This window comes from Streptomyces sp. NPDC029836 (genome assembly GCF_055574495.1).
This window is the reverse complement of the sequence record NZ_JBVHZI010000012.1, coordinates 58,826-115,498: the sequence shown is the minus strand read 5'-3', so window position 1 is coordinate 115,498 and position 56,673 is coordinate 58,826. Positions and strand designations below refer to the sequence as shown.

General features: G+C 72.6%; 51 protein-coding genes, 1 tRNA gene and 1 pseudogene (1 of these 53 running past the window's edge). 35 read left to right on the top strand and 18 right to left on the bottom strand.

Annotated elements, in window-relative coordinates; genetic code table 11:
* The first annotated feature begins 17 nt into the window (after positions 1–17).
* Together ACZ4XJ_RS29130 and ACZ4XJ_RS29125 are read left to right on the top strand one after the other, a co-directional pair.
* Entirely contained in the window at positions 18–515 is a 498-nt protein-coding gene (locus ACZ4XJ_RS29130; protein ID WP_362879949.1) for a hypothetical protein, read from the top strand.
* Positions 516–642: 127 nt separating this feature from the next.
* Positions 643–888 carry a chaplin gene (locus ACZ4XJ_RS29125; RefSeq protein WP_362879951.1) on the top strand — a complete coding sequence of 82 codons (246 nt, stop codon included), beginning with the start codon at positions 643–645 and terminating at the stop codon, positions 886–888.
* Positions 889–966: 78 nt separating this feature from the next.
* Here ACZ4XJ_RS29125 and ACZ4XJ_RS29120 read toward each other — a convergent pair whose 3' ends face one another.
* From ACZ4XJ_RS29120 to ACZ4XJ_RS29105, 4 genes are all read right to left on the bottom strand, one after another.
* Positions 967–1,317 (bottom strand): hypothetical protein, encoded by a 351-nt coding sequence (locus tag ACZ4XJ_RS29120; protein WP_362879952.1) that lies wholly within the window; start codon positions 1,315–1,317, stop codon positions 967–969.
* A gap of 178 nt (positions 1,318–1,495) precedes the next feature.
* A complete protein-coding gene (locus ACZ4XJ_RS29115; protein ID WP_468497938.1) occupies positions 1,496–2,503 on the bottom strand; it encodes a chaplin in 1,008 nt (335 codons plus the stop codon).
* Positions 2,504–2,624: 121 nt separating this feature from the next.
* Positions 2,625–2,858: a chaplin gene (locus ACZ4XJ_RS29110; protein WP_362879955.1), complete on the bottom strand. Its 234-nt coding sequence runs from the start codon at positions 2,856–2,858 to the stop codon at positions 2,625–2,627.
* 232 nt (positions 2,859–3,090) lie between these two features.
* Positions 3,091–3,501 (bottom strand): rodlin, encoded by a 411-nt coding sequence (locus ACZ4XJ_RS29105; RefSeq protein WP_281209869.1) that lies wholly within the window; start codon positions 3,499–3,501, stop codon positions 3,091–3,093.
* A 281-nt stretch (positions 3,502–3,782) separates the two neighbouring features.
* On the opposite strand from ACZ4XJ_RS29105, the gene ACZ4XJ_RS29100 reads away from it, so the two are divergent.
* From ACZ4XJ_RS29100 to ACZ4XJ_RS29060, 9 genes are all read left to right on the top strand, one after another.
* Complete coding sequence (locus tag ACZ4XJ_RS29100; RefSeq protein ID WP_468497937.1) at positions 3,783–4,958, top strand: DUF3344 domain-containing protein; 1,176 nt, start codon at positions 3,783–3,785, stop codon at positions 4,956–4,958.
* A gap of 97 nt (positions 4,959–5,055) precedes the next feature.
* Entirely contained in the window at positions 5,056–6,204 is a 1,149-nt protein-coding gene (locus ACZ4XJ_RS29095) for a glycosyltransferase (protein ID WP_468497988.1), read from the top strand.
* A gap of 2 nt (positions 6,205–6,206) precedes the next feature.
* Positions 6,207–7,739, top strand: a complete 1,533-nt coding sequence (locus tag ACZ4XJ_RS29090; protein ID WP_468497987.1) for an exopolysaccharide biosynthesis polyprenyl glycosylphosphotransferase — start codon at positions 6,207–6,209, stop codon at positions 7,737–7,739.
* Positions 7,740–7,741: 2 nt separating this feature from the next.
* Positions 7,742–9,109: an O-antigen ligase family protein gene (locus tag ACZ4XJ_RS29085; protein WP_468497936.1), complete on the top strand. Its 1,368-nt coding sequence runs from the start codon at positions 7,742–7,744 to the stop codon at positions 9,107–9,109.
* Positions 9,106–11,151: a murein biosynthesis integral membrane protein MurJ gene (gene murJ / locus ACZ4XJ_RS29080; protein WP_468497935.1), complete on the top strand. Its 2,046-nt coding sequence runs from the start codon at positions 9,106–9,108 to the stop codon at positions 11,149–11,151. Before ACZ4XJ_RS29085 ends, murJ begins: the two co-directional genes overlap by 4 nt.
* Complete coding sequence (locus tag ACZ4XJ_RS29075; RefSeq protein WP_468497934.1) at positions 11,141–11,917, top strand: polysaccharide deacetylase family protein; 777 nt, start codon at positions 11,141–11,143, stop codon at positions 11,915–11,917. The genes murJ and ACZ4XJ_RS29075 overlap by 11 nt, the downstream gene beginning before the upstream one ends.
* A complete protein-coding gene (locus ACZ4XJ_RS29070; protein WP_362879964.1) occupies positions 11,914–13,140 on the top strand; it encodes a glycosyltransferase in 1,227 nt (408 codons plus the stop codon). Before ACZ4XJ_RS29075 ends, ACZ4XJ_RS29070 begins: the two co-directional genes overlap by 4 nt.
* A gap of 89 nt (positions 13,141–13,229) precedes the next feature.
* The gene (locus ACZ4XJ_RS29065; RefSeq protein WP_362879966.1) at positions 13,230–13,937 is read left to right on the top strand and encodes a YveK family protein; all 708 of its coding nucleotides are present in this window, start codon (positions 13,230–13,232) and stop codon (positions 13,935–13,937) included.
* A complete protein-coding gene (locus ACZ4XJ_RS29060; RefSeq protein ID WP_468497933.1) occupies positions 13,934–15,076 on the top strand; it encodes a GNAT family N-acetyltransferase in 1,143 nt (380 codons plus the stop codon). The genes ACZ4XJ_RS29065 and ACZ4XJ_RS29060 overlap by 4 nt, the downstream gene beginning before the upstream one ends.
* 35 nt (positions 15,077–15,111) lie before the next feature.
* Here ACZ4XJ_RS29060 and ACZ4XJ_RS29055 read toward each other — a convergent pair whose 3' ends face one another.
* Complete coding sequence (locus ACZ4XJ_RS29055) at positions 15,112–16,638, bottom strand: glycoside hydrolase family 26 protein (protein ID WP_468497932.1); 1,527 nt, start codon at positions 16,636–16,638, stop codon at positions 15,112–15,114.
* Positions 16,639–16,788: 150 nt separating this feature from the next.
* Between ACZ4XJ_RS29055 and ACZ4XJ_RS29050 the strand changes: the two genes are divergently transcribed.
* The 4 genes from ACZ4XJ_RS29050 (at position 16,789) to ACZ4XJ_RS29035 (ending at position 22,507) form a co-directional block, all read left to right on the top strand.
* The gene (locus ACZ4XJ_RS29050; RefSeq protein ID WP_468497931.1) at positions 16,789–18,399 is read left to right on the top strand and encodes a carboxylate--amine ligase; all 1,611 of its coding nucleotides are present in this window, start codon (positions 16,789–16,791) and stop codon (positions 18,397–18,399) included.
* Positions 18,400–18,463: 64 nt separating this feature from the next.
* The gene (locus ACZ4XJ_RS29045) at positions 18,464–19,747 is read left to right on the top strand and encodes an NAD(P)-binding domain-containing protein (protein WP_468497930.1); all 1,284 of its coding nucleotides are present in this window, start codon (positions 18,464–18,466) and stop codon (positions 19,745–19,747) included.
* A 410-nt stretch (positions 19,748–20,157) separates the two neighbouring features.
* A complete protein-coding gene (locus ACZ4XJ_RS29040; protein WP_468497929.1) occupies positions 20,158–22,245 on the top strand; it encodes a SpoIIE family protein phosphatase in 2,088 nt (695 codons plus the stop codon).
* A gap of 94 nt (positions 22,246–22,339) precedes the next feature.
* Positions 22,340–22,507 (top strand): hypothetical protein, encoded by a 168-nt coding sequence (locus tag ACZ4XJ_RS29035; protein ID WP_362877725.1) that lies wholly within the window; start codon positions 22,340–22,342, stop codon positions 22,505–22,507.
* A gap of 109 nt (positions 22,508–22,616) precedes the next feature.
* On the opposite strand, the gene ACZ4XJ_RS29030 is transcribed toward ACZ4XJ_RS29035, so the two are convergent.
* Positions 22,617–23,066 (bottom strand): DUF6299 family protein, encoded by a 450-nt coding sequence (locus ACZ4XJ_RS29030; RefSeq protein ID WP_468497928.1) that lies wholly within the window; start codon positions 23,064–23,066, stop codon positions 22,617–22,619.
* A 219-nt stretch (positions 23,067–23,285) separates the two neighbouring features.
* On the opposite strand from ACZ4XJ_RS29030, the gene ACZ4XJ_RS29025 reads away from it, so the two are divergent.
* A complete protein-coding gene (locus ACZ4XJ_RS29025; RefSeq protein WP_468497927.1) occupies positions 23,286–23,900 on the top strand; it encodes a DUF4352 domain-containing protein in 615 nt (204 codons plus the stop codon).
* A gap of 57 nt (positions 23,901–23,957) precedes the next feature.
* Positions 23,958–24,452, top strand: a complete 495-nt coding sequence (locus ACZ4XJ_RS29020; RefSeq protein ID WP_362877722.1) for a DUF5949 family protein — start codon at positions 23,958–23,960, stop codon at positions 24,450–24,452.
* 106 nt (positions 24,453–24,558) lie between these two features.
* Here the strand turns inward: ACZ4XJ_RS29020 and ACZ4XJ_RS29015 are convergent, their stop codons facing one another.
* The 3 genes and pseudogenes from ACZ4XJ_RS29015 to ACZ4XJ_RS29005 all read right to left on the bottom strand — a co-directional run.
* Entirely contained in the window at positions 24,559–25,812 is a 1,254-nt protein-coding gene (locus ACZ4XJ_RS29015; protein WP_468497926.1) for a cytochrome P450, read from the bottom strand.
* Positions 25,813–25,891: 79 nt separating this feature from the next.
* Positions 25,892–27,058 carry a low temperature requirement protein A gene (locus tag ACZ4XJ_RS29010; RefSeq protein WP_362877720.1) on the bottom strand — a complete coding sequence of 389 codons (1,167 nt, stop codon included), beginning with the start codon at positions 27,056–27,058 and terminating at the stop codon, positions 25,892–25,894.
* A gap of 226 nt (positions 27,059–27,284) precedes the next feature.
* Positions 27,285–27,356, bottom strand: a pseudogene (locus ACZ4XJ_RS29005) (hypothetical protein); the annotation flags it as partial.
* 259 nt (positions 27,357–27,615) lie between these two features.
* Between ACZ4XJ_RS29005 and ACZ4XJ_RS29000 the strand changes: the two are divergent.
* The 10 genes from ACZ4XJ_RS29000 to ACZ4XJ_RS28955 all read left to right on the top strand — a co-directional run bounded on the left by ACZ4XJ_RS29000 (position 27,616) and on the right by ACZ4XJ_RS28955 (position 39,921).
* The gene (locus ACZ4XJ_RS29000; protein WP_468497925.1) at positions 27,616–29,022 is read left to right on the top strand and encodes a NarK family nitrate/nitrite MFS transporter; all 1,407 of its coding nucleotides are present in this window, start codon (positions 27,616–27,618) and stop codon (positions 29,020–29,022) included.
* A gap of 680 nt (positions 29,023–29,702) precedes the next feature.
* On the top strand, positions 29,703–31,973 hold the full coding sequence (pflB, locus tag ACZ4XJ_RS28995) for a formate C-acetyltransferase (RefSeq protein ID WP_468497924.1): 2,271 nt from the start codon (positions 29,703–29,705) through the stop codon (positions 31,971–31,973).
* Positions 31,974–32,082: 109 nt separating this feature from the next.
* Positions 32,083–32,946, top strand: coding sequence for a pyruvate formate-lyase-activating protein (pflA, locus tag ACZ4XJ_RS28990; RefSeq protein WP_468497923.1), 864 nt, complete (start codon positions 32,083–32,085; stop codon positions 32,944–32,946).
* Between the two features lie 105 nt (positions 32,947–33,051).
* A complete protein-coding gene (locus tag ACZ4XJ_RS28985) occupies positions 33,052–34,152 on the top strand; it encodes an MFS transporter (protein ID WP_362877716.1) in 1,101 nt (366 codons plus the stop codon).
* On the top strand, positions 34,149–36,476 hold the full coding sequence (locus ACZ4XJ_RS28980) for a molybdopterin oxidoreductase family protein (RefSeq protein WP_362877715.1): 2,328 nt from the start codon (positions 34,149–34,151) through the stop codon (positions 36,474–36,476). Before ACZ4XJ_RS28985 ends, ACZ4XJ_RS28980 begins: the two co-directional genes overlap by 4 nt.
* 6 nt (positions 36,477–36,482) lie before the next feature.
* Complete coding sequence (locus ACZ4XJ_RS28975; RefSeq protein WP_362877714.1) at positions 36,483–37,082, top strand: 4Fe-4S dicluster domain-containing protein; 600 nt, start codon at positions 36,483–36,485, stop codon at positions 37,080–37,082.
* Complete coding sequence (locus tag ACZ4XJ_RS28970) at positions 37,079–37,765, top strand: QcrA and Rieske domain-containing protein (RefSeq protein WP_468497922.1); 687 nt, start codon at positions 37,079–37,081, stop codon at positions 37,763–37,765. Before ACZ4XJ_RS28975 ends, ACZ4XJ_RS28970 begins: the two co-directional genes overlap by 4 nt.
* The gene (locus ACZ4XJ_RS28965; RefSeq protein WP_468497986.1) at positions 37,717–38,130 is read left to right on the top strand and encodes a hypothetical protein; all 414 of its coding nucleotides are present in this window, start codon (positions 37,717–37,719) and stop codon (positions 38,128–38,130) included. Before ACZ4XJ_RS28970 ends, ACZ4XJ_RS28965 begins: the two co-directional genes overlap by 49 nt.
* 2 nt (positions 38,131–38,132) lie before the next feature.
* Complete coding sequence (locus tag ACZ4XJ_RS28960; protein WP_468497921.1) at positions 38,133–39,560, top strand: NarK family nitrate/nitrite MFS transporter; 1,428 nt, start codon at positions 38,133–38,135, stop codon at positions 39,558–39,560.
* A 106-nt stretch (positions 39,561–39,666) separates the two neighbouring features.
* Complete coding sequence (locus ACZ4XJ_RS28955) at positions 39,667–39,921, top strand: hypothetical protein (RefSeq protein ID WP_362877710.1); 255 nt, start codon at positions 39,667–39,669, stop codon at positions 39,919–39,921.
* A gap of 13 nt (positions 39,922–39,934) precedes the next feature.
* Here the strand turns inward: ACZ4XJ_RS28955 and mscL are convergent, their stop codons facing one another.
* From mscL to ACZ4XJ_RS28920, 7 genes are all read right to left on the bottom strand, one after another.
* On the bottom strand, positions 39,935–40,438 hold the full coding sequence (gene mscL / locus ACZ4XJ_RS28950; RefSeq protein ID WP_468497920.1) for a large conductance mechanosensitive channel protein MscL: 504 nt from the start codon (positions 40,436–40,438) through the stop codon (positions 39,935–39,937).
* Between the two features lie 180 nt (positions 40,439–40,618).
* Positions 40,619–41,047 carry a hypothetical protein gene (locus tag ACZ4XJ_RS28945; protein ID WP_468497919.1) on the bottom strand — a complete coding sequence of 143 codons (429 nt, stop codon included), beginning with the start codon at positions 41,045–41,047 and terminating at the stop codon, positions 40,619–40,621.
* A gap of 437 nt (positions 41,048–41,484) precedes the next feature.
* On the bottom strand, positions 41,485–42,048 hold the full coding sequence (locus ACZ4XJ_RS28940) for a carboxymuconolactone decarboxylase family protein (RefSeq protein ID WP_362877707.1): 564 nt from the start codon (positions 42,046–42,048) through the stop codon (positions 41,485–41,487).
* 192 nt (positions 42,049–42,240) lie between these two features.
* Positions 42,241–43,074 (bottom strand): S-methyl-5'-thioadenosine phosphorylase, encoded by an 834-nt coding sequence (locus ACZ4XJ_RS28935; RefSeq protein ID WP_362877706.1) that lies wholly within the window; start codon positions 43,072–43,074, stop codon positions 42,241–42,243.
* Positions 43,075–43,150: 76 nt separating this feature from the next.
* Entirely contained in the window at positions 43,151–43,465 is a 315-nt protein-coding gene (locus tag ACZ4XJ_RS28930) for an FmdB family zinc ribbon protein (protein ID WP_362877705.1), read from the bottom strand.
* A gap of 67 nt (positions 43,466–43,532) precedes the next feature.
* A complete protein-coding gene (locus ACZ4XJ_RS28925) occupies positions 43,533–44,876 on the bottom strand; it encodes an MFS transporter (RefSeq protein WP_362877704.1) in 1,344 nt (447 codons plus the stop codon).
* 421 nt (positions 44,877–45,297) lie between these two features.
* The gene (locus tag ACZ4XJ_RS28920; protein WP_362877703.1) at positions 45,298–46,758 is read right to left on the bottom strand and encodes a potassium/proton antiporter; all 1,461 of its coding nucleotides are present in this window, start codon (positions 46,756–46,758) and stop codon (positions 45,298–45,300) included.
* Between the two features lie 314 nt (positions 46,759–47,072).
* Between ACZ4XJ_RS28920 and ACZ4XJ_RS28915 the strand changes: the two genes are divergently transcribed.
* Positions 47,073–49,985 (top strand): penicillin acylase family protein, encoded by a 2,913-nt coding sequence (locus tag ACZ4XJ_RS28915; RefSeq protein WP_468497918.1) that lies wholly within the window; start codon positions 47,073–47,075, stop codon positions 49,983–49,985.
* Here ACZ4XJ_RS28915 and ACZ4XJ_RS28910 read toward each other — a convergent pair.
* Positions 49,982–50,605: a 5-formyltetrahydrofolate cyclo-ligase gene (locus ACZ4XJ_RS28910; protein WP_468497917.1), complete on the bottom strand. Its 624-nt coding sequence runs from the start codon at positions 50,603–50,605 to the stop codon at positions 49,982–49,984. The genes ACZ4XJ_RS28915 and ACZ4XJ_RS28910 overlap by 4 nt on opposite strands.
* 94 nt (positions 50,606–50,699) lie before the next feature.
* On the opposite strand from ACZ4XJ_RS28910, the gene galU reads away from it, so the two are divergent.
* From galU to ACZ4XJ_RS28875, 7 genes are all read left to right on the top strand, one after another.
* Positions 50,700–51,602: a UTP--glucose-1-phosphate uridylyltransferase GalU gene (gene galU / locus ACZ4XJ_RS28905; RefSeq protein WP_362877700.1), complete on the top strand. Its 903-nt coding sequence runs from the start codon at positions 50,700–50,702 to the stop codon at positions 51,600–51,602.
* A gap of 4 nt (positions 51,603–51,606) precedes the next feature.
* The gene (glp, locus tag ACZ4XJ_RS28900) at positions 51,607–52,947 is read left to right on the top strand and encodes a molybdotransferase-like divisome protein Glp (RefSeq protein ID WP_362877699.1); all 1,341 of its coding nucleotides are present in this window, start codon (positions 51,607–51,609) and stop codon (positions 52,945–52,947) included.
* Positions 52,948–53,018: 71 nt separating this feature from the next.
* On the top strand, positions 53,019–53,498 hold the full coding sequence (gene moaC, locus ACZ4XJ_RS28895) for a cyclic pyranopterin monophosphate synthase MoaC (RefSeq protein WP_362877698.1): 480 nt from the start codon (positions 53,019–53,021) through the stop codon (positions 53,496–53,498).
* The gene (locus ACZ4XJ_RS28890; protein ID WP_468497916.1) at positions 53,495–54,094 is read left to right on the top strand and encodes a MogA/MoaB family molybdenum cofactor biosynthesis protein; all 600 of its coding nucleotides are present in this window, start codon (positions 53,495–53,497) and stop codon (positions 54,092–54,094) included. Before moaC ends, ACZ4XJ_RS28890 begins: the two co-directional genes overlap by 4 nt.
* A 17-nt stretch (positions 54,095–54,111) precedes the next feature.
* Entirely contained in the window at positions 54,112–54,732 is a 621-nt protein-coding gene (locus ACZ4XJ_RS28885) for a GNAT family N-acetyltransferase (RefSeq protein ID WP_362877696.1), read from the top strand.
* A gap of 155 nt (positions 54,733–54,887) precedes the next feature.
* The gene (sepX, locus tag ACZ4XJ_RS28880; RefSeq protein ID WP_468497915.1) at positions 54,888–55,973 is read left to right on the top strand and encodes a divisome protein SepX/GlpR; all 1,086 of its coding nucleotides are present in this window, start codon (positions 54,888–54,890) and stop codon (positions 55,971–55,973) included.
* A gap of 85 nt (positions 55,974–56,058) precedes the next feature.
* Positions 56,059–56,132, top strand: a tRNA-Ala gene (locus ACZ4XJ_RS28875).
* Positions 56,133–56,329: 197 nt separating this feature from the next.
* On the opposite strand, the gene ACZ4XJ_RS28870 is transcribed toward ACZ4XJ_RS28875, so the two are convergent.
* Positions 56,330–56,673: the 3' portion of a GNAT family N-acetyltransferase gene (locus ACZ4XJ_RS28870; RefSeq protein ID WP_362877694.1), read on the bottom strand. It continues 151 nt past the right edge of the window; 344 of the gene's 495 nt are visible here — the last part of the coding sequence; the start codon falls outside the window, past its right edge; its stop codon occupies positions 56,330–56,332.

The following is a 56,673-nucleotide window of genomic DNA, read 5'->3' as shown; positions in this document are numbered from 1 at the left end:
CTTCCGAAGGAATCTCCATGCAGCGCACCAAGCCGTCCCGCTTCCGCGTCCTCGTCCCGTCGGCCCTCGCCGTCGTCATACTGTCCGGCGCGGTCGGCCCCGCGGTCGCCGCGGACGGCGAGGGTTCGGCCGCCCTCACCAAGAAGGTGGAGGCCGTGCAGGAGCAGCTGGACACCCTTGAGGGGCTGGAGTCGCGGGTGGCGGCCGGCCCGATCGACGACCTCCTCGCCGGCATCGGCACGACCCTGTCGGACCTCCTCAAGTCGCTCCAGGCGCTGCTGCCCGGCGTGACCCTGCCGGAGATCAAGCTGCCGACGCTCCCCACCCTCCCGGAGATCCCGGCGCTCCCCGCGCTTCCGGGCCTCCCCACGGCCCCGACCGTCCCCGCGGTCCCGGGCGTGCCGCCGGCCCAGGTCCCGCAGCTGCCCGTGGCCAACCCGGCCGTCCCCCCGACGGGCGGCCTCACCCCCGCGATCCCGGAGATTCCGGCGATCCCCGACATTCCGATCCACTAGCAGTTACGACTATTGGGCTGAACAGGTCTGATCGGTTCCGCAGCCGTGTCGTCCGGGACGGTGGACCGTTTCGCTCGGTGTGAGCCCCGGCATCGGGGCAGGACATCGAACAGAAGGTGCACTTCCCATGAACTCTGCTGCTGCCAAGAAGGCCGCCCTGGTCCTGGCCACCGCTGGTCTCGCCGCGGCCGGTGCCGCCGGCTCCGCCGTCGCCGACTCGTCGGCCGAGGGCGCGGCCGTGGGTTCCCCCGGTGTCATCTCGGGCAACCTGGCTCAGGTTCCGGTCCACGTCCCGGTCAACGTCTGCGGCAACTCCGTCAACGTGATCGGCCTGCTGAACCCGGCCTTCGGCAACGTCTGCGTCAACGACTGACGTTCGTCGCAGTCGGCACACATGACTGTGGGCGCCCCCGGCATCGCCGGTGGCGCCCACAGTCATGTCGGCGACGGTTCAGTGCGCGCCGCCGTTGAGCTTCACACCGCCGAGCAGCTCGGGGGACGCCTGGGGGGCGACGTTCGCGACCTCCAGCACCTGGCCCGGGAGGTTGTTGCGGGCCTCGTTGACCTTCTGGACGGTGCCGAAGACCTTGTCGACGCCCTCACCCTGCTCGGCGAGACCGTTGCCCACCGTCTGGGGGAGCGCCTCGGTGACGGGGCCGACGGCGTTCAGCGCGTCGGACAGCCCGCTCGTCGCGCTCATGGGGGGCATCGACGCCGGGGTCTCGGTGGCGAAGGCGGGGGTCGCGGCGCCGAGGGCGGCGATGGAGCCGACGACGACAGCGGCGACCTGCTTGATCTTCATTATCGAAATCCTCGTCTTTCGGGGGCGGAGCCGTCAGCGGCGACCGTCGCGCCGCTTTCGCCCTGGGTAACGATTACCGGCCGCTACGGAAACGCCGGGTTTCGCGGCACGACAGCGGCCGGAGAATCCGACAAGGGATTCTCCGGCCGATATTTCTTCTGATGACCGGTATTCCGGGTCAGGAGATCCGGGACCTCCGGTACAGGATCGCGCCGCCCAGCAGCAGGGCCGAGGCGAGCGCCGCCGCGGCCGCCGGCCGGCCGGCTCCGGTGTCGGCCAGCTCCGGCGCCGCCGCGTGGGCCGGCGCGGGGAAGGCGGGGACGACCGGCGCCGGGGCGGACGGGAACTCCGCGGCCGGTACCGGCCTGGGGGCGGGCGCCGGAGCCGGTACGGGGGGCAGCGGCGCGGGGGCGTCACCGCCGGGGGCGGCCGGGGGTTGGTCGCCGGGACGCACCTGCTCCGGTACCGGGACGGGCGCCGGAGCGGGCCGCACGGGCAGGCTGCCGCGCGGCGGTCCCGTCTCGGGCGGCTCGTGCGCGGCGGGTGGCGCGGGGGCGGGCAGCGGCGCCGGGTGCTCCGCGACCGGCTCCGGCAGCGGCGCCGGGTGGGGGGCCGGGTGCTCGGCGTGCGGCGGGGGACCCGCGGGGTGGTCGTCGCACTCCTCCTCCGGCTGCTGCTCGCCCGGGCCGCCGTAGCCGCCGTCGTCGTGGCCGTGGTGGCGCGGCTCCTGGTGGCGCGGCTCCTCGGGGCGGGGCGCCGCGTGTCGGGGGAGGTTCGCGCGGGGTTCCTCGTGGCCGCGCTCCTCCTCGTGGCGCTGGGAGGGGAGCGCGTGCCGGCCGCCTCCGCCGCGCCCGTCGAGGTAGCGCTCGACGGTTTCGGCGTGCTCGGGGCTGAGGTGGCGCCCGTAGTCGTGGTCGACGTCGGAGCCGGTGGTCGTGGCGCAGGTGTTGCCCATCGCGGGGTTGAGGGCGGCGCCCCCGTCCACGCTGTTGCCGCACACGTTCGGGGCGAAGGTGATCGGTACCGAGACGCTGTTGCCGGACAGCACACCCGGCGAATGCGAGGCCTCGGACGTCGCCGCGGGGTGCGCGTGGGCCGCGCCGGTCGCGATCGACAGCAGGCTGGACGCGGCCGCCGCCGTGAGCATCCCCTTGCCCAGTACCTGTCGGCTCAGTACCTGTCGCATGGGTCCTTCCCTGTCTACCGGCGATGGTGCCGGTGCTGAATCGAAGGTGGCCCCGGAGTGCACCGCCGTGCACTCCGGGGCCACCCCGAGGAGGTTCGCCCTCGCGGGCGCAGGCGCTTCGTCAGGCGTTGACGCAGGTGTTGCCGAACGCCGGGTTCAGCAGCGCGATCACGTTGACGGTGTTGCCGCAGACGTTGACCGGGACGTGCACCGGGACCTGGACGAGGTTGCCGGAGAGGACACCGGGGGAGCCGGCGGCCACACCGTGGGCATCCGCGTCGGCCATGGCGGGGGAGGCGACACCAGCGGCCATCAGCGCGCCGGCGGCCAGCACCACTGCCTTCTTGTACGTCATTTGATTTTGATCCTTTCCCGCAGGGGCGTATCCACTGCAAAAATAACAACGAGCGGCTCCGGGAAAAGAAACCGGAGATTTTCGGGGGTCGTCGGGCAATTCACTCCGATGCCCCCCGGGTCCGTGTGCGGAATTCCGAACGGATTCGGTCCGGAATTCGAGAGGTCCTATACGCGGCGAGGCCGCCGCGACCCGAGGGTGCGACGGCCTCGCCGGGGCGGGGCTGAGGGGGTCAGCTGCCGGAGGAGACGTTGCCCGAGAGGATCGGGATGTTGTCCAGGATGTGCGAGAGGGCCTCGTCGCCCTTGGCCTGGGTCGAGTTCTCGGTGCACTGCTGGTTCTGCGGGCTGGACAGGACCGGGATGTCCTGGACGCCGACGTTGACCAGGGCGAGGACCGACTGCACGTTGGCCTTGGCGGGCAGGGCGATGCAGGGCTTGTTGAACGAGCCCTGGATGAGCGCCATCTGCGGGCTCATGTTGCCGTACGTGGCCTGGTTGCCGTAGATCTGCGAGGCGCCGTTGCCGTTCACGGTGTTGATGCCGTTGTCGTTCCCGATCGCCATCGCCTGCGGGGCCATCGCGGCACCCAGACCCACGACGGAGGCGGCAACCGCTGCGCCAGCCACAAACTTCTTGATCATTTTCGTCCCTTTTTTGCAGGATTGCCCGGTACTGGAGCACCCGGATCAACGGCCCCGCCCCGGCCCGGGTTGCGTCGATTCACCCGGATGCCGACGTTTCGGATCGGAAGGTTGACGCTCAGGCGTTCCCGCGCCCGCTCCCGGGGTGGTCGCGGCGCGGGTCCGGCCCGACTTTCGCGGTGATTTCCGCTATCCGTTCGCGTGGTGCTGCGCGGCCTTAACGACCCGCCGACCGTGAGGGTGCGTGGCATCGCCCAAAAGGCCGTACGAGCGAGTCCGACGTGATTTCCAGCCTGATTTCTGACAAAGTTCACTCCTGTTTTGCCCCCTTGGTCGAAAATGGAGACAGGGACATGGGTTCACCCCGCAGAATCCTCGGCACACTCGGCCTGTTGTCCTGCCTCGCACTTTCCGCCAACGCCCCCGCGGCGCAGGCGGTGGAACCGGTCGGTCCGCGCGAATTGCCGCGGGTTCCGTTCACGCAGCGTTATCAAGCCGTCCAGCACGGCGGGCTCGTCCGGGCCTCGAACTCGGGCATCAGCTGCCGCAAGGAGGAGTCCCCGCAGGCCGAGCCGTGCGCCGAGGTCAAGCGGGGCGCGGCCGGGGTGAACAGCGACTTCGAGATGTTCTACAGCGAGGTCGACAAGGATCCGGACACCTACAACTCCACCCGCGCCGAGCTCAAGGTCCCGCAGGGGGCGAAGGTTTCGTACGCCCGGCTCTACTGGGGCGGGAACCTGCGGGTGGGGGAGCAGAAGCCGCCGCAGGACAACGGGCGGGTGCTGGTCGCCGAGCCCGGGGGCGCGTACAAGGCCGTCCTGGCCGACACCGTGATCGGGCACCGCGCGGACGCCGGCAGCGACGCCTACCAGGCCTCGGCCGACGTGACCCCGCTGGTGCGCAAGGGCGGCGCCGGTCTGTGGACCGTCGCCCAACTGAACATCGCCATGGGGCACTCGGACGTGGGCGCCTGGGGCGGGTGGACGCTGGTGGTCGCCTACGAGCACCCGCGGGAGTCGCTGCGGCGGATCTCGCTGTGGGACGGCTTCGAGGGGTTGGTGGCCGGCGGCGGCGAGGCGGCCGGGGAGACGGTGGAGATCGCCGGGCTGGACGCGCCGACCGGTGCCGCCGGGCGGGCCGGGGTGGTCGCTTACGACGGGGACCGCGGGACCCTGGGTGACTCACTCACGGTGACCGCCGACAGTGGTCGTCGGATCAGCCTCAGTGATGCAGAAAATCCTTTTAATGATGTTATGAATTCCACGATCACGGAATTCGGGCGTCCCTCATTCGTGCGACAGCCCGAACATGTGAACAATCTCGGATATGACGCGGACGTGTTCGACATCGGTCCCGCGCTGTCCGGTGGTGCCCGCAGCCTGAGTTTCACGTTCACAGGCGAAAGTCAGGGTCAATTCCTCGGTGTGCTCTTCGTTCAGACAGACGCGCGCCGCTGAACGCAGGAGTCCACTCCACGTGCCGACACAGCCATCAGCGCAACCCTCACACCCCTCCCAGCCCTCCCCGGCACCTTCCGGAGCCGGTTTCACCGTCCTGCACCTCGTGCAGCCCGTGGACGGCGGCGTGGCCCGGGTGGTCACCGACCTCGTACGGGCGCAGGCCGCCGGCGGACTGCGCGTCGTCGTCGGCTGCCCGCCGGGCGGGCGGCTCGCCGACGAGGCCCGGGACGCCGGAGCCGAGGTGCTCACCTGGCGCGCCGGGCGGGCCCCCGGTCCCGGCCTGCCCGCCGAAGTGCTCGGCGCCGGCCGGCTGGTCCGCCGGGTCCGCCCCGACCTGCTGCACGCCCACAGCGCCAAGGCGGGACTCGCCGGGCGGCTCGCCGTACGGGGCTCCTTGCCCACGGTGTTCCAACCGCACGCCTGGTCCTTCGACGCCGTCGGTGGCGCCACCGCCGCGCTCGCGCTGCGCTGGGAACGCTTCGGCGCCCGCTGGGCCGACCGGGTGCTCTGCGTCAGCGAGTCCGAGCGCCGGGAGGGGGAGTCCGAGGGCATCGCCGGCCACTGGTCGGTGATCCGCAACGGCGTCGACCTCGACCACTTCCGACCCGGCCGGCCCGATCCCGAGCAGGACCGGGCCGAGGCCCGCGCCGGACTCCCCCTGCCCGACGGGTTCCGGGGCGACGGACCGCTCGCCGTCTGCGTCGGCCGGCTCTGCCCGCAGAAGGGCCAGGACATCCTGCTCCGGGCCTGGCCGGAGCTGCTCGGGGCCGTTCCGGAGGCCCGGCTGGCGCTGGTCGGGGACGGCCCGGACGGCGAGCGGCTGCGCCGCACGGCGCCGCCCGGGGTGTTCTTCGCGGGGGCCGCCGCGGACATCCGACCGTGGCTTCGGGCCGCCGATCTCGTTGTACTGCCGTCGCGGTGGGAAGGAATGGCGCTCGCTCCGCTCGAGGCCATGGCCTGTGGCCGACCGGTCCTGGTCTCCGACGTCAGCGGTGCGCGGGAGAGCCTGCCCTCCGGCCAGGGACGGCTCTGCCTGGTGCCGCCGGAGGACCCGACGGCCCTGGCCAAGGCCCTGGGACGGCTCCTCGCCGAACCGCGGCTGCTCGCCGAACTCGGGGAGCAGGCCCGGCAGCACGCCCGGACCGACTTCGACGTGCGGCGGACCGCCGACGCGGTCACCGGCCTGTACCACGAACTGCTGGGCAGGCCCCGGCCCTCGAACCAGGAGCGCATCAGCCGATGACGATGGACAGCGCACCCGCCCGGCACGGTGGGCAGGGCGGCACGGGGCCCGCCGGCGGCAGCGCCTTCGCGCCCGCGCCGCCGGCGGAAGCCCGCCGTTCCGTGACCGCGATCCACCCCCCGCGCCGGCCCCGGGCCGAGCGGGCCCGGCCCGTCCTGCGTCCGCAGCGGGTCCGTCGCCGCAGTGGCGTCGGCCCGTTGCTGACCGTGGACGCGCTGGCCGTCGCGGCCGCCGCGGCCGCCGTACCGGCGTCGACGCTGCCGCCCGGCGCCGGCGCCCCCGCCGTCGTCCTGCTCGCCGCCACGTACACCGCCCTGCACGCGCAGGCCGGCCTCTACCGGCCCCGGCTCGCGCCCTCCGCCCTGTTCGAGCTGCCCGCGCTGCTCGGGCGGGCCGCCGTGCTGTGGTGCGCGGCCGCCGCCGTCCTCGCCGCCGCCCTGCCGGGGCACGCCCTGGGCTGGAACGCCCTGCTCGGCGCCGTCTGCCTCCAGGCCCTGCTGGCCTGCGCCGGACGCGGATTCGTCCACCAGCTGCACCGCCGCTCCGCCGTGCGCAGGCCGCTCTCCGCGCTCGTCGTCGGCCCCGGCGAGGGCGCCGGCGCGGTCGCCGCCGCCCTGCACGGCCGTCCCGAGTACGGGCTGCGCCCCGTCGGCATCGCCGACACCGCGCCCACCGCCGACGGGCCGAGCGGGCAGCTGCCGCTGCTCGCCACCCACGAGGACATCCGCCGCGCCGTCATCCAGAACTCCGTGCGGCACGCCGTGTTCACCCGCCCGCCCGAGGCCGACGAGCGCACCGCCTCCCTGGTCCGGCTCTTCCACGACCACGGCTGCCGGCTCTGGCTCGCCGACCCGGCCGGGACCGCCAAGGTCACCGGCATGCGGGTCGCGCAGCCCGCCGACCAGCTGTGGGGGTACGCCGTACAGCCGCTGTTGCCGCGCCCGTCCCGGCCGTTGGAGCGCTTCATCAAGCGGGGCATCGACTCCTCCCTCGCCGCCCTGGCCCTGCTGGCCGCGGCCCCCGTCATGGCCGCCTGCGCGCTGGCCGTACGGCTCACCGACGGACCCGGCGTGATCTTCCGTCAGGAGCGGGTCGGCCTGTACGGGCGCCCCTTCACCCTGCTGAAGTTCCGCACCCTGCGCGCCGACGAGCACGAGGCCGCGACCCGTTGGACCGTCGCCGGCGACCGCGGCATGAGCCCCGTCGGTTCCTTCCTGCGCAAGTCCTCGCTGGACGAGCTCCCGCAGCTGTGGAACGTCGTCCGGGGTGACATGAGCCTGGTCGGCCCCCGCCCCGAACGACCCTTCTTCGTCGCCAAGTTCAGCAGCATCCACCCCGGCTACGAGGCCCGCCACCGGATGCCCGTCGGGATCACCGGCCTCGCGCAGATCAACGGCCTGCGCGGGGACACCTCCATCGAGGACCGGGCCCGCTTCGACAACCACTACATCGACACCTGGTCGCTGTGGCAGGACCTGTGGATCCTCGCCCGGACCGCGGCCTCCTTCTTCCGCTTCCGGCTGGGAGGGAGTTGAGCATGAGCCTCGCCGCATCCGCCGCGGTCCGTCTCCCCGGGCTGCCGGGCCTGCTGCGCCGACACTGGCCGCTGGTGCCGCTCGCCGCTACCGTGCTGTTCCTCCTCGCGCCCCTGCCCGCCGGGGACGCGAGCGCCTCCGGGAAGGTCGGCCCCGCCGACGCCGCCTCGCTGCTCCTGGCCCTGATCTGCGCGGTGCAGGCGCTGCGGGGCCGGGTGCGGCCGCTGAGTCCGCTGGGCGTCCTCGTCCTCGGGCTGCCGGCGGTCGGGCTGGCCGTGGCGACGGTGACCGCCGGTGACCCGTACGCCGCGCTGCCCGGCTTCGTCCGCTACCTCCAGGTGTTCGTGCTGGTCCCGGCGGCCGTGGTGCTGCTGGTGCGCGACGCGCGGGAGTTCCGGCTGGCCGCCGGCTGCTTCGTGGTCCTCGCGCTGGTGCAGGGGACGGTGGGGGTCGTGCAGTACGCGACCCACACCGGGGCCTCGTACCAGGGTGAGGACATCCGCGCCGTGGGCACCTTCGGCCCCGGCGACGTCATGGGCATGGCCACGGTGGTGGCGTACGGGCTGATCGTGGCGACCGCCGCAGCGCTCGCGCCGGGGCTCGCGCCCCGGGTCCGGCGGATCGCCGGGGCGTGCGCGCTGGTACTCGTGGTGCCGCTGGTGCTGTCGTTCAGTCGGGGCGCCTGGATCGCCACCCTCGGCGCGGCCGTGCTGGTGATGCTGCTCGCCGGGATCCGGCGGGCGTTGAAGGTGCTGGTGGCGCTGGGCGCCGCCGCCGTGGTCCTGGTCGGGGGACTGGGCGTCGGCTCCGAGATGGTGGCCGAGCGGCTGACCTCGATCACCCAGGTCTCCAGCGCCCCCGACCAGTCGGTGACCGACCGCTACACGATGTGGGCGGCCGCCGGTTCGATGTGGCGGCAACGGCCGGCCGCGGGCGTGGGCCTCAAGGGCTTCCCCGCCCACCGTGACGGACACTCCTCGCTCGGCCTGTCCTCGGGCAGCGACACCGCCGGCGCCGGACAGGCCTACCTGCGCCAACCGCTGCTGTCCCCGCACAACATGTACCTGCTGATCCTCAGCGAACAGGGACTGATCGGGCTCACCGCCCTGGTGGGCGGCTGGGCGGTGCTGCTCGTCGCGGGTTTGCGCCGGTACGCGGCCGGGCGCGGGATCCGCGACTGCGGGCTCGTCGCGCTCGGGCTCCTCGTCTGGCAGCTGACCGACTTCCTCTACGCCGACATCGGCGGCCCCTCCACCGTCCTGACCGGCGTGATCATCGGACTCGCCGCCTGGTGGGCGCTGCCCTCGCCCGGGGACCGGTGGGCACCGGGCTCCGGAGGCCCGCTCCCCGAGGGACCGGCCGGCCGGTGACCGACACGACGCCCCGGCGACGGCCCGCGGCCGCGGCGACCGAAGTCGCCGCGACCGCGGGCCGTCCGCCGCGCCCGGCGCCGGTCACCGGCGTCGTCGCCGGAGCCCCGCGCGGCGGACCGGCCCGCGGGCCGGTGCTCTCCGCCGCCGGTCCCGGGCCCGACGCCGACGGCGGGTCCGACGCGGCCCGCGCCGGGGCGGGCCCCGAGCCGGACGGCGCCGCGCCCGCCCCCCGCAGGCCGGTGCTCGCCCGGACGGGCCGCGGCGGCGCGGGGGCCGCCGCGGTACCGGCGCGGACGCCCGGCGCGCGGAGGGACGCTGCGCGGACGGCCGCCGGCGCGGCCGCCGGCGGGGGTACGGCGGCCGCCGGGAGCGGGCCGGGCGGCGGCGGATCCGGATCGGGCTCGTCCGGCGGCGGGCCGGCCGCGGCCGCGCCCCTCGGCCGGTTCCTGGCCAAGGCCGCCGCGGTCACCGCGGGGCTCACCGTCGCCGGGGCCGTCCTCGGCCTCGTACGCGACCAGACCATCGCGCACCTCTTCGGCGCCGGACACGACAGCGATGCCTTCCTGATCGCCTGGACCGTGCCCGAAATGGCCTCGACGCTGCTCATCGAGGACGCCATGGCGCTGCTCATGGTGCCCGCCTTCAGCCACGCGCTGGCCCGCCGGGCCGCCGCCCGCGCCGGCCTGACCCGCCGCGAAGCCCGTACGCAGGACCCCGTACGGCTCCTGATCGCGGCGACCCTGCCGCGGCTGCTGGTGATGCTGGCGGCCGTGGCCTCCGTCCTCGTCGTGGCCGCGCCGTTCGTCGTGGGGGCGCTCGCGCCCGGCCTGCCCGACCCGGGGCTGGCCGTCGAGTGCACCCGGTTGACCGCGCTCACCGTGGTCTCCTTCGGCATCGCCGGGTACTTCAGCGCCGCCCTGCGGGCCCACCGCTCCTTCCTGCCGCCCGCCGCGATCTACGTCGCGTACAACGTCGGGATCATCGGCACGATGGTCGCCCTGCACGCCCTGTGGGGGGTGCGGGCCGCCGCCGCCGGGGTCGCCGTGGGGGGGCTGCTCATGGTCCTCGTCCAACTGCCCGCGTTCATCCGGAACGTGGGCTTCGGGCCGCGCCGGGTCAGGTTCGCCCCGCGCGGTCGGCGCGACCGGGACCGGCCCACCCTCATCGCCTTCGGCGTCATCGCGCCCGTCATCTTCTTCGCGGTGTTCCGCCAGTCCCAGGTCCTCGTCGAACGCTTCCTCGCCGCCTCGCTGCCCTCGGGCGCCATCTCGCACCTCAACTACGCGCAGAAGGTCGCGCAGATGCCGATGGTGCTGTCCCTGATGATCTGCACCGTCACCTTCCCCGTCGTCGCCCAGGCCATGGCCGGCGGGGAACGGGAGAAGGCGCGGCGCCGGGTGGAACGCGACCTCGCGCTGGCCTCGCTCGCCGTGCTGATGGGCACCGCCCTCGTCATCGGCTACGCCCCGCAGATCATCCAGGTGCTCTTCGAACGCGGTGCGTTCACCCACCGGGACACCCTCGCCACCGCCTCCGTCATGCGGGTCTACGGCCTCGGGCTCCTCGGCCACTGCCTCGTCGGCGCGCTGTCCCGGCCCTTCTTCTCGACCGCCCGGCCCATCTGGTTCCCGGCGCTCGCGATGGGCACCGGGCTGCTCGTCAACGTCGTCGCCGGAGCCTTCGCCGTCGGCTGGTGGGGCACCTGGGGCATCGCCGCCGCCAACGCCGCCGGCATCTCCACCACCGCCGTCCTACTGCTCACCGGGCTCGGCTCCCGGATCATCGCCATCCAGGTCCGCCGGGTCGCCGTCAGCATCGGCCGGCTCGCGGTCGCCGCCGTCGCCGCCTGCGGCACCGGTTGGCTCGCCGGGCCGATGATCCCCGACCCGCTGCTCAGCGCCGCCCTCGGCTGCCTGCTGGTCCCGGCCATGTTCGGGGCGACCGGCATGGCCATACGGGCCCTCGAAGTCACCGCCCTGCCCGCACAGCTCGCCCAGCTCACCTCCCAGCTCACCCAGAGGTTCCGCAATGTCCGCTGACACCGACACGGCGCCCCCCGCCGCGGTGGTCCCCGCCCGCCGCACCGCGGCGCCGTGGGTCCTGATGTACCACTCGGTCGCCGAGTTCACCGACCCCGCGGAGGACCCGTACGGCATCACCGTCACCCCCGCCGCCCTGGAGGCCCAGCTGCTGTGGCTGCGCGCCCGCCGACTGCGCGGGGTGTCCGTCGGCGAACTGCTGCGGGCCCGCGCCGCCGGCCGCGGCCGCCGACTGGTCGGGCTCACCTTCGACGACGGGTACACCGACTTCCTGACCTCCGCCCTGCCGCTGTTGCGCCGGCACGACTGCACCGCCACCCTGTTCGTGCTCCCCGGCCGGCTCGGCGTCGACAACGTCTGGGACCCGCTGGGCCCCCGCAAGGCACTGCTCACCGCCGAGGGCATCCGCGAAGTCGCCGCCGCCGGCATCGAGATCGGCTCCCACGGACTGCTCCACCAGGACCTCACCGCCGCCTCCGACGACGCCCTCCAGCAGGAACTCCGGGGCAGCCGCGACCTGCTGCGCGAGCTGACCGGCACCCTCCCCGAAGGTTTCTGCCACCCGTACGGGCACCTCGACGCCCGCGTCACCGCCGCGACCCGGGCCGCCGGCTACGCGTACGCCTGCGGCATCGCCCCCGGCCGGCTCGCCGGCCCGCACGCCATGCCCCGCACCCACGTCAGCCAGGCCGACGGGGCCGCCCGACTGTGGATCAAGCAGCTCCGCCACCGGGTGGCCGACCTGCGCCGGGTGGTGCTCCCGTGAACACGGTCAAGGCACTGCACATCATCACCGGGCTCGGCGTCGGCGGGGCCGAACAGCAACTGCGACTGCTGCTGCGGCACATGCCGATGCCCTGCGACGTACTGACGCTGACCAACCCCGGCCCGGTCGCCGAGGGCCTGCGCGCCGACGGGGTGCGCGTCGTGCACCTCGGGATGACCGGCAACCGGGACCTGGGCGCCCTGCCCCGGCTGGTGACGTTCATCCGGCGCGGCCGCTACGACCTCGTCCACACCCACCTGTACCGGGCCTGCGTCTACGGGCGCCTCGCGGCCCGGCTCGCGGGCGTCCGCGCCACCGTCGCCACCGAACACTCCCTCGGCGAAGCCGAGATCGAGGGGAGGCCGCTGACCCGGGGCGTCCGGGCCCTGTACCTGGCCGGCGAACGGCTGGGTGCGGCCACCGTCGCCGTCTCGGACACCGTCGCCGCCCGGCTGGAGGGGTGGGGGGTGCCGGCGCCCCGCATCCACGTCGTGCCGAACGGCATCGAGGCCGCCCGTTTCCGCTTCGACGAGGGCGTCCGGCGGGCCACCCGGGCCCGCACCGGACTGTCCGACCGGGCCTTCGTCATCGGCGGGGTCGGCCGGCTGGTGCCGGGCAAGCGGTTCGACGTCCTCATCCGGGCCGTCGCCGCCCTGCCCGGCGCGCACCTGCTGCTCGCCGGCGACGGGCCGGAGCGGGCCGCGCTGCGCGCGCTCGCCGCCGAACTGGGCGCCCAGAGCCGGATCCACCTGCTCGGGGAGCGGGACCCGCTGGGCGACAGCGCCGACGGGCGCACCCCCGGCATCCCCGCCCTGCTGGCCGCCATGGACGTCTTCGTGTCGCCCTCGCGGGAGGAGGCGTTCGGGCTCGCCGTGGTCGAGGCGCTGGCCGCCGGACTGCCCGTCCTGCACGTCACCTGCCCCGCCATCGACGACCTGCCCGCCGCCCAGGCGCCCGGCGCCCGCCGCATCGGGCCCGGTACCGAGGAACTGGTCGCCGCGCTGCGCGGGCACATGGAGGCCGGCGCCCGCCGGCTGCCGGCGCCGCCCGTGGCGCGCCGCTACGACATCGCCGGCAGCGCGAGCCGCCTGCTCGACGTCTACGCCCTCGCGCTGGCCGCCCCGGTGCCCGGCGGGACGCCGACCCCGCCCCTGCCCGCGCCCCCCACCCCGGCGGGACGGGGCCCGGCCGCGCCGCGCTCCGGGCCCGCGGGCAACGGCTGACCCCGCACCTTCCCACCCGGCCCGCGCAGCGGCCGGGTCCGTCGCACTCCCCCCGACCCGCCCCCCCGCCCAGGAAGTGAGCACCGCACATGGCCGACACCGCCGACCAGAAGAAGTCCGACCACCGCTCGGAGAAGAAGCGCCGCTCCCCGCGCCCGCCCGCGTGGTGGCCGTTGCCCGCCTGCGCCCTGCTCGGCATGGCCGCGGGCGGGGCGTACGGGGTGCTCAAGGCGCCCGAATACGCCGCCACCAGCTACGTCGTCGCCGTCCCGGACGACACCACCGAACCGGCGACCGCGCTCGGCTTCGCGCAGGCCTACGCCCGCATCGCCACCAGCAGCTCCACCCTCGCCTACGCGCAGCCGCGCGCGGGCATCGACGCCAAGCGGCTGCGGACCCAGGTGCGCGCGGAAACCTCCCCCGAGTCCCCGATGATCGCCATCACCGGGACCTCCAAGAGTCCCGCCGAAGCCGCCGACATCGCCAACGCCGTCGCCGACGCGCTGTCGCTGAGCAGCAATCAGGCCGCGAAGAACACCGGTGTGCAGCTGCTCCTGTTCAACCAGGCCGTCGCCCCCACCGACGCGGCCTCGCCGTCCGCGCCGATCAGCGGCGCCGTCGGGCTGTGCGCGGGCGGGCTGCTGGGCGGCCTGTGGCTGCTGGCCCGGCCCACCCGGACCGGACGCCCCGTACGGCGCGCGGACGGCGAGGGGACCCAGCCGGCCGTCGAGGAGTACGCCTCCCTGCCCGCGCAGGGCGAGCACACCGAGACCAAGGAGAAGGAGTCCGCGCGATGAAGCGGGGCTCCACCGGGGCCCTGTCGGTGACGTTGTGCCGCGACCCCCGACAGTTCGCCGCCCTGGAAGAGCAGTGGAACCGGCTCTTCCGCGGCTGTCCCACCGCCACCCCGTTCCAGAGCCACGCCTGGCTGCACTCGTGGTGGCTGTCGTACGGCAAGGAGGGCCGGTTGCGGACCGTCCTCGTGCGGCGCGGGGAGGAACTGGTCGGGGCGGCCGCGCTGATGCTCGTACACCGGCCGCTGCCGCGGCTGGTGGCGCTCGGCGGCGGGATCACCGACCACTCGGACGTGTTGGTGGCCGCCGAGCACGCCGAGGAGGTCGTCCCGGCGCTGGCCCGCGGGCTGCACCGGGCCGCCCGCAGGGCGATCGTCGACCTGCGCGAGGTGCGGCCGGGAGCCGCCGCCGAGGCGCTGTACGAGGCGTGGCCCGGGGTGCGCAGCAAACTGGCCGACTCCACCTGCATGGAGCTGCCCGCGCTGCCCTTCGACGAGTTGGTGAAGCGGATGCCGTCCTCCGGCGCCCAGCGGGTGCGCGCCAAGCTCCGCAAGACGGACGCCGCCGGGATCGAGGAGCACGAGGTCACCGAGCCGGAGGTGCCGCAGGCCGTACGGAACCTGCTGCGGCTGCACGAGAAGCAGTGGCGCGGGCGCGGGGTGACGCCGGAGCACCTGAGGCCGCGTTTCGCCGAGCACCTGACCCGGGCCACCCGGCGGATGGTGCGCGCCGGGGAGGGCCGGCTGACCGAGTTCCGGTTGGAGGGGAAGGTGGTGGCGGCGAACGTCACGCTGTTGTCCGCCGGCCTGAGCGGCGGCTACCTGTACGGGGCCGATCCGGACCTGCGGGACCGCAAGGTGGACGTGGCGACGCTGCTGCTGCGCTACGAGACCGGGCGGGCGCTGGCCGACGGCCGGCCGGTGGTGAGCTTCCTGCGCGGCAGCGAGCCGTACAAGAACCACTGGCGCCCCGAAACGGTGGTCAACCAGCGGTTCCTGATGTCCACGGCCGCGCTCGCGCCCCTGCTGCGACTGCACGAGTCGCAGGTGACGGGGCGCGAGCGGGCGGTGGAGGCGCTGCGCGAGGCGATGCCGGCCGCGCGGGACTGGCGGGCCCGGCTCAACGAACTCCGGGTCCGGTGACCGCGGCGGTGCGCCCGCCGCGCGGGGGGCGGGGGCTAGAAGGGCCAGACCCAGGAGTCCTTGCCCCACTTGAGGTCGAAGCAGACGGCCTGGTTGCCGACCAGCTTCGACAGCCACTCCCCGAAGTTGAGCGGTACGCACCACTGGTTGCTGTTGTTGGGCTGCGGCTTGGGCGGCTGCGGCTTCGGCACCAGCGGGCTGGGCGTCGGCTTCGGCGGCACGGGCGGGGGTACGGAGACCGCCGGCGAGGGCACCGGCGGGAACACGGGCGGCACCGGGACCTGCGGCGAGGGCAGCGGGGGGACGACCGGCGGCACGGAGACGTCCGGCTTCGGGACGACGGGCGTGGGCTCGGCCGGCGTGGGCTCGACGGGACCCGGGACCGGGGTCGGCACCTCGGGGCTCGGCACCGGAACGGGTACCTCCGGCGAGGGGACGGCGGGCGTGGGGATCTGCGGGGTCGGGACGGCCGGGGTCGGGATCTGCGGCGTCGGGATCTGCGGGGTCGGGACCACCGGAGTGGGAATCACGGGCGTCGGGACCACCGGCGTCGGGACCACCGGGGTCGGGACCACCGGGCCGGGCAGGTCCGGCGTCAGGGCCTCGCGGAACACCCGGGAGGACTCCGGGTTGGCCTTGCACTGCCACACGCCGTGCGGGCAGTAGTCCGTGATGGTGTGGTAGAGCGGCTTGTGCTGCTCGATCCACTTCAGCATCCGCCGCACGTACTCCGGGTTGTCCCCGTTGCGGAACAGGCCCCACTCCGGGTACGAGATCTCCTTGCCGTGTGCCTTCGCGAAGTCGACGTGCTGCTGGAGCCCGTACGGCTGGGTGATCTGCTCGTCGAAGTTCCGGCCGGGAGCCTGGTCGTACGAATCCATGCCGACGATGTCGACCCAGTCGTCGCCCGGGTAGCACGTGGTCCAGCCGATGGCGTCCGTGCCCCGGTTGGGGGCGAAATCGAACTTGAACGCCTGTCCGGGCACGGCGCGCATGGTGTTGACGACGCGCTTCCAGTACGCCTTCCAGTTCTGCGGGTCCGGCCCGCAGCGGTGGGTGTAGGTGGTGCCGTTCATCTCCCAGCCGAGCACGATCACCGTGTCCGGGACGCCCAGGTTCACCAGCCGCTCGGCCAGCCTGCGGAAGTGCTGGTCGTGCTCGCCGTTCGCGCCGGCCCTGATCAGCTGCGCCACCTGACGGTCCGGGATCCGGCTCTCGTTGCGCGCCTGCATGGGCACGTTCAGGACGAACAGCCGGTCGGCCCGGGCCCTGCGCCAGGCCGCCCAGTCCGCGAGGAAGCCGACGTTGCCCTCGATGCCGCCCCACACGTCGCCGGGCAGATAGGTGTGCCCGACCCGGATCTCCTTGCCGCCCAGCCAGCGCGACAGGGACGGGATCCGGGCCACCCCCGGGGGCCCGAAGTCGAGGTACGCGCCCATGGCGACGTCGGAGGTCCTGGACGTCTCCTCGTCGGGTGCCGACAGTGCGGCACCCGTGGCGAGCAGTCCGGCCGTGACGGTACCGATGCAGGTGCTCACCAGTCGGCGGCGTGGTCTGGGCATGGCGTCTCCCGAGCTTTCCTGAACCGGTGTGCTTACCAGAGACGTTAGGCATCAGATCTGACGAATGGCCTGTCCGGTGGCCACTGCGTAGGCCATTCGCAGGTGCGTATCCATCCCGCTTGGTCCGACTAGGTGAAAGACACCGTTTCCATGCACGCGTTCGCCAACCACGTCCCCGCGGTTCTGCTCAGACTCGATCGGAACCCGTTCCACCACGGAACCCTCGGCGCCGTCAGATCGCTGGGGCGCAAGGGCGTGGAGGTCCATGCCGTCGTCGAGGCCGGGGGAGGTCCCATGGGGCGTTCGCGCTACCTGAGGGCCGCCCACCCGGGGCCGGACGGAGGCGTGGACCCCGAGGCGCCGGACGCGTTGCGCGCATGCCTCGTACGGGTGTCGGAGCGGATCGGCCGGCCGGCCGTGCTCATCGCGATGGACGACCTGAGTGCCATCGCGGTGTCGCGCACGGCAACGGACCTGACGGACCGTTTCCGGATTCCCCATCAACCCGACAACCTGCCCGCGCGGGTGGCCGACAAGGCCGAACTGTCCCGGCTGTGCGCGCGCTGGGACGTCCCGCACCCGGAGACCGTGATCCCGGCGAGCGGGGCCGAGGCGGCGGAGGCCGGCCGGCGGCTCGGCCTGCCGGTGGTGGCGAAGTGGAGCCGGCCGTGGTTGCTGCCCGCCGGCGCCGGGCTGCGCAGCACCACCCTCGTGCACACCACCGCCGAGGCGCGGGGGCTGTACGAGCGGTCCGCGCAGGCCGGGAGCCGGCTGTTGCTCCAACGGTTCCTGCCGGCCGGTCCGGACACCGACTGGTTCTTCCACGGCGCCTTCGCCCGGGGCGGACACCCGCTCCTCGTCGGATCGGGCCGCAAGGAGCTGTCCTGGCCCGTGCGCACGGGGCTGACGGCGGTGGGCCGCTGGCTGCCGGACCCGGCGGTGGAGGAGGCCGGGCTGCGGCTCGCCGACCGGCTCGGCTACCAGGGCATCCTCGACCTCGACTTCCGTCGGGACGAGGCGGGCTGCTTCCGGCTCGTGGACTTCAACCCGCGCCCCGGAGCCCAGTTCAGGCTGTTCACCGACGACACCGGGCTCGACGTGGTCCAGGCGATGTACCTGGACCTGACGGGCCAACGGGTGCCGGAGCCCGTCGGCGGCCCGGGCCGGGTCTTCGTCGCGGAGAACTACGCGCTGCTCGCGGCCGTAAGGGGGCGCTCGCTGCCGCGGCGTCGCGCGGGAGCGGTCGGCGCGCCGTCAGGGGCGTCCGCGCCGAACGGTGTTGCCGACGGCGAGGCGCCGCGGGCGCCCGCCGCGGCCCCGGAGCCGCCGCTGCTGCCGGGCGGACGGCGGCCCCGGGGCCGCTCGGACGTGCCGCCACCGGCGGCGCCCCGCGCGGCCGGGCCGGTACGGGTGCCCCGCGCGGCCGGGCCGGTACGGGTGCCCCGCGCGGCGGGGCCGGTACGGGTGCCCCGCGCGGCGGGGCCCGGGCCGTCGCGGCCGGCGCCGAAGGGGGAGCGGGGACGGACGGAGCCGGCCTGGTTCGCCGCCGACGACCTGCGGCCGTTCCTGGCGATGCTCGGCGCCTTCCTGGGCCGGGGCCTGGGCAAGGGGGTCCGCGTCCTGCGGGGCGTCCCCGGCCAGGGGCGGCGCACGGGCCGGGCGGCCGTCCGGGCGCCCCGCCAACGGGCGCGGCCCCCGGCGGCCTCCCGTCCGACCCCGCCGGAGGCCTCGACGGAGCCGGACGAGCTGGTGACCCGGTGACGGGCGGCCCCGCCCCCGACACCAACCCGGCCGGGTCGGTGTCGAGCGAGTCGGAGGAACTGCCGTGACGCGGGTGGACGATCTCGTGGTGGTCGGCGCGGGACCGTACGGGCTGTCGATCGCCGCGCACGCGGCGGCGGCCGGGCTCGACGTGCGGGTGCTGGGGAGGCCCATGGCCTCCTGGCGGGACCACATGCCCCCGGGCATGTACCTCAAGTCGGAGCCCTGGTCCTCGAACCTGTCCGCGCCCGGCGGCCGGCACACCCTCGCTGAGTACTGCGTCGGCCTCGGGGTGGCCGCCGACCACGGCAGCCCGCTGCCGATCGGCACCTTCAGCGGGTACGGGCTCTGGTTCGCCGGGCGGGCCGCGCCCGGGGTGGAGGAGGTGACCGTCACCGGCGTCATCCCGCAGGGCGAGGGGTTCCTCGTCCGCACCGCCGAGGGGCCCCCGCTGCTGACCCGGACCGTGGCCCTGGCGGTCGGGGTGATGCCCTTCATCCGGTACCCCGACCTGCTGCGGGAGCTGCCGCCGGGGCACGTGTCGCACAGCAGCGACCACGGTGACCTGGCCCGGTTCGCCGGGGTCGACGTCACCGTCCTCGGGGCCGGGCAGGCCGCCCTGGAGACCGCCGCGCTGCTCGCGGAGGCGGGGGCCCGGCCGACCCTGGTGGCCCGGCGGGCCCGACTGAACTGGAACACCGTCCCGCAACCCCTGGAGCGGCCGCTGAGGCGGGCGCTGCGCGAGCCGCACAGCGGTCTCGGCACGGGCTGGCGCAGCTGGGTGTGGTCGGAGCTGCCCTGGGCGGTGCGGCGGCTGCCCGCGCCGACTCGCGAGCGGATCGCCGCCACCGCGCTGGGGCCCGCCGGGGCCTGGTGGCTGCGGGATCGCTTCGAGCGGCGGGTGCCGGCGCTGCTGGGACACCGGCTGCACGGGGCGACCGCGGCGGGCGGGCGGACCCGGCTCACACTGACCACGGCCGCCGGGGAGTCCGTCGTACGGGAGACGGAGCACGTCGTCGCGGCGACCGGGTTCGCCCCGGACCTGCGCCGGCTGGAACTCCTCGACGCCGGGCTGGCGGCCGCGCTGGAGACCCTGGGCGACGGCGGGACCCCGGAGCTGAGCGCCGGCTTCGAGTCCTCGTGGCCCGGGCTGTTCTTCGCGGGGCTGCTGACCGCTCCCTCATTCGGCCCTTCCATGCGATTCGTACACGGTGCGGGGTTCACGGCGGGGAGACTGGTGAAAGGAGTCCGCAAGCGCCTCGGTGCCCGGGGTCCGCTGCCGGGCGCCGCGAAGGTCGCGGACCGCGCCCGGACGGACCGGGCCGCCGGCGGGCATCCGTGGACGTAACTGCGCCGAGATCCACCTGAGAGGGGTCCGCGATGGGAGCGGAGCGAGCACAGGGCGGCCGTGGCTGGGTGCGCATCCCCGCCAGCCGCGGCGAACAGTCCCCGGCCGGTCCGGCCGCGGACCCCGCTCGGGGGGCGCCGGGGTACGGGCCCCCGGGGTACGGGACGCCGTCGTACGGGCAGGCTTCGTACGGGCAGCCCTCGTACGGGGCCCCGGCCCACGGCTCTCCGGGTGCGGGCGGCCCGCCCCGCAGGTCCGGAGCCTTTCCGGCCGGGGATCCGTGCGCGATCTACCTCTCCCTCGTCAAGCGCTGGCGGGAGGCCGGACGCACCCTTCCGGGGCATCCTGACGAGGAATGGGAGCGGCTGATCTCCCAGCCGTGCTGGCCCGGCCGTTAGGTGGTGTGTCTCTTGGCAGCGGCGGAGCACGACGGATCCGAGCAGGGCCGGGAGAGTCCCCTGACAGGCCCGGGCGAACGGCTCGCGCTGAACGGCATGGGCAGCTTCGAGTGGAACCTGGGCACCGGGACGCTGCTGCTGGACGCGGCCGGCCTGGTCGTCTTCGACCTGGAGCCGGAGGAGTTCGACGACACCCCGGAGGGCCTCGGGCTGCGGATCCCGGCCGACGACTCGGCCCGCCTGGCGCAGACCGTGATCGAGGTCCTGGACGGTGAGGGGGACACGTACGGCTCCTACTTCACCGTGCGGCGGCGCGACGGCCGCGATCAGTGGACGCACACCCAGGGCCGGGTCCTGCGCGACGCGGCCGGCCGCCCCGTGCGGATCGCGGGCATCGTCCGGGACGCGACGGCGGAGCTGGCCCACGCCACCGTCCTGCGGAAATTGGAGTCGGCCCGCGCCCACCAGGCGACCATCGTGCAGCGCACCACGGACGCCCTGTCGCGGGCGGTGACGGTCGACGACGTGACGGCCGCCCTGACCGGCGCGGGCGCGCTGGAGCGCCTCGGCGCCGACGGGCTGGCGCTGGGACTCGTCGAGAACGGCGCCATCAAGATCATCGCGTTGAGCGGGGAAACCCTGGAGATCCTCAGCGAGCGACAGTTCACCCGGCTGGACGGATCCCTGCCGCTGTCCCAGGCGGTCATCACCCGAACGGCGCGGTTCGTCACCTCCCTCACCGAACTCGCCGACGAGTTCCCGCTGCTCGCCGACTACCTGAGCCGGATCCGCTACGACGCCGCCGCCTACCTCCCGCTGATCGCCCAGGCCAAGGCCATCGGCGGGCTCGTCCTGTTCTACCGGCGGCGCACCGAGTTCAGCCCCGAGGAACGCAACCTGTGCCTCGGCCTGGCCGGCATCGTCGCCCAGTCCCTCCAACGGGCGCTGCTCTTCGACCAGGAACGCGAGTTCGCGACGGGCCTGCAGGCCGCCATGCTGCCGCGCCGCATCCCGGAGATCATCGGCGGGGAGATCGCCGTCCGCTACCACTCGGCCTGGAGCGGGCGGGAGGTCGGCGGCGACTGGTACGACGTGATCGCGCTGCCCCGCGACCGCGTCGGGATCGTCGTCGGCGACGTCCAGGGCCACGACACGCACGCGGCGGCCATCATGGGCCAGCTGCGCATCGCGCTGCGCGCCTACGCGGGCGAGGGGCACCCGCCCTCCACCGTGCTGGCGCGCGCCTCCCGCTTCCTCGCCGAACTGGACACCGAACGCTTCGCCACCTGCATGTACGCGCAGGTGGACCTGGAGACCGGCAGCGTACGGGCCGTGCGCGCGGGCCACATCGGCCCGCTGATCCGGCACACGGACGGGCGTACCGGCTGGCCCAACGTGCGCGGCGGGCTCCCGCTCGGGCTGGCCACGCTCTTCGAACGGGAGGAGTTCCCCGAGACCCGGCTCGACCTGGTGCCCGGCGAAACCCTCGTGCTGTGCACGGACGGGCTCGTGGAGGAGCCCGGAACCGACATCAGTCAGGGCATGGAAGCGCTCGCCCACGCCGTCAGGAGCGGCCCCCAAGGGGCGGGCGCGCTCGCCGACCACCTCTCGGACCGGCTCTGGGAACGCTGGGGCTCCGGCGACGACGTGGCCCTGCTCGTCCTGCGCCGCGCCCCGGACCCGGGCACCCACCGGGCGCCCCGGATCCACCAGTACGTCCACCAGGCCGACCCGGAAGGGCTCTCCGAGGCCCGCTACGCCCTGCGGCACGCCCTGCGCGACTGGGGCGTGCCCGAGCTGGCCGACGACGTGGAGCTCGCGGCCGGGGAACTCCTCGTCAACGCCCTCCTGCACACCGACGGCGGGGCGGTGCTGACCATGGAGGTGCTGCCGGAGCCGGTGCGGCGGATCCGGCTGTGGGTCAAGGACCGCTCCAGCGTGTGGCCGCGCCGGCGCAGCCCGGGCGAGGCGGCCACCACCGGACGCGGGCTGCTGCTCGTGGACGCGCTGGCCAGCCACTGGGGCGTGGAGTCCCGCGGCGACGGCAAGGCCGTCTGGTGCGAGTTCGACGTGGACGCCACCCGTCGCGCCGGAGGGTGACCGGATGCCTACGTCGGGTTGTGGGGCGTGGGGCGCGGGGTGATGATGCGGCCATGGAACGGACGGTTTTCAAGGCTTCGCGACGGAACGCCCAGTGCGCCGCCTGAACCGGGGCGCGGTCACCGCGCTACTGGCGGCCCTGCTGCTGGTGGCCGGGGTCCCCACGGTCGTGGACTGGACGACGGGGCGTCCGCACGCGGACCCCGGGTGCCAGACGGTGGCGTTCATGTCGATGACGGGCGAAGCGCCCGAGTGCCGGTAACGAGCGCCCGGGTTCCGGTAGCGGCGGCTACCGGATGACCGGACGACGGACGACGCGGGAGCCCGGCCCGGGACGGCGTCCGGCGGCGGCGGTCCAGCGGCGGCGGGCTTTAGCGGCGGCGGTCGTGCACCGTGACGTCGCGGGCGTCTTCGGCGACGGTGTCGACGGACCGGGGCAACATACCGCCACCGAAGTGGATCTCCTGGAGCTGCGCCACCGCGCGGGCGGCGCCTCCCTGCACGCCCCAGGTGCGACCCGGCTTGCTCTGCGCCCGCCACGGGTGCTGGTGCCCGTCGCAGACGGCGTCGCCGGCGCCCATCGTCACGCGGACGCCCTCCTGGATCACGGTCGCGCGGATCTGAACCGCTCCGACGGGTGACGCGGCCTCGCAGCTGTAGGTCCCGGAAAGGGTGATCCTGCCGTCGGGGGTGATGTGGGCATCCGGCCGTACGGAAATCTCCTGATGGAAAACGGTGGCTTCCGCGGGAACGGCCAGGGCGGCGGTGGCGGCCAGTGCGGAGCAGGCCGTGAGGGCCAGTCGGACGGCGGTCGTGCGCATTCTTCCTCCAGGTGGACGGGCATGTGGATGAGCCGGTGGACGGGCATGTGGATGAACGGGTGGACGCGGGTGGCGGTATTCCGTCGGAACGCATTGTGCTGGCAGTTGGCGGGCAACTCGCGCCCTCCGCCCGTGTCGGTGTGTGCAATTGCCCGCTCGGGCGCGTGAAACTGACCGGAATAAATTCCCGAAGTTCGAAGATCCCCGAAGGGATCCCGTATGCGCTGCCTTTCCGTCCCCGCCTTCGCCGGCGCGGCCCTGATCCCGCTCCTGCTGCTCGGCGCCACCGGCTGCTCCGGCGAGTCCGAGGGGGCCGCGGTCGCCCCCGCCGCGGCGCCCGCCGTCCCGATCGACGACGGAGCGCCCGGCGCCGACGAAGACCCGGCCGCGCTCCCGCGCGAGGTGAGGCCGGCCGCCGTGAAGGAAGCCCATGTGGGTGACTCCGTACGGGTCCGGGGGCGCGAGGTGGGCCGTCACCTCCAGGTGGTGCTCGCCGCGTTCGTCGACCCGGCGGTGAGCGTGGAGCCGAACTTCGTGCCGCCGGCCGGGAAGCGGTGGGTGGCCGCCTCGATGTCGTTCGTCAACGTCGGCGGAGCTTCGTACGGGGCTCTCGGGCGCATGTGGGCGCACGACAGCGCGGGCAAGCGCCACCCCGTCGTGCGCACCGGGGAACTGACCACCGGCAAACCCCTCGTCTTCGATTCCCTGGAGGTCGGTGAGCGGGCCGAGGGCTGGGTCGTGTTCGAAATTCCGGAAAGCGCGCGGATCGTACGGGTCCAGTACCAGGACGCGAACATGCAGGCGAATTCCGGAGGGGGTTTCTGGGCGGTCTAGCCCGGGCGGGTGAAAGGCCGTGAAAGGGTCGGGTGACGGCCCACTAAGGTGCGGCGCATGACTTCTACGCAAGCCGAAATCGACCGGTCCCACCTCGGCACCCTTTCGGTGCTCGCCTGGATCGGCGACCCCTCCGAGGGGCACGACATCCCGTACCTCCTCGCCTACACGCTGGGTGACGGTCCCAAGGGCCGGGAGGCCGGCGAGGCGGCTGCCCGGGGGCTGCTGGAGGAGATCGGCCTGCCCATCGGGGACGTGGTCATGGACGGCACCCGCAACCCGCACAAGTTCGACGTGAAGGTCCTGCTCGCGGACAACCAGATCGCGCTGACCCTGCCGGGGCTCAACGCGACCTGCACCGCGCCGCCGGAGTGGGTGGACGCGGCCAACGAGAGCGGGCAGGCGTACTTCCTGTTCGCCACCCGCGCCTGGCCCGAGGCGGTTCCCGGCAAGCCCGTCACCGCGGAGATCCTGCAGGCGTTCGCGGGTGACGAGGAAGTGCTGACGAGCAGCGCGCACTGCGTCGTGACGGTGCAGAGCCTGCAGAAGTGACGGTGCGGGGCCTGACCGCCGTTCGTGGTTCGCCTTCCTTCCGCTCCGGCCGCCGGGCTCCCAGCCTGCCCGGTGGCCGGTCCCCCGGCCCGTCCGTCCTTGTGGGTCAGGGGCGTTCGAAGGCGAACCGCAGCGAACGCACCCGGTTGTCGAAGCTGGAGCCGGCCAGGTCGGGCAGGCCCACCGCGCGCAGGCCCACCGGGCGGGTGAGCAGCTCGCGGAACAGGGCCTTCATCTCGACCCGGGCGAGGTGCGCGCCCAGGCAGAAGTGCGGTCCGCCGCCGCCGAAGCCCAGGTGGGGGTTGGGGGAGCGGGTGATGTCGAAGGCGTCCGGGTCCGGGAAGACGGCTTCGTCGCGGTTGGCGGAGGCGTAGTACAGCACCACCTTCTCGCCCGGTCGGAACAGCCGACCGCCCAGGCCGTGTTCGGCGACGACCGTGCGGCGGAACTGGATGATGGGCGTCGAGTGGCGGATCATCTCGTCCACGGCGCCGTCCGCATACGTCTCGAAGTCCGCGAGCAGTAGGTCGCGTTGCTCGGGGAAGTCGGTGAGCAGGGTCAGGCCGTGGGTGATGGCGTTGCGGGTGGTCTCCACCCCGGCGACCATCAACAGGGAGAAGAAGGCGCCCAGTTGGCGGGCGCCGAGGGCTTGGCCGTCGACGTTCGCGGTGACCAGTGCCGAGATCAGGTCGTCCGTCGGGTGCCTGCGCCGTTCCCGGCCGATGCCGGCGACCATCCGTTGCATCCGGGCCAGCGCCCGCAGCCCGCGCCCGGGCATCCGCAGTCGGGCCGCCAGGCCCCGCTCCACGCCGATGTTCTCCGAGGCGTGGTTGACCCGGTCGGCGATCTCCGCCCGGTAGCGCTCGGGGATCCCCATCATGTTGCAGATGACCTCCAGCGGGAGCCGGGAGGCCACCGCCGAGACGAACTCGTCCGGCCGTTCGGCCAGTACGTCGTCCACGATGCGGGCCGCCACCGCGTGGATGTCCTGCTCCGCGGCCGCCAGCAGTCGGGGGGTGAAGGCCCGCTGCACGATCTTGCGCAGTTGCGCGTGGTCGGGGCCGTCCAGGTTGACCATCGAGTCCCCGAACAGGGCGCGCACCCAGCGGGCCGGCTCGGGGGTCGTGACGCCGGGCGCGCTCGCGAACACCTTCGGCAGCCGGCTCGCCTCCTGCACGTCCGCGTGCCGTACGAGGGCCCAGTGGCCCGCCCCCTCGGGGACGAACACCGGCGCGTCCAGGGCGCGCAGGCGGGCGAAGGTCGCCAGCCGCCGGTCCGGGGGGAGCTGCCAGAACCCCGGGTCGGCGAGCTCTCCTGCGGGGTCGACCGCGTCCGCGTGCTGTTGTGGGGGCAGTGTCATGGGCCCGTCCCTTCCTGTTGCCGTTCCGCTGCGCTGCTGAACGGATCCGGGGGCGCGGGGGTGACGGGTCCGGCGGCGTTCACCCGGCGGCGCCGCGGGCTCCCGGGCCGCGCACCGCCAGGGTCTGGCCGACCACCACCGTGAGCGTCGCGACCAGGCCCGCCCACAGGACCGCGTACGGGCCCGCCCAGGTGCAAGCGAGGAGCGCCGCGGCGGACAGCGGCAGCACCAACTGTTGGGCGGGCCCGCGCTTGAAGTAGCGCGAGTGCAGCAGCCACACCATCAGCAGGAACAGCGCGGAGGGGACGGTGACGGCGGCGTTCGCAGCGGGCTGCGAGATGTGCGCCTTGCCGACCGCGTGCTCCACCGCGACCTCGATGCCCGCACCGATCGCCGCGCCCGCGAGGAAGACCAGCAGGTGCCCGTAGCCCCACGGGATGGCGTCGCGGTTGGAGTTGAGCCGGGTGTGCATCGGGACCGCGAAGTAGATCCACCAGGCGGCGAAGACGATCAGCAGGCCGCCCGCGGCGATGGGCAGCAGCTCGCCGAGAGCCTCGTGCTCGTCGAGCGCCGACTTCACCGCCACGGTGGAGGCGGCGATCGTCTCACCGAGCACGATGATGGTGAACAGCCCGTACCGCTCCGCGATGTGGTGGGCGTGCCAGGGCGTCTGGTGACCGCGCTCGGCCACCACCGGAACGAACAGTTCGGCCACCACCAGCACCAGGAACAGCCAGCGCCGGGAGTCCTCCGGGGCGAACAGCAGGGCCACCCAGCCCGCCTGGCACCCCACCAGTCCCGCCGCGTAGGTGAACGCGGCCCGGCGGGCCGGGCCGCTCTCCCCGGCCGCCGCGCGCAACCACTGCGCGGTGAGCGCCACGCGCATGATCAGGTAGCCGATGACGGCCACGCCCCAGTCGTTGTCGTCGAAGGCCCGGCTCACGCCCGCCGCGTAGACGAGGACACCGGCGATCTGGACGAGCGTGGCGATCCGGTACGGCACGTCGTCGCAGTCGTAGGCGGAGGCGAACCACGTGAAGTTCATCCACGCCCACCACACGCCGAAGAACACGAAGAAGTAGCCGATCACCCCGGCGCCCGGATGCCCCTCCGCGAGGGAGTGCACCAGCCGTGCCCCGGCCTGAGCGATCGCGACGACGAAGCAGAGGTCGAAGAACAGCTCCAGCGGGGTCGCCGCCCGATGGTCCTCGTGGCGGCTGCGGGCGGTCATCGGTACGTACGTCATACCGCTCAGCACAGCAAAGCCGGGCCTGCCGGTAGGCGAGGCGCGCGGCCGGCGGGACGCGGGTACCCCGGGCGGACTCCTGGGACTCGTACCGGTCCAGCACCAGCCGGGCGATCCGCGGATGGTCGGCCGGCGGATCGGTGACCGCCCAGGCCCCGACGTCGGCCAGGGCCCGGGTGAAGCGGCCCGGCGCGAGCAGGTGCGCTGCGACCGCGATCCGACGGTGCCCGGCTTCCCGCAGCGCGGCGAGCGCCTCGGGGACGGTGGGCCCGGCCGAGGTGAGGTACGCGGGGACCACCGGGACGCGGCCCGGCCCGTGGTCCGCCACCAGCAGCTCCGACAGGTCGTCCAGGCAGACACCGGTGCGCAGGTCGAAGACCTGCTTGTGCCCGCGGGTCTCCCTGCCGGTGGTCGCCCTGCGCTGATCCGCCGCCGAACGTCGTGTGGGCGACAGGACCTTGTCCTGTCGCCCACACGACGTTCGCCCCTGATGCGGGACGGTGGTGCGGGCGGAACCTGGATAGGTCAGGACCCTTCTCGACGTTCAGGATCACGCGATGAGTACCGCCACGCAGCAAGTGCCAGAGGTGCTGGCCGATCCGGCGCAGTACCGCCCCGGCCGCACCATCACCGAATGGACGCCGGAGGATCCGACCTTCTGGCGCACCACCGGCAAGAAGGTCGCGACGCGCAACCTGTGGATCGCCGTGCCGGCGCTGCTGGTGGCCTTCGTGGTGTGGCAGGTCTGGAGCATCACCGCGACGAACCTGAAGGACGTCGGCTTCGGCTTCTCGCAGTCGCAGCTGTTCTGGCTGACCGCCGTACCGGGCATCACGGGCGGCACCGCCCGCGTCTTCTACACCTTCCTCGGCCCGATGATCGGGCAGCGCCGCTTCACGGCGCTCTCCACGGTGGTGCTGATCGTGCCGCTGCTGTGGCTCGGTTTCGCGGTGCAGGACCCCAACACCTCGTACACCACGATGGTCGCGATCGCCGCGCTCTGCGGTATCGGCGGCGCCAACTTCTCCTCCTCGCTGGCCAACATCGGCTTCTTCTACCCGAAGCAGGAGAAGGGCAACGCGACCGGCATCAACGGCGGTCTCGGCAACCTGGGCGTCTCGGTGGTCCAACTGCTGACGCCCATCCTGATCACCGCCTCCGTGCTGGCGATCGGCGCCGGCCAGAAGAAGGGCGACGGCTCGGAGATCTACCTCCAGAACGCCGCCTTCGTCTGGGTGCCCGTCCTGATCGTCCTCGCGGTGATCGCCTGGTTCGGACAGAACGACCTGAAGGTCGCCTCCACCCCCTTCAGCCAGCAGAAGGTCATCTTCAAGCGCAAGCACAACTGGTTGATGACCTGGCTCTACGTCGGCACCTTCGGCTCCTTCATCGGCTTCGCCGCCGCGCTGCCGCTGCTCATCAAGACCACCTTCCCCGACTACTCGGTGGCGACCCACGCCTGGATGGGCCCGGCCATCGGCGCCCTGGCGCGTTGGGCGGGCGGCTGGATCGCCGACAAGTCGGGCGGCGCCCGGGTCACGATCCTGTCCTTCGTCGGCATGGCCGTCTCGATCATCGGCGTGATCACGTTCCTGCCGGCCGGCTCCGACCCGGGCTCCTTCTACGGCTTCTTCCTCTGCTTCCTGGCGGCCTTCTTCTTCTCGGGCATCGGCAACGGCTCGACCTTCCGCCAGATCCCGGTCGTCTTCCGCGGCCAGCACCTGAAGGGCCTGACGGAGGGCACCCCGCAGTACGCGGCCGCGCTCAAGCAGGCGGAGATCGAGTCGGGCGCGGTGACCGGCTTCACCGCCGCCATCGCGGCCTACGGTTTCTTCTTCATCCCGGCGATGTTCGCGAACTTCGCGGTCACCAGCGCGATGTGGGGCTTCGTGGCCTTCTACGCCAGCTGCGTCGTCGTCGCCTGGTGGTTCTACGCCCGCAAGGGCGCGGAAGCCCCCAGCTAGTGCTGTGACCGGAAAGGTCCCCCGGGTCGCGGCGCCCGACCGTGCCGGATGCGGGAACCCGCCCCGCATCGTGGCCGTGGTCGTCCCCGCGGTCCTGCTCGGCGTCCTCGCCCCGGTCGCCGTGCCGTCCCGGAGCGGCCGGGAGCGCCGCCGCCGGGAGCGCCGCCGGGGACCCCGCGCACCCGGGCCGGTCGGCCTCGGGCGCGATGGCGCCTTTCGCCCCCGCCCGGGCCTGGTCCCGCAGGGGGCCGGGAGCGCGGGCGCGCTGGTCCTCGTACCTCACGGGCACACCTGGCGGAGTCGCGCGGACCGACCCCTGGCTCTTCGCGCTCATGCTGCTGCTCCTCTCCGGCCCCCCATCGGTGAGGCCGCTCCGTCGTCAAGCACTCCCTCATGCTGCCGGGACCGGTCACGACGTGCGTCGCGGTATCCACAGGCCTCGCCCCTGTTCGGATGATCTGACTTGTCGGTCCCGATCCGAGATTCTTGTGAATGTTTTCACAAGCGCACGACGGACTTATGGCCCCATCAAATTCCCAGGTCAGGGGGGGTGTGGTGAACCGACGCCCGCAAGCGGCGGGACCTTCGGGCCCCAGCTCGGGACCAACGCGGCCCCAAATGATCGATCAAAAGGCGTGCAATGGAAGCAAGCAACGAGGCGACTGAAGAAGGTGCCGGCCATGACTGCCACCCCTGCGGAAACCACGAAGAGCGCGGAGGCCTGGGACGGCTTCAAGGGCGGTCCGTGGCGCGACTCCATAGACGTCCGCGACTTCATCCAGCAGAACTACACGCCGTACGAGGGTGACGACACCTTCCTCGCCGGCCCCACCGAGCGGACCACCGCCGTGTGGAAGGCCATCACGGACAAGTTCCCCGAGGAGCGCGAGAAGGGCGTCCACGACGTCGCGTACGACATCCCGTCGACGATCACCGCGCACGCCCCCGGCTGGATCGACCGCGACAAGGACCTGATCGTCGGCCTCCAGACGGACGCCCCGCTCAAGCGCGCGATCATGCCGTACGGCGGCTGGCGCATGGTCGCCGGCGCCCTGGAGACCTACGGCTACCCGGTTTCCGAGGACCTGGAGAAGGTCTTCACCGACTACCGCAAGACGCACAACGCCGGTGTCTTCGACGCCTACACCCCCGAGATCCGCGCCGCCCGCAAGGCCGGCATCGTCACGGGCCTTCCCGACGCCTACGGGCGCGGCCGCATCATCGGCGACTACCGGCGCGTGGCCCTCTACGGCGTCGACCGCCTCATCGCCTTCAAGAAGGAGGAGAAGGAGGAGCTCAACGCGCTCCCCGGGGGCCACCGTTCGCTGGAGGAGACGATCCGCCTGCGCGAGGAGCTCTCCGAGCAGATCCGGGCGCTCGCCGAACTCAAGGCGATGGCCGCCTCCTACGGGTGCGACATCTCCGGACCCGCCTCCACCGGCCGCGAGGCCATCCAGTGGCTGTACTTCGCCTACCTGGCCGCGGTGAAGGAGCAGAACGGCGCCGCCATGTCGCTGGGCCGCACCTCGACCTTCGTGGACGTCTACCTCCAGCGCGACATCGAGGCCGGTCTCCTCACCGAGGAGCGGGCCCAGGAACTGGTCGACGACTTCATCATCAAGCTCCGCATCGTCCGCTTCCTGCGCACCCCGGAGTACGACGAGCTCTTCAGCGGCGACCCCACCTGGGTCACCGAATCGATCGCCGGCATGGGCGAGGACGGCCGCCCACTGGTCACCAGGAGCTCCTTCCGGTACCTCCAGACCCTCTACAACCTCGGCCCGGCCCCCGAGCCGAACATGACGGTCTTCTGGTCCCCCCGGCTGCCCCAGGGCTTCAAGGAGTTCTGCGCCCGCGTCTCGATCGACACCTCCTCGGTGCAGTACGAGTCCGACGAGCTGATGCTCCCGCGCTTCGGCGACGACACGGCCATCGCCTGCTGCGTCTCGGCGATGCCGGTCGGCAAGCAGATGCAGTTCTTCGGCGCCCGGGTGAACCTCGCCAAGACCCTGCTGTACGCGATCAACGGCGGCCGCGACGAGAAGTCCGGCGCCCAGGTCGGCCCGGAGACCGGCGCGCTCACCTCCGAGGTGCTCGACCACGGTCAGGTCATGGCGAAGTTCGACGAGCAGATGGAATGGCTCGCGCAGACCTACGTGCACGCCCTGAACGTCATCCACTACATGCACGACCGGTACGCCTACGAGCGCATCGAGATGGCCCTCCACGACCGCGACGTGCGCCGCACCATGGCCTGCGGCATCGCCGGCCTGTCCGTCGCCGCCGACTCCCTCTCCGCCATCAAGCACGCCAAGGTCACGGCCGTCCGCGACGAGACCGGCCTCGCCACCGACTACGTCATCGACGGCGACTACCCGGCCTACGGCAACAACGACGACCGCGTCGACGACATCGCCGTCTGGCTCGTCGAGGAGTTCATGAAGAAGGTCCGCAAGCACGAGACCTACCGGGGCGCCGAGCACACCCAGTCGGTGCTGACGATCACCTCGAACGTCGTCTACGGCAAGAAGACCGGCAACACCCCGGACGGCCGCCGCGCCGGCGAGCCCTTCTCCCCGGGCGCCAACCCGATGAACGGCCGCGACACCCACGGCTACGTCACCTCGGCGCTGTCGGTCGCCAAGCTGCCCTACGGGGACGCCGAGGACGGCATCTCGCTGACCAACACCGTCACCCCCGACGGCCTGGGCCGCACCCCCGAGGAGCGGATCAAGAACCTGGCGGGCGTCCTCGACGGCTACATGGCCGGCGACGGCTTCCACATGAACGTGAACGTGCTCAACCGCGACACGCTCATGGACGCCATGGAGCACCCGGAGAACTACCCGCAGCTGACCATCCGGGTCAGCGGGTACGCGGTGAACTTCGTCCGGCTCACGCGGGACCAGCAGCTCGACGTGCTGAACCGCACCTTCCACGGCTCGCTGTAGAGCCCCGAACCGCGCCGCCCGGGGCCGGGGCCTCACCCCTCACCCCGGCCCCGGGACCGCGCGTCCCACCTCGATCCCACGGACACCGGCCCACTCTGGAGCGCCTGCCATGACCGTCCTCTTCGGTACGAGCATCCCCGTTGGCCGGGCCAACGCCGTCACCACGGGCGCCGTCACCACGGGCGCCGTCACCACGGGCGCCGGCGCCGGCCGGACGCCGGCCGCCGCCGCGACGCAGCGACCGAGCGAGGGCTCGGTGCACTCCTGGGACCTGTCCACCGGCGTCGACGGCCCCGGGACGCGCTTCGTCACGTTCCTCGCGGGCTGCCCGCTCAGCTGCCTGTACTGCCACAACCCCGACACCCTGCGGATGCGCAACGGCAAGCGCACCGCGGCCGACGAGGTCATCGCCGAAGCACGCAAGTACACCCGGTTCATCTCGGCATCGGGCGGCGGCGCCACCATCTCCGGCGGCGAGCCCCTCCTGCAGCCCGTCTTCGCGGGCGAGCTGCTGCACCGGATGAAGAACGACCTCGGCCTGCACACCGCCCTGGACACCTCCGGCTTCCTCGGCGCCCGCGCCACCGACGCCCTGCTGCGCGACGTGGACCTCGTCCTGCTCGACATCAAGTCCTGGGACCGCGCCACCTACCGGAAGGTCACCGGCCGCCCGCTGGAGCCCACCCTGGACTTCGCCCGCCGCCTCGCCGACCTCGGCAAGGAGGTGCACCTGCGGTTCGTCCTGGTCCCCGGGCTCACCGACGCGCGGGAGAACGTCGAGGGCGTCGCCGACTTCGCCGCCGCGCTCGGCAACGTCTCGCGGGTCGACGTCCTGCCGTTCCACAAGCTCGGCGAGAGCAAGTGGGAGGCCCTGGGCATGCCGTTCACCCTGCACGACACCCCGTCGCCCGACGCGGAGCAGGTCGCCGCGGCGAAGGCGGTCTTCGCCGCCCGGGGCCTGACGGCCGTCTGACCGGGCCGGCGGGCGCGCGTCCGGCCGACCCGGCCGACCCGTTCGGCCCAACCACATCACGGGCACAAGAGGCCGAAACGGGACGAACCACCTAGCGTGGTGGCTGTGTCCGAGCCCACAGAAGTCATCGTCGAAGCCCCGCCACCGCCGCCCGGGGTGCCCGGCACCCCGCCGCCCGCCGGCCGGTCCGTCACCGCACGGGCCACCCTGGCGGGCGTCGTCGTGTCGCTGCTGCTCATCGCCGCGATCGTGCTCGGCAGCCGGCTCCTGCGGGACTTCGACTCCGCCCTGCTGCCGTACGCCGTCGCCACCGTCTTCCTGGCCTTCGGCGTGGCCTACCGCTACACGGTGTGGGTCTCGGCGCCCGGTGCGCGCCGCCTCTTCAAGAAGGGGTTCGGCAGCTTCTTCTCGGTCGCCAACTTCAAGAAGGCTCCCACCGCGCTGCCCAGGATGATCGCCACCTACCTCGGCTTCCAGAAGTTCCTCGGCGCCCGCTCGCGCGGCCGTTGGGCCGCCCATCAGCTGATCTTCTGGGGCTGCCTGCTGGCCGCCGCGATCACCTTCCCCCTCACCTGGGGCTGGTTCACCTTCACCTCCGACAGCGGCGCCGGCCCCGGCTACGCGATGCGGATCTGGGGGATCAAGGTCCTCGGCTTCGACTCGCTGAGCATCCTGGGCTGGCTGATGTTCCACGGCCTGGACATCGCGGCCGTCCTCGTCATCCCCGGGGCCTCGTACTTCCTGTGGCGCCGGATGAAGGACCGCGGCGCCATCACCGGCCAACGTTTCGCGTACGACCTGCTGCCGCTGATCTGCCTGATCGTCATCTCGGTGACCGGGCTGCTGCTGACCTTCTCGTCGATCTTCCTGCACGGCGGCGGCTACGAGTTCCTCGCGATCCTGCACATGGTGTCGGTCGTCTTCACCCTCATCTACATCCCGTTCGGGAAGTTCTTCCACATCGTCCAGCGGCCCGCCGCCGTCGGCATGCAGCTCTTCAAGTACACCGGCCGCCAGGACGAGCAGGTCTTCGCCTGCAAGCGCTGCGGGGAGCCCGTCGACACCGCCCCGTACGTGGAGAACCTGCGCGGCACGATGAAAGACCTGAAGCTCGACTTCGACGCCTGGGCCGAATACTGCCCTCGCTGCAAGCGGATGCTGCGCGGCAACGCCTACCTGACCCACGTCAAGAAGGGCTTCAAGTGACCGCGACGGACCCCGCCCGGGCGGCCGGCACGGCCCCGATCCCCCTCGACCCGTCCATCGCCCCGCCCGGCACCCGCAACTTCCGCGACGCCGGCGGCATCCCCGCCGACCAGTGGCACGCCGACCAGAACGGCGAGACCCTCGTCCCCACCCACTGCTGCTTCTGCGGCGTCCAGTGCGGCATGTACCTGCGCGTGGACAAGGGCGGCAAGGTCTTCGGCGTGGAGCCCCGCAACCACGACATCAACCGGATGCGGCTGTGCCCCAAGGGCATCAACGCCTACCAGCAGGTCAACCACCCCGACCGGCTGACGGCCCCGCTCGTGCGCCGCTCGCGGGACGAGGAGTTCCGCGAGTGCTCCTGGGACGAGGCGCTGGACTTCACCGTCTCCGAGGTCCGGCGCATCCAGGCCGAGCACGGCAACGACGCCTTCGGGCTGCTCGGCGGGGCCAGCCTCTACTCCGAGAAGACCTACCTCGTCGGCAAGTTCGCCCGGGTCGCCCTCAAGACCCGGCACGTGGACTACAACGGCCGCCTCTGCATGGTCAGCGCGGCCGGCGCCAACAAGCTCGCCTTCGGCATCGACCGGGCCGGGAACCCCTTCTCGGACATCCTCCTCACCGACTGCCTGCTGATCGCCGGGTCCAACGTGGGGGAGTGCTTCCCCGTGATGACCCAGTACGTGTGGGGCGCCCGGGACCGGGGTGCCTCGCTGATCGTCGTCGATCCCCGCGAGACGGCCATCGCCCGCACCGCCGACATCCACGTCGCCCTCAAGCCCGGCACGGACTCCGCCTTCTTCAACGCCGTCCTGCACGTGATCATCGCCGAGGGGCTGGCGGACGAGGCCTACCTCGCCGCCCACGCCACCGGCTGGGAGGAGGTCCGGGAGAACGTTCAGGACTACCCGCCCGCCCGCGCGGCCGCGATCTGCGGGATCCCCGAGGAACAGGTCGTCCAGGTGGCCCGGACGTTCGGCCGGGCGGGCAACGCCATGGCCTTCCACGCCCGGGGCGTCGAGCACCACTCGCAGGGCGTCGAGAACTGCCTGTCCATCATCAACCTGTGCGTCGCCACCGGGAACATCGGCAAGCCCGGGGCCGGCTACGGAACCATCACCGGACAGGGCAACGGGCAGGGCGGCCGCGAGCACGGCCAGAAGTCGGACCTGCTGCCCGGCGGGCGCTCCATCATGAACCCGGAGCACCGCCGCCAGATCTGCCGGATCTGGGGCATCGAGGAGTCCGAACTGCCCCTCGCCGGAACCTCCATGATGGAGATGGTCTGGCAGATGCAGCGCCGGGAGATCCGCGGCCTCATCGGCATCTGCAACAACCCCTTCGTGTCGCTGCCCAACTACGGCGCGGTCAAGGACGGCTACGACGCCCTCGAATTCCATGCCCAGTTCGACTTCTTCCTCTCCGAGACCGCCACCAACGCCCACGTCGTCTTCCCCGTCACCGTGTGGGCCGAGGACGAGGGCGTCATGGCCAACACCGAGGCCCGCGTCGTCAAGCACAACAAGGCGCAGGAGCCGCCCGCGGGGGTGCGCACCGACACCTGGGTGATGTGCGAGCTCGCCCGCCGCCTGGGCGTCGGCGACAAGTTCGACTTCCCCGGCTCGCGCGAGGTGTTCGAGGAGCTGCGCGTGGCCTCCGCCGGCACCGTCAACGACTACTACGGCATCACCTACGAGCGGCTGGAGGAGACCGGCGGCATCGCGTGGCCGTGCCCGTCCACCGACCACCCGGGCACGCCCCGGCTGTTCGAGGGCGGCACCACCTACCACCCCGACGGGAAGATCCACCTCCAGGTCGTCGAGTGGCACGCGCCGATGGACCCCTACACCGAGGAGTACCCCCTCTCCCTCACCACCGGGCGCACCGTCGCGCACTTCCTCTCCGGCAACCAGACGCGCCGTCTGGGCGCCCTCGTGGAACAGACCCCGAGGCCCTGGGTGGAGGTCCACCCCTCGCACGGCTTCCGCAACGGCGATCCGGTCCGGGTCGTCACCCGGCGCGGCAGCGAGGTGTTCCCGGCCCTGGTCACCGAGGCCATCCGCCCCGACACGGTCTTCATCCCGTACCACTGGCCCGTCCCGACGGCCGCGAACGCCCTGACCATCGACGCCCTCGATCCCCGCTCGAAGATCCCCGAGTACAAGGTGTGCGCCGCGCGCATCGAGGCCGCCGAACGGGTCGACGAGGTGCCCGCGCCGCCCACGGCCCCCGGCCACGAGGCCTACCCGGAGACCCAGGTCTCCCGCACCGACGCCCTGCCGCCGACGTCCCCGCAGGGGCGTGGCACGGCCGAGAGGAGCTGACGCGCCATGATGGGTCGCACGATCTTCATCGATCCGGGCCGCTGCATCGGCTGCCAGGCCTGCGTCTCCGCCTGCCGCGAATGCGATTCGCACCGCGGCAAGTCGATGATCCACCTGGACTACACCGACCCCGGCATGTCCGTCGCCTCCCTCCCGACCGTCTGCATGCACTGCGAGGACCCGGTCGCGCCCTGCGCCGAGGTCTGCCCGGCCGACGCGATCCTCGTCACCGCCGACGGAGTGGTGCAACAGGCCGACACCACCCGCTGCATCGGCTGCGCCAACTGCGTCAACGCCTGCCCCTTCGGCGTGCCGAAGATCGACCTCCAGGCGAAGCTCCAGATGAAGTGCAACCTCTGCTACGACCGCACCGCCTACGGCCTGGCCCCCATGTGCGCCACGGTCTGCCCGACCGGGGCGCTGTTCTACGGAACCCTCGAAGAACTCCGGGCCGAACGCCCCGGCGTACAGGTCGCCGACTCCTTCGTCTTCGGTGACGTCGTCGTCAGCACCGGCGTGGCGATGGTCGTCCCAGCGGACAAGGTCCAGTGGCCCGTTCCCGGCGGTCTGCCCGTCGTCGAGATCAACGGAGTGGATGTCCGATGAGCGTGACCCAGCAGCCCCCACCCGGCCCGGGACCCGGACCCGACGGCCACGGCCACGGCCGCGGACCCGACGGCGACGCCGCGGCGGACCAACTGCGCGATCGGATCAGCGCCGACTCCCTCACCACCCGCCGCGACTACCTGCGGATCGTCGCCACCGTCTCCGGAGGCCTGGCCATCGGCGGGGTCGGCGTCGCCGCCGGCATCCTGCACCGGCACGGCGACAGCGAGACCCTGCCCGAGGCCAAGCGGGTCGCCGACGACCTGCCCCCGGGGCAGTCCGTCGCCTTCCGCTTCCCCGGCGAGGAGGACCGGGCGCTGGCCGTCCGGCTGTCCGACGGCAGCCTCGTCGGCTACTCCGCCGTCTGCACCCACCTGGCCTGCGGCGTCCTCTGGCGCGAGGACCGGGGCGCCGACGGGGAGCTGTACTGCCCCTGCCACGAGGGCGTCTTCGACGCCCGCACCGGAGAGGTGACGGCCGGGCCACCGCCCCGCCCCCTCCCCAGGATCATCCTGACCGAGCAGGCCGACGGCAGCGTCTGGGCCGTCGCCACCGCCCGGTCGGGAGAACCGGCCAAGGAAGCCCTGTGCCGGCAGTTCGGCGAGTCCCGACCGGAGATGGCCCAACGCCTGGGCTGCCCCGCGGCGGCCCGCGCCACGACGACCGGGAGCGGACGGACGTGAGCGAAGCACCCCTGCCCCCGCGCCCCGGCTACCGGCCCGGCAGCGCGGAGCCCCGACTGAACCGCCCGGTGCGCGAGCGGTATCCGCAGATCCGCCCCACGAGCGGCTACGGGGACCCGCGGATCCGGCACACCGGCCCCGGCCCCGGAGCCGGCACCGAACAGGAGCCGGAACGCTCCTCGAAGCTCAACGCGCGCCTCGCCCTGGCCCTGACCGTCGTCATCGGGCAGCTCTGGGCGCTGACCGTCACCGTCAACGAGTGGATGAAGGGAAACACCGGCACGGCCTGGTGGGGGGCGGGATTCCTGATCCTGTCCTTCCTCGTCGTGATCGGTCTGTGGCTCCTCGACCCGAAGGACCGATGACCATGTCCATACCCACGCCCACCCCGTCCGCGGTGCGTTCGCACCGTGCGGAGACCTACAAGCCCGGTGCCACGATCGGGGACTGGCGGCCCGAGGACGACGGCTTCTGGCAGTCCACCGGCCGCAGGGTCGCCCAGCGCAACCTGTGGGTGTCCATCCCCGCGCTGATGCTCGGCTTCGTGGTCTGGCAGGTCTGGTCGGTGACCGTGGTCAAGCTGAACGACGTCGGCTTCGCGTTCTCCAAGTCGCAACTGTTCTGGCTGACCGCCATACCCGGCCTCACCGGCGGCACCTTCCGGATCCTGTACACCTTCATCGGGCCGATCTTCGGCGAGCGCAAGTTCACCGCGTTCAGCACGATCATCCTGGTCGCCCCGATGCTGTGGCTGGGCTTCGCGCTCCAGGACACCGGAACGCCCTACTGGGAGCTGGTCCTCATCGCGGCCGTCTGCGGGATCGGCGGCGCGAACTTCGCCTCCTCGATGGCGAACATCGGCTTCTTCTTCCCCAAACGGGAGAAGGGCAGCGCCAACGGCCTCAACGGAGGGCTCGGAAACCTCGGCGTGAGCGTGGTCCAGCTGGTCGCGCCGCTGGTGGTCACCGCCGCCGTGCTGGGCGCCCCCGCCGGTGGCCCGCAGCACGACGCGAAGAACGACACCGACATCTGGCTCCAGAACGGCGCCTTCCTCTGGGTGCCCCTCCTGGTGATCATGGCGGCGCTCGCCTGGTTCCTGATGAACGACCTGAAGGTGGCCTCGGCCCCGTTCAGCCAGCAGAAGATCATCTTCAAGCGCAAGCACAACTGGCTGATGACCTGGCTCTACGTCGGCACCTTCGGTTCCTTCATCGGGTTCGCCGCCGGCCTGCCCCTGCTGATCAAGAACAACTTCGAGTCCCAGGGCTACCAGGCCACCACCTACGCCTGGATCGGCCCGTTCATCGGCGCCCTCATGCGCTGGGCCGGCGGCTGGCTCTCCGACCGCATCGGCGGCGCCAAGGTGACCATGCTGTCCTTCGTCGGCATGGCCGCGGCCCTGGTGGTCGTGATCTACGCACTGCCGCACGGCGACGACCAGGGCAGCTTCTGGGCCTTCTTCATCGGCTTCCTGGTGGCCTTCGCCTTCTCCGGACTGGGCAACGGCTCCACCTTCCGGCAGATCCCGGTGATCTTCCGGGACCAGCACATGCGCCGGGCCGAGGGCCAGGGCCCCGAGGCACAAGCGGCCGCCATGAAGCAGTCCGAGATGGAGGCGGGCGCGGTCACCGGCTTCTCCTCCGCCATCGCCGCCTACGGCTTCTTCTTCATCCCCGCGATGTTCGCCGCCATGGCGGTCACGAACGCGCTGTGGCTGTTCATCGGGTTCTACGCGACCTGCCTCGCCGTGTGCTGGTGGTTCTACGCCCGCAAGGGCGCGGAAGCCCCCAGCTGACGAGCGGCGGTACGGGTACGGGGAGCACCGCGAGTGGTACCGGGAACGGAGGCGGGGTCGGCGGCCGGGACGGGGGCCGCCGACCGGGCGGCCGTACCCTGGAGGCATGAGCACCGCCCGCGCCTCCGAACCGCAGCCCCCGCAGCCCGAGACCGAGGCGCAGTCGGCGGAGCCCGAACCGAAGCCCGCGCCGTCGAAGCCCGCACCGGCCAAGCCCGCGCCGCGCCTGGTCTTCGACGACCCGCTGGACCAGCAGTCCTCCGACGACTCGGACCGCGGCTGGGGCGAACGGGCTCCCGCCGGCGGAAGCGCGGCCGACCTGGCCCGCTTCCTCGACGAGAAGCCCCCGCACCACATCTGATCCGCCGCGGCGGTCAAAAGGCGTCGCGCGACCCCGGCGCCCCGGGGGCGCCCCCGCCGTTCGCGCCGCCCTGTGCGACGAGCGCGTCCCGGATCTCCTTGAGGACCTCCAGCTCGGTGATCTCCATGGTCTCCTGCACGCCCTCCTTGGCCTTGCGGCGCGCTTCCTGCTTGGCGAGGTACTTCGCCATCGGCAGCACCATCAGGAAGTAGACGACGGCAGCGGTGATCAGGAAGGTCAGCGTGGCGTTCAGGACCGAACCCCAGAGGATCTCCACGCCCGTCGGCTGGCCGTCCTTGCCGATGCCACAAGGGTTCTTGATGCAGGACTTGTAGACGTCCAGGTTCTTCGTGCCGATGGCGCCGATGACCGGGCTGATGATGCCCTTCACGAGCGAGTTCACGATGTTCGTGAAAGCGGCGCCGATGACGACCGCCACCGCCAGGTCGACGACGTTGCCGCGCATCAGGAAGGCCTTGAAGCCCGCCAGGACGCTCTCCTTCTTCTTCTCGCTCACCACTGAGCCTTTCTTCGCACCTACGGAACTTGGAGCCAACGGTTCCGAAAGCTACGGCAGTCCGGGCCCGGCGTGTCCAATCGCTGCCCTCCTTGAAGTGACTTGACTGCTCGCCCGTGCGAATCGGCGCCGCGCGAAACGGAGTCGTGCGAAGCGCCCGGCGGACCGGCGAGGTGCGGATCAGCACAGCGTCACCGCCAGCTTCGCCACCGTGCCCGCACCGACGAGCGCCCGCGCGGTGTCCCGGGGTACCGACAGGACCACCAGCGCCCCGCCGTCCCCCACGTCCCGCTCCGCGCGCGGGACTTCGGTCACCCGCGCCCCCGCAGCCACCACTCGGGGCGGCCCCGCGCGCTCCGCCGCCACCACGTCCACCCGGTCCCCGGGCCGCAACAGCCCCACCGTCGCCGCGTCGGCGATGCGCACCGGGGCGGAGACCATGCGCACCACCGCCTGCGGCGGTTTCACCTCGGGCGGCGGCGCGCTCCGTGCCGCCCGGGCCTCCGTCCCGCCGACGACCAGCGCCGCCGCCGTCACGGCCAGCCCGGCCGAGGCGGCACGCCGCCGACGCCGCACCGCGCGGCGCAGCCGGCCCCCGCCCCGCCCCACGCGCAGCGGGGGAAACAGCGGAACGGGGCGCGCGGGGGGACACGGGGAAGCGGGAGAACACCCGGGGACGGAGGCGACCGCGACAGCCGGGGCGCCCGCAGCGACGGGCAAACAGGCAGCAGCCGGCGAACACGCCGACGGCGAAGCCGCGAGGGAGGTCGGGAGCGAGCCGCGGAGGCTCGGGGGAGTGGTCCTGGACATGGTGGGGCACCGCCGAACTGATCAAGTTCCGGTGTCCGGGCGGGCGCCCGAACACCCCTCACGATCCGCCCCGCCACCGCATCCCGCTCCGCCCTGTGGACGGTCCCCAGGCTGTGGACAACCGCGTCACCCGGACGAGTGGGCCTCCCGGACGAGTGGGCCTCCCGAGCCGGCTTCACGTCCCGGACCGCCTCAGTACGCCGAACCGGCCCGATGCCCCGGACGCCCCGGCCCCCTCACGCCGTGGCGGCGGGCCGCACCGTGCAGGCCTCGGTGAACCCCTGGCTGGTCATGCCGAAGGCGCTGTTCACGCGCGAGCGGAAGTTCTCCAGGGCGACCATGGCGGTGAGTTCGACGAACGCCTCCTCGCCCAGCAGCCCGATCAGCCGCGCCGCCAGCTCGTCGGTCACCGTCGGCTCGGTCTCGGTCATGGCCTCGGCGTACTCCATGACGAGCAGCTCGGTCGCGGTGAACACCTCGCGGGCCTCCCGCCACCGCGGCACCCGCTCGATCTTCTCCGGCGACAACCCCAGCCCGGCGCCGGCCCATTGACCGAAGTCCATGCACCACGAGCAGTTGACCCGCGCCGCGGTGGCCATGACCGCGAGGTGCTTCAGCCCGGCGTCGAGCTTGTTCCACTTCGCCGCCCGCTGTTCGAGCCGGACGTACGAGAACAGCACGCGCGGGTTGTGTCCGTACGCCAGCCCCGGCTCCAGCACCTTGCCGTAGGTGCGGCGCGAGTACCAGGTGGCGATCCGTACGAGGAGCGTGCGCGGCGGGGTGAGCGAGATGCGCGGCATGATCGGCCTCTTCCGGTCGGGGGCGGGTGATGGCCGCCCGTTCACCATGGAGACAAAGGCACCGCGCGGAACGTGACACCTTCCGCGAAATCCCTTCGCGGCGAAATGCGGCCCCTACCAAAACCCGGCCCCGAACCCGGCCCCGGCCCCGCACCCGACACCCGTCCCGCCCGGCCACGCCCCCGCCCCCGCCTACGGCAGCTCGATCCCCAGGTCCCAGCCGTCGTGGGCGTGGGTGCACAGGCAGTCGCGGGACTTCGTCTCCGGCAGCGCCTTCACCGCGTCGAAGAGGACCTCGCGCAGTCGGCCGACGTTCTCGCCGAACACCCGCAGGACCTCGGTGTGGGACACGCCCTCGCCCGTCTCGGCGCCCGCGTCCAGGTCCGTGACCAGCGCCATCGAGGTGTAGCAGAGCCCCAGCTCGCGCGCGAGGACCGCCTCGGGGTGCCCGGTCATGCCGACCACCGACCAGCCCGCCGCCGCGTGCCAGCGGGACTCGGCGCGGGTGGAGAAGCGCGGCCCCTCGACGACGACCATGGTGCCGCCGTCCACCGGCTCCCAGTCCCGCCCGCGCGCCGCCGCCAGGGCCACGGAGCGCCCGACCGGGCAGTACGGATCGGCGAAGGTGGTGTGCACGACGTTCGGGACGGACCCGTCGGGCAGCGGTTCCCCGTCGAAGAAGGTCTGGGCGCGGGACTTCGTACGGTCCACCAGCTGGTCGGGGACGAGCAGCGTGCCCGGCCCGTACTCCGTGCGCAGGCCGCCCACCGCGCAGGGGCCCAGCACCTGGCGGACGCCGACGGAGCGCAGCGCCCACAGGTTCGCGCGGTAGTTGATCTTGTGCGGGGGTACCGTGTGGCTGCGCCCGTGCCGGGGCAGGAACGCCACCCGGCGGCCGCCCAGCTCGCCCAGGTACAGGGAGTCGCTCGGGGGCCCGTACGGGGTCTCCACCCGGATCTCGGAGACGTCCTCAAGGAAGGAGTAGAAGCCCGATCCGCCGATTACACCGATCTCTGCATTCGCCATGCCGTCACCCTAGCCGGGGACGCGCAAGGCCCCGCCGCCCACAGGGGCGACGGGGCCTTACGGAAGACGTACGAGGTCAGGCGGCCGACGTGGAGCCGGCGCTGCTGCCCGAGCCGGACGAGCCCGCGGACGACGAGGAGGACGACGCTGCCGGGGCGGCGGTCGCGGTCGTCGTCGACGCCGGCTTCGCGGCGGGCGTGCTGCTCGACGCGGAGCCGCGGCTGTCGTTCCGGTAGAAACCGGAGCCCTTGAACACGATGCCGACCGCGGAGAACACCTTCTTCAGGCGTCCGTCACAGCTCGGGCACACGGTCAGTGCGTCATCGGTGAACTTCTGCACGGCCTCAAGGCCCTCACCGCACTCGGTGCACTGGTACTGATAGGTCGGCACGAATTTCCTCCTGGCACTCTGACTCGATGAGTGCTAACGACGCTCCATGGTGACGTATTCCGGCGGATCAGTCCACCGTCACCGGCGTGCGGTGACCGATCCCACGCTCGTTCACCCGATTACGGGCGACCGGAGCGGTGGCCGCCGAGCTGCTCGTGGTGCCCGTCGAGGACGAGCTCACGATCCGGCTCGGGGCCGTCGGGGCCAGCTTCGCGCGCAGCGCCAGCAAGGTGGCGAGCGCGACGACGGTGGCGACGAGCGGCACGAGGAAGCCGTACGAGGATCCGTGCGCGTCCGTCAGGCGGCCGGCCAGGGTCACGGCGCCGGCCTGGCCGAAGGCGACCGCGCCGGTCAGCCAGGTGAAGGCCTCGGTGCGCGAGGCGGCCGGGATGAGCTGCTCGATCATGGTGTAGCCGGTGATCAGCGCGGGGGCGATGCACAGGCCGACGACCAGGCCGAGCGCGCCCAGCAGGACCACGGAGTTCGCGGCCCACAGGAGCGAGGCGGCGGCGGTCAGGCCGACGTAGCCCAGGATCAGCCGGCGGCGCGGGCCGATCTTCCACGCGATGGCGCCCATCGCGATGCCGGCGATCATGTTGCCCGCGGCGAAGACGCCGTACAGCATGCCGTTCGCGCCGGGGTTGCCGATCTCGTTGGAGAAGGCGGCGAGGGAGACCTGCATGCCGCCGAAGACGGCGCCGATGCCGATGAACGCGACGACCAGGACGCGCAGGCCCGGGAAGGAGAGGGCGGCGGCGTGCTTCTCGCCGTTCGCGAGGGCGGGGGTCGCCTTCGGTTCGGTGGAGCGCTGCGCGGCGAAGAACAGGCCGCCGAGCAGGGTCAGGGCGGCCTCGGTGGCCAGACCGGCCGCGGGGTGGACGCCCGTGCACAGGGCGGTGGCGAGCACCGGCCCGACGACGAAGGTGAACTCGTCGGTGACGGACTCGAACGCGGCCGCGGTCGGCAGCAGCGGGGAGCCCTCCAGCTTGGCCGCCCAGCGGGACCGGACCATCGGTCCGACCTGCGGGACGGAGGCGCCGGCCGGGACGGCGGCCAGCGCGAGCACCCACAGCGGGGTGCCGATCAGGGCGAGCGCCGTCAGGGCGCTCACGGCGACGGCGTGCACGAGCACGGCCGGAACCAGGACGGCGCTCTGGCCGCGGCGGTCGGTGAGCTTGCCCATGACCGGGGCGAACAGGGCCATGGAGACGCCGGTGACGGCGGCGACGATGCCGGCGTCGCCGTAGGAGCCCGTGGAGTGCTGGACGAGCAGCAGGATGCTGATGGTCAGCATGCCGAACGGCAGACGGGCGGCGAAGCCGGGGAGGACGAAGGAGAGGGCACCGGGCGTGCGCAGCAGCTGCCCGTAGCCGGGGCGGGCGGACTTGTCGGTCGTGACCGCGGATGTCACGGCCTGGCCTTTCCGCTGCCTGGTAGAACTCCCCGTCTGCGGACGATGCGCCGCCTTGTGAGCGGCCGCACCCGTACATGTGGGAGCCCCGAGAGCTGTCCTCTTGCGCAGAACCGAGTGATACCTGGGCGCCCACTGCGGACTGCGGGAGGGAGCCACGGCCGCTTTGCGGTCGCGCCAGCTCTGCGTCAGGCAGAGTTGGTTCGATCTGGTGTGCCTTCATCATACAGGGGAATGCGCTAGCACGCCCTGTGATTACGGTGACAAGGCATGACTTCACCTGCGATTAACCGGAACTTCGCATTCCCTGACCACCGATATAGGGGCAAGGTCGGTCACACACCACTGAAATTGGCCGAATTAGAACGTCGCTCTAACGAAAAACGTTCATACGCGCCCGGTTCCGGCCGGCCTCCGCCACCTAGAGTGACGCCGCGCCACCGGTTCCCAGCCACCCCGCGAGCTTGCCGCCGCGGGCCACGGCGCGCAGCCGCGCCTCCGCCGCGTCCCGCACCGGATCGGTGGCCACGACCAGCAGCTCGTCCCCGCGGCGCAGCACGGTCGACGGCGCCGGTACGAAGCTCTTCGCGTCCCGGACGACCAACGTCACGGAAGCCCCCGCGGGCAGCCGCAGCTCGCTGACCTCCACGCCGTGCATCCGCGAGGCGGCTGGGATCGCGAAGGACAGCAGGTGCCCGCGCAGCTTCTCCAGCGGCGCCGACTCGATGCCGAGGTCCGACGCGGCTTCGTCGGTGTCGCCGAGTTCCAGCTTGCGCGCCAACCACGGCAGCGTCGGACCCTGCACCAGGGTGTAGACGACGACCAGCACGAAGACGATGTTGAAGACCCGCTCGCTGCCCTCGATCCCGGACACCATGGGGATGGTCGCCAGGATGATGGGCACCGCGCCGCGCAGTCCCGCCCATGACATCAGGGCCTGCTCCTGCCAGGGGATACGGAAGGGCAGCAGGCTGACGAAGACCTCCAGCGGCCGCGCCACCATCGTGAGCACCAGTCCGATGATCACGGCGGGCCAGAAGTCGTGGACCAGCTCGTGCGGCGTGACCAGCAGGCCGAGCAGCACGAACATGCCGATCTGGGCGATCCAGCCCAGCCCGTCGGCGAACCCCCGAGTGGCCGGCCAGTGCGGCAGCTTGGCGTTGCCGAGCACCATCGCGGCCAGGTACACCGCGAGGAAGCCGGAGCCGTGCGCCATCGCGCCGGCCGCGTACGCGGTGATCGCGATCGCCATCACGGCGATCGGGTAGAGGCCCGAGGCGGGCAGGGCCACGTGCCGCAGCCCGTACGAACCGAGGAAGCCGACCGTCAGGCCGATGGCGGCGCCGATGGCCAGCTCCAGCGCGATCTTGCCGAGCAGCATGTACCAGTCGTCGACCGGACCGACCGTCGCGAAGGCGACGACCAGGATGACGACGGGAGCGTCGTTGAAGCCCGACTCGGCCTCCAGCACACCCGTGATCCGGGAGGGCAGCGGGACCTTGCGCAGCACCGAGAACACGGCCGCCGCGTCGGTCGAGGAGACGACCGCGCCGACCAGCAGCGCCTGCCGCCATTCCAGTCCGACCAGGTAGTGCGCCCCGGCCGCCGTCACGCCGACGCTGATCGCGACGCCCACCAGCGACAGCATGATCGCGGCCGGGAGGGCCGGTTTGATCTCTTTCCACTTGGTGCCCAGACCACCCTCGGCGAGGATCACGACGAGCGCGGCATAGCCGATGACCTGGGTCAGTTCGGCGTTGTCGAAGACGACGTTGCCGATGCCGTCCTGGCCTATCGCGATGCCTATGCCGAGGTAGATGAGCAGGCTGGGAAGTCCGCTGCGCGACGAGACGCGCACCGCCGCCACGGCGACGAGCAGCACGAGCGAGCAGACCAGCAGGAGCTCATTGAGCGTGTGGACAGTCAGTGGGCGGCCCTTCCTGGAGGCGCCGCCCGGCGGATCGTTCCTCCCGAGGGCGCATTCGGCAAGTACTTCGTTACTTTACCTAATCTTTGACGCTTTCTTGACGCGCTCCTCACATTGTGAAACGCCGGATCGGCCTTGTCCTCAGCACCCGCGACCCCGCTTCCGCGTCGGGCCGGGCTGCCCCCCTACCCCTGGCGGATCAACGAACCCGGGTCTGCGCCTATGGTTGCTCCCAGACTCAGGACCACCCTGCCCCTCTAAGGACAGCGATGCCCGCCAACGAATCCGGACCTTCCGTCAAGAAGAAGGGACGACGCGCACGCCTGCTCGTGCTCGTCATGGTCCTGGCGCTCTTGGCGGGCCTCGGCTACGGCGCGTACTGGAGCGCGGACACCGTACGCGCCTCGTTCCCGCAGACGACCGGCTCCCTCAAGGTCCCCGGCCTGACCGGGACCGTCGACGTCAAGCGCGACGAGCACGGGATCCCCCAGCTCTACGCCGACAACGACGAGGACCTCTTCCGCGCCCAGGGCTTCGTGCACGCCCAGGACCGGTTCTGGGAGATGGACGTACGCCGCCACATGACCTCGGGCCGTCTCTCCGAGATGTTCGGCTCCGGGCAGGTGGAGACCGACGCCTTCCTGCGCACCCTGGGCTGGCGGCAGGTCGCGCAGGCCGAGTACGACACGAAGCTCTCGCCCGAGACCAAGAAGTACCTCCAGGCCTACGCCGACGGGGTCAACGCGTACCTGAACGGGAAGTCCGGCAAGGACCTCTCCGTCGAGCACGCCACCCTCAAGCTGAGCGAGGGCTACGCGCCGGAGAAGTGGTCGCCGGTGGACTCGGTGGCCTGGCTCAAGGCGATGGCCTGGGACCTGCGCGGCAACATGCAGGACGAGATCGACCGCTCGCTGATGGCCAACAAGCTCTCGCAGGCGCAGATCGACGAGCTCTACCCGCCGTACCCCTTCGACCGGAACAAGCCGATCGTCGAGGGCGGCACGGTCGCGGGCGGCAAGTACACCCCGCAGGGCACGGGAACCGGAACGGGCACGGGCACGGGCTCCAGCACCGGCTCGGGTACGGGTACCGGCTCGGGTACCGGCTCCGGCACCGGCTCGGGTACCGGCTCGGGTACCGGCTCCGGTACGGGCAACGGCACCGGCTCGCAGGTCGCCCCGCAGGGCGGCAGCACCGCCACCGGTCTCGCCGGCAACGCCACCGCCCAGGGCGCGAGCGTCGGCCTGCGCACGCAGCTGACCTCCCTCGCCAAGACCCTGGACGAGATCCCGGCCATCCTCGGCCCCAACGGCAGCGGCATCGGCTCGAACTCCTGGGTCATCGCGGGCAAGTACACGACCACCGGCAAGCCGCTCCTCGCGAACGACCCGCACCTGTCCCCGCAGCTGCCCTCGGTCTGGTACCAGATGGGCCTGCACTGCCGCGCGACCTCGCCCCAGTGCCAGTACGACGTCGCCGGCTACAGCTTCTCCGGCATGCCCGGCGTGGTCATAGGCCACAACGCCGACATCGCCTGGGGCATGACCAACCTCGGCGCCGACGTCACCGACCTCTACCTGGAGCAGGTCCGCCCCGACGGCTACGTCTACGACAACAAGACGCTCCCCTTCACCGTCCGCGACGAGGTCATCAAGGTCGCCGGCGGTCCCAGCAAGAAGATCACCGTCCGCTCCACCAACAACGGACCGCTGATCTCGGACCGCAGCGACGAACTCGGTACGGTCGGCTCCCGCGCCCCCGTCCCCAGCTCCGCGCCCGACCGGGGCGACGGCTACGCCGTGGCCCTGCGCTGGACCGCGCTGGACCCGGGCAAGTCGATGGACGCGGTCTTCAAGCTGAACCGGGCCAAGGACTTCAACAGCTTCCGGGCCGCCGCCGCGGACTTCGAGGTCCCGTCGCAGAACCTGATCTACGCCGACAACAAGGGCGCCACCGGCAACATCGGCTACCAGGCCCCGGGTCGCATCCCGATCCGCACCCAGGGCGACGGCCGACTGCCCGCCCCCGGCTGGGACCCCAAGTACGCCTGGAAGAGCGGCAACGCGGGATACATCCCGCAGAACGAGATGCCGTGGGAGCTCAACCCGGCACGCGGCTACGTCGTCACCGCCAACCAGGCGGTCACCGAGAGCGGTACCGGCGCGGGCAAGTACCCGTACCTGCTGACCACCGACTGGGGCTACGGCGCCCGCAGCCAGCGGATCAACGACCTCATCGAGGCGAAGATCAAGGACAGCGGCAAGATCTCCACCGACGACATGCGCACCATGCAGATGGACAACAGCAGCGAGATCGCCGCGCTGCTGACCCCGATGCTGGCCAAGATCCAGGTCTCGGACCCGGACGTGCGCTCGGCGCAGAAGCTGCTGGAGGGTTGGAACTACACCCAGGAGCCCGACTCGGCCGCCGCCGCCTACTTCAACGCGGTCTGGCGCAACATCCTCAAGCTGTCCTTCGGCGACAAGATGCCGAAGGAACTGCGCATCGAGGGCAGCTGCGTCAACGTCCGCGACCAGACCAGCGGTCCGGCCGACGACCTCGCCGAGCTGGTCCGCGAATGCGGTACCCGAGGCGCCGACTCGGCCCAGCCCGACGGCGGTGACCGCTGGTTCGAGGTGGTCCGCCGACTGGTCAAGGACGAGAAGTCGGCCTGGTGGCAGAGCCCCGCGATCCGCGCGGAGAAGGCGACCACGACCCGTGACGAGCTGTTCGCGCGGGCCATGGAGGACGCCCGTTGGGAACTCACCGCCAAGCTCGGCAAGGACCAGTCGACCTGGAGCTGGGGCCGGCTGCACCAGCTGACGCTGAAGAACCAGACGATCGGCACCGAGGGCCCCGGCTTCATGCAGTGGCTCCTCAACCGCGGCCCGTGGAACCTGGGCGGCGGCGAGGCCACCGTCAACGCCACCGGCTGGAACGCCTCCGGCGGGTACGGGGTCACCTGGGTCCCGTCGATGCGCATGGTCGTGAACCTCAACGACCTGGACAAGTCCCGCTGGATCAACCTGACCGGCGCCTCGGGGCACGCGTACCACGACAACTACACGGACCAGACGAACCTCTGGGCCAAGGGCGAACTGCTGGACTGGCCCTTCGGGAAGGCGGCCGTCGACAAGGCGACCGTCCACACCCTGACGTTGAAGCCGGCCGGCTCGAACTAGCCGAAGCGCACCACCCCCGAGGGGGTGGCGACCGCCCGAACGGGGTGGTCGTGCGGTTCCTCCGGGACCCGCGCGACCACCTCTTCGTCGTAGAGGAGCACCACCAGCGCCGGGTGCGCCCCGGCCCGTTCCAGCCGCGCCAGCACCCGGTCGTACGAACCGCCGCCGCGGCCGAGCCGCATGCCGCGCCCGTCCACCGCCAGCCCGGGCAGCAGGACGGCGTCCGCCCCGGTCACCGCGTCCGGGCCGAGCGCCGGCCCGACCGGCTCCCACAGCCGCATCTTCCCCGGGTGCGCGGCCTCCGCGAGGCCGTCGGGGCCTTCGTACACCGCCCAGTCGAGGTCGTTGTCGGGCAGCAACAGGGGCAGCAACACCCGCTTGCCGGCGGCCCGCAGCGCGTCGAGCAGGTCCCGGGTACCGGGCTCGCCGCCGACGGAGACGTACGCGGCCACCGTGGCGGCGTCGGCCAGTTCGGGCAGCGCGAGGGCGGTGCGGGCGAGCGCGCGGGCCGCCGTCCGGCGCGCGTCGTCGGTCAGGGCGCGCCGGGCGGCGAGCAGTTCCCGGCGCAGGGACGCCTTCTCGGGCGAGCGGGGTCCGTTTTCGGGCGGATTTTCTACCACAGTTGAGTCTCAATCGCTCGTTCATTCGGGCATATCGGGAGGTATTTACCGGTATCCAGCGGAGTGTTCGATGGGAGCCACTATCGTTCTGCCCATGACTCAGTTGCACCCCGTGATCAAAAAGGCCGTCATTCCGGCTGCGGGCCTCGGCACTCGGTTCCTTCCGGCGACCAAGGCGACCCCCAAGGAAATGCTCCCGGTCGTGGACAAACCGGCCATCCAGTACGTCGTGGAGGAGGCCGTCTCGGCCGGCCTGGACGACGTCCTCATGATCACAGGACGTAACAAGCGCGCACTCGAAGACCACTTCGACCGGAACTACGAGCTGGAGTCGGCCCTCATCGCCAAGGGTGACGACGACCGACTGAAGAAGGTCCAGGAGTCCAGCGACCTGGCCACCATGCACTACGTCCGCCAGGGCGACCCGCGCGGTCTCGGTCACGCCGTGCTCTGCGCCGAGCCCCACGTCGGCGACGAGCCGTTCGCCGTCCTCCTCGGTGACGACCTCATCGACCCCCGCGACCCCCTGCTGCGCCAGATGGTCGACGTCCACGCGCGCACCGGCGGCACCGTCATCGCGCTCATGGAGGTCGACCCGGCCAACGTGCACCTCTACGGCTGCGCGGCCATCGAGGCGACCGACGAGGCGGACGTCGTCCGCGTCACCGGCCTCGTCGAGAAGCCGGACGCCTCCGAGGCGCCCAGCAACTACGCGGTCATCGGACGGTACGTCCTGAACCCGGCGATCTTCGGCATACTGCGGGAGACCGAGCCGGGCCGCGGTGGGGAGATCCAGCTCACCGACGCCCTGCAGAAGCTGGCCGCCGACGAGACCGTGGGCGGCCCGGTGCACGGCGTGGTCTTCCGCGGCCGCCGCTACGACACCGGCGACCGGGGTGACTACCTGCGGGCCATCGTCCGACTCGCCTGCGAGCGCGATGACCTGGGACCCGAGTTCCGCACCTGGCTTCACCGTTACGTCACGGAGGAGATGTAGCACCTTGAGCAGTCCCGCACCGCAGGACACCGGCCACCAGCGTCTGTGGTCCGTGGACGAGCACCTCGCGGACGTCCTCGCCACCGTCCGGCCGCTGGAGCCCATCGAGCTCCAGCTGCTCGACGCCCAGGGCTGTGTCCTGGTCGAGGACGTCACCGTGCCCGTCGCCCTCCCGCCCTTCGACAACAGCTCCATGGACGGTTACGCCGTCCGCACGGCCGACGTCCAGGGTGCGACCGAGGAGTTCCCCGCGGTGCTCGCGGTGATCGGGGACGTGGCGGCGGGCAGCGGCGAGCTGCCCACCGTCGGCCCCGGCCAGGCCGCGCGCATCATGACCGGCGCCCCGCTGCCCCCCGGCGCGGAAGCCGTCGTCCCGGTCGAGTGGACCGACGGCGGCGCCGGCGGCGGTGCGGCCTCCGGGATGACCCCGGCCGCCACCGCGCCCGAGGGCGCGGGCGGCGAGGTGCGGGTCCACCGGCCCGCCGAGGCGCGGGCGCACGTCCGCGCCCGCGGCAGCGACGTACAGGCCGGGGACCTGGCGCTGGCCGCCGGTACCGTCCTCGGGCCGCCGCAGATCGCCCTGCTGGCCGCCATCGGGCGCGGTACGGTCCGGGTCCGGCCGCGACCGCGGGTCGTCGTCATGTCCACCGGCAGCGAGTTGGTCCAGCCGGGTGAGACGCTGGCCGCGGGCACGATCTACGACTCCAACAGCTTCGCGCTGGCGGCGGCCGCGCGGGACGCCGGCGCCATCGCCTACCGCGTCGGCGCCGTCGCGGACGACGCGGACACCCTGCGCTCGACCATCGAGGACCAGCTCATCCGGGCCGATCTGCTGGTCACCACGGGCGGGGTCAGCGTCGGCGCGTACGACGTGGTCAAGGAGGCCCTGACCTCCGTCTCCGCCGGCGACGACGCGGCCGCGGCGGGGAACGTCGACTTCCGCAAGCTCGCCATGCAGCCCGGCAAGCCCCAGGGCTTCGGCACCATCGGCCCCGACCACACCCCGCTGCTGGCGCTGCCCGGCAACCCGGTGTCCTCGTACGTCTCCTTCGAGCTGTTCGTGCGGCCCGCGATCCGGGCGCTGATGGGCCTGCCCGCGTCCGCGGTCAACCGGCCGAGCGTGCGGGCGGTGCTCACGTGCGACAAGCCCCTCGGGTCGCCGGCGGGCCGCCGGCAGTACCTGCGCGGCAAGTACGACGCCGATAACGGCACCGTCTCCCCGGTCGGCGGATCGGGCTCCCACCTGATCGCCGCGCTGGCCCACGCCGACTCCCTGATGGTCGTACCGGAGGACGTCACCTCGGTGGAGCCCGGCACCGACCTGGAAGTGATCCTGCTCGGCTGACCACCCGCCGGTGCGGGTAGCGTGTGTCGCACCACACAGGCCCCCCGGGGCCCAGAGCGGAGCGGCACAGCATGAGTACCGAGAGCAGGCTCACCCACATCGACGAGGCCGGCGCTGCCCGGATGGTCGACGTCTCGGCCAAGGACGTCACCACCCGGACTGCCCGCGCCAGCGGACGCGTCCTCGTCTCCCCCCGGGTGATCGAGCTGCTGCGCGGCGAGGGCGTGCCCAAGGGCGACGCCCTCGCCACCGCGCGGATCGCCGGGATCATGGGGGCCAAGAAGACCCCCGACCTGATCCCGCTGTGCCACCCGCTGGCGGTGTCCGGCGTGAAGGTCGACCTGTCGGTCGTCGACGACGCCGTCGAGATCCTCGCCACGGTCCGCACGAGCGACCGCACGGGTGTCGAGATGGAGGCCCTGACGGCCGTCGCGGTCGCCGGGCTCACCGTGATCGACATGGTGAAGGCCGTCGACAAGGGCGCGGTCATCACCGACGTCCGGGTGGAGGAGAAGACCGGCGGCAAGTCGGGCGACTGGAGCCGGGGATGAACGCCCCCCGCGGCGGCGAGGTCCACAGCCACGTCCCGCCGGCGGCCGGCGGGGCCCGGACGGCGGCGGCGCCCGCCGCGGCCGAGACGCCCGCGCCGCGCGCCCTGGTAATCACCGCCTCCAACCGCGCCTCGCGGGGCGTCTACGCCGACAAGGGCGGCCCCCTGCTCGCCGAGGCGCTGGAGAAGCTCGGCTTCGCGGTGGACGGCCCGCGCGTGGTCCCGGACGGGGACCCCGTCGAGGCGGCGCTGCGCGAGGCCGTGGCCGCCGGGTACGACGTCGTCCTCACCACCGGCGGCACCGGCATCTCGCCGACCGACCGGACCCCGGACGCGACCGCCCGCGTACTGGACTACGAGATCCCCGGCATCCCCCAGGCCATCCGCGCCGAGGGCCTCGCGAAGGTACCGACCGCCGCCCTGTCCCGGGGCCTGGCGGGCGTCGCCGGCCACACCCTCATCGTGAACCTGCCCGGCTCGACGGGCGGCGTGAAGGACGGCCTCGCCGTGCTGGCCCGGATCCTGCCGCACGCCGTCGACCAGATCCGCGGCGGCGACCACCCCAGACCCCCGGCGGACCCCGGGAGCCAGAACTGAACGGCCCCTCCTGGCCGGTGGCGCTCGCGGACGGTGACGTCACGCTCCGGCCGATAAAGGTGCGGGACCAGCGGGCCTGGCGCGAGGTCAACCGCCGCAACCGCGAATGGCTGCGGCCGTGGGAGGCCACCATTCCGCCGCCCGCGCCCTGGGGCCCCGTCGTGCACCGGCCGACGTTCCGGCAGATGGTCCGCCACCTGCGGGGGGAGGCGAACGCGGGCCGCATGCTGCCCTTCGTCATCGAGTACCAGGGGCGCCTCGTCGGCCAGTTGACGGTCGCCGGGATCACCTGGGGCTCGATGTGCGCCGCCCACGTGGGCTACTGGGTGGACCGCGACGTGGCGGGCCGCGGCGTGATGCCGACGGCCGTCGCGCTCGCCGTGGACCACTGCTTCGCGAAGGTGGGACTGCACCGCGTCGAGGTGTGCATCCGCCCGGAGAACGGTCCCAGCCGCCGGGTGGTGGAGAAGCTCGGCTTCCGCGCGGAGGGCACGCGTCCGAGGTACCTGCACATCGACGGGGCCTGGCGGGACCACCTGGTCTTCGCGTTGACGGTGGAGGAGGTCCCGGAGGGGCTGCTGCGCCGGTGGCACCGGACGCGACCGCAGCCCCAGGACATGCCGCCGACGGTCGCCTGAAAAGCGGTTATCGTAAATGCGTTCGAATTCTTGACCGGGTCGCCCATAACCTGATCCGAAGAATCACAAAAAAAGTCCGTGATATCAGCCTGATCGTGCGACACACCGACTCAATTGGCTGATCCCCCCGCCCGCGCCCCTCTACGGTGTGGGGTGTGAGCAGCAGCGGCCTCATCTACGCAGTCATTGTCGGGGCCTGGGCCGCCTACTTGGTGCCCATGTGGCTCCGGAGGCAGGACGAGCTGAACGAAGCGCGTCCGACGGAACGCTTCTCCACCGCCATCCGGCTGCTTTCCGGCCGGGCGGGAATGGAGCGCCGTTACGCCAAGGGGCTGCGTGAGCGCGGTGACGAACAGGCGGAGCCCCAGCCCCGCGGGGAGCCGGACGCCGCGACGGAAACGGTCAACTCCGTGGACGCCGACGCCCGGGCCTTCGACGTGCCCCCGACCAGGGCCGAACCGAGATTGGCCGAGGCCGAACGGGTCCGGCGCCAGCAGCGCCTCCAGGTGCTCGCCCGCCGCCGGCGCACCACCGCGCTGCTCTTCCTGGTGTTCAGCTGCGGAGCGGTCGTCGCCGCGGTCGGCGGCCTCCACTACCTGTGGGCGCCGGCCGTCCCCGCCCTGCTGCTGAGCGCCTACATCGTGCACCTGCGGGTCCACGAGCGGCGGCGCTACGAGTTCACCATGGACCGGCGCCGCGCCGAGGCCGCCGCCCGCAACCTGCGGGAGAACCGGCCCCGGCGCCGGACGGCCGACGACGGCGCCGCCGCGGGCGCCGAACCGGACCCCGCGCCACCGGTCTCCCCCCAGGAGGCCGGGCGCCGCGCGCTCGTCGAGCAGACCGACCACGCCGAGTGGGTGGACCAGCAGCGCGAACGTGAGCGCGGTCCGGCGCGCGGCGACAGCTGGGAGCCGGTCCCGGTCCCGCTGCCGACGTACGTGACCGCCCCCGTCGCCCCCCGCGCCACCGGACCGGCCGCCCCCGACGGCTGGAGCTCCACCCGCTCCAGTACCGCCGAGCCGACAGAACCCCGACTGCGGGCGCAGCCCGGGGTGCCGAAGCCGACGTCGGAGCCGAGGCCGGAGGCGAAGGCGGCGACGGGTCCGGAGACGGGCCGGGCGGCCCGACCGGAACTCGGGGCCCAGGCCACGACGCCCCGCCCCCGCGGCCGCGAGCGGGGTCGCACCCCGCTGTTCGACCAGTACGAGGGCGAGGACCGCCCGCGCGCCGCGAACGAGTGATCGGCGATCGGTGACCTGCGCGGACGCTCCGGAGAATCGGTTTTGGAGCACCCGCGAGGGGATGCTAATGTTTCACACGTCGCAAGGGCCTGTGGCGCAGTCTGGTAGCGCACCTCGTTCGCATCGAGGGGGTCTGGGGTTCAAATCCCCACAGGTCCACAAACGACAGTTCACGGGTTGCTCCCGAGAACGTCCCGAAATCCCGTCAGGTCGAAAGACCGGGCGGGATTTCGGCGTTCGTGGGGTCGTGGCGATGTTCGGGTGCGGACGCCCGTGGGCGCGGTCCGACTCGGGTGAGGGTCGGTGAGCGGCGGGGGTCCGCCGGAGTCGACCCGGCGGGCCCGCCGTCGGGTGGGTCAGGCCGTCAGGGACTTCGTCATGCAACGGCTGGACTCGTGGAAGCGGTAGTGGCCGAACTTCTCCGACAGGGCGTAGCCCGAGGAGAGGTAGAGGGCGATGGCCTCCGGCTGCTGGTCGCCGGTCTCCAGGACCATGCGGCGGCGGCCGGCGGCGCGGGCGTCGGCTTCGAGGTCGGCCAGGATGCGGCGGGCCAGGCCCAGACCGCGGGCCTCGGGGACCACGTACATGCGCTTCACCTCGGCGTCGCCCTCGGAGTAGCCCTCCTCGGCGCGCTCCATGCGGCGCCAGGCCCCGCTGGCCACGGGGGTGTCCGAGGCGTCGTAGGCCAGCAGGTACAGGC

Bases quoted from the DNA above. Each gene is read 5' to 3' on its own strand.
- ACZ4XJ_RS29060 (WP_468497933.1), top strand. From the start codon at position 13,934: ATGAAGCGGGGCTCCACCGGGGCCCTGTCGGTGACGTTGTGCCGCGAC.
- ACZ4XJ_RS29055 (WP_468497932.1), bottom strand. From the start codon at position 16,638: ATGCCCAGACCACGCCGCCGACTGGTGAGCACCTGCATCGGTACCGTC.
- ACZ4XJ_RS29010 (WP_362877720.1), bottom strand. From the start codon at position 27,058: ATGACGTACGTACCGATGACCGCCCGCAGCCGCCACGAGGACCATCGG.
- ACZ4XJ_RS29015 (WP_468497926.1), bottom strand. From the start codon at position 25,812: ATGACACTGCCCCCACAACAGCACGCGGACGCGGTCGACCCCGCAGGA.
- ACZ4XJ_RS28935 (WP_362877706.1), bottom strand. From the start codon at position 43,074: ATGGCGAATGCAGAGATCGGTGTAATCGGCGGATCGGGCTTCTACTCC.
- ACZ4XJ_RS29000 (WP_468497925.1), top strand. From the start codon at position 27,616: ATGAGTACCGCCACGCAGCAAGTGCCAGAGGTGCTGGCCGATCCGGCG.
- ACZ4XJ_RS29030 (WP_468497928.1), bottom strand. From the start codon at position 23,066: ATGCGCACGACCGCCGTCCGACTGGCCCTCACGGCCTGCTCCGCACTG.
- ACZ4XJ_RS28970 (WP_468497922.1), top strand. From the start codon at position 37,079: ATGAGCGTGACCCAGCAGCCCCCACCCGGCCCGGGACCCGGACCCGAC.
- ACZ4XJ_RS29105 (WP_281209869.1), bottom strand. From the start codon at position 3,501: ATGATCAAGAAGTTTGTGGCTGGCGCAGCGGTTGCCGCCTCCGTCGTG.
- ACZ4XJ_RS29025 (WP_468497927.1), top strand. From the start codon at position 23,286: ATGCGCTGCCTTTCCGTCCCCGCCTTCGCCGGCGCGGCCCTGATCCCG.
- ACZ4XJ_RS29090 (WP_468497987.1), top strand. From the start codon at position 6,207: ATGGACAGCGCACCCGCCCGGCACGGTGGGCAGGGCGGCACGGGGCCC.
- ACZ4XJ_RS29020 (WP_362877722.1), top strand. From the start codon at position 23,958: ATGACTTCTACGCAAGCCGAAATCGACCGGTCCCACCTCGGCACCCTT.
- ACZ4XJ_RS28975 (WP_362877714.1), top strand. From the start codon at position 36,483: ATGATGGGTCGCACGATCTTCATCGATCCGGGCCGCTGCATCGGCTGC.
- ACZ4XJ_RS29110 (WP_362879955.1), bottom strand. From the start codon at position 2,858: ATGACGTACAAGAAGGCAGTGGTGCTGGCCGCCGGCGCGCTGATGGCC.
- ACZ4XJ_RS28955 (WP_362877710.1), top strand. From the start codon at position 39,667: ATGAGCACCGCCCGCGCCTCCGAACCGCAGCCCCCGCAGCCCGAGACC.
- ACZ4XJ_RS28890 (WP_468497916.1), top strand. From the start codon at position 53,495: ATGAACGCCCCCCGCGGCGGCGAGGTCCACAGCCACGTCCCGCCGGCG.
- ACZ4XJ_RS29130 (WP_362879949.1), top strand. From the start codon at position 18: ATGCAGCGCACCAAGCCGTCCCGCTTCCGCGTCCTCGTCCCGTCGGCC.
- ACZ4XJ_RS29085 (WP_468497936.1), top strand. From the start codon at position 7,742: ATGAGCCTCGCCGCATCCGCCGCGGTCCGTCTCCCCGGGCTGCCGGGC.
- ACZ4XJ_RS29120 (WP_362879952.1), bottom strand. From the start codon at position 1,317: ATGAAGATCAAGCAGGTCGCCGCTGTCGTCGTCGGCTCCATCGCCGCC.
- galU (WP_362877700.1), top strand. From the start codon at position 50,700: ATGACTCAGTTGCACCCCGTGATCAAAAAGGCCGTCATTCCGGCTGCG.
- pflA (WP_468497923.1), top strand. From the start codon at position 32,083: ATGACCGTCCTCTTCGGTACGAGCATCCCCGTTGGCCGGGCCAACGCC.
- pflB (WP_468497924.1), top strand. From the start codon at position 29,703: ATGACTGCCACCCCTGCGGAAACCACGAAGAGCGCGGAGGCCTGGGAC.
- ACZ4XJ_RS29125 (WP_362879951.1), top strand. From the start codon at position 643: ATGAACTCTGCTGCTGCCAAGAAGGCCGCCCTGGTCCTGGCCACCGCT.
- ACZ4XJ_RS29065 (WP_362879966.1), top strand. From the start codon at position 13,230: ATGGCCGACACCGCCGACCAGAAGAAGTCCGACCACCGCTCGGAGAAG.
- ACZ4XJ_RS29050 (WP_468497931.1), top strand. From the start codon at position 16,789: ATGCACGCGTTCGCCAACCACGTCCCCGCGGTTCTGCTCAGACTCGAT.
- ACZ4XJ_RS29115 (WP_468497938.1), bottom strand. From the start codon at position 2,503: ATGCGACAGGTACTGAGCCGACAGGTACTGGGCAAGGGGATGCTCACG.
- moaC (WP_362877698.1), top strand. From the start codon at position 53,019: ATGAGTACCGAGAGCAGGCTCACCCACATCGACGAGGCCGGCGCTGCC.
- ACZ4XJ_RS28915 (WP_468497918.1), top strand. From the start codon at position 47,073: ATGCCCGCCAACGAATCCGGACCTTCCGTCAAGAAGAAGGGACGACGC.
- ACZ4XJ_RS28960 (WP_468497921.1), top strand. From the start codon at position 38,133: ATGTCCATACCCACGCCCACCCCGTCCGCGGTGCGTTCGCACCGTGCG.
- ACZ4XJ_RS28940 (WP_362877707.1), bottom strand. From the start codon at position 42,048: ATGCCGCGCATCTCGCTCACCCCGCCGCGCACGCTCCTCGTACGGATC.
- ACZ4XJ_RS29075 (WP_468497934.1), top strand. From the start codon at position 11,141: ATGTCCGCTGACACCGACACGGCGCCCCCCGCCGCGGTGGTCCCCGCC.